At 72.0% G+C, this 41,807-nt stretch carries 38 protein-coding genes, 1 tRNA gene and 2 pseudogenes (1 of these 41 running past the window's edge); 23 read left to right on the top strand and 18 right to left on the bottom strand.

The features are described from left to right. Positions 1–203: 203 nt before the first annotated feature. Positions 204–992: a ferritin-like domain-containing protein gene (locus AB0937_RS28560; protein WP_366715470.1), complete on the bottom strand. Its 789-nt coding sequence runs from the start codon at positions 990–992 to the stop codon at positions 204–206. A gap of 278 nt (positions 993–1,270) precedes the next feature. After that, on the bottom strand, positions 1,271–2,326 hold the full coding sequence (locus AB0937_RS28555; protein WP_363120351.1) for an LLM class F420-dependent oxidoreductase: 1,056 nt from the start codon (positions 2,324–2,326) through the stop codon (positions 1,271–1,273). Positions 2,327–2,537: 211 nt separating this feature from the next. Here AB0937_RS28555 and AB0937_RS28550 point away from each other — a divergent pair. The 3 genes and pseudogenes from AB0937_RS28550 to AB0937_RS28540 all read left to right on the top strand — a co-directional run. Beyond that, a pseudogene (locus AB0937_RS28550) lies at positions 2,538–3,638 on the top strand (pectate lyase); the annotation flags it as partial. A gap of 174 nt (positions 3,639–3,812) precedes the next feature. Beyond that, positions 3,813–4,799, top strand: a complete 987-nt coding sequence (locus tag AB0937_RS28545) for an aldo/keto reductase (protein WP_366715468.1) — start codon at positions 3,813–3,815, stop codon at positions 4,797–4,799. Then, positions 4,796–7,291 (top strand): helix-hairpin-helix domain-containing protein, encoded by a 2,496-nt coding sequence (locus AB0937_RS28540; protein ID WP_366715466.1) that lies wholly within the window; start codon positions 4,796–4,798, stop codon positions 7,289–7,291. The genes AB0937_RS28545 and AB0937_RS28540 overlap by 4 nt, the downstream gene beginning before the upstream one ends. A 63-nt stretch (positions 7,292–7,354) precedes the next feature. Here the strand turns inward: AB0937_RS28540 and AB0937_RS28535 are convergent, their stop codons facing one another. Beyond that, a complete protein-coding gene (locus tag AB0937_RS28535) occupies positions 7,355–8,080 on the bottom strand; it encodes a hypothetical protein (RefSeq protein ID WP_366715464.1) in 726 nt (241 codons plus the stop codon). Positions 8,081–8,127: 47 nt separating this feature from the next. On the opposite strand from AB0937_RS28535, the gene AB0937_RS28530 reads away from it, so the two are divergent. Beyond that, on the top strand, positions 8,128–8,316 hold the full coding sequence (locus AB0937_RS28530) for a DUF5703 family protein (protein WP_030244084.1): 189 nt from the start codon (positions 8,128–8,130) through the stop codon (positions 8,314–8,316). A 79-nt stretch (positions 8,317–8,395) separates the two neighbouring features. Here AB0937_RS28530 and AB0937_RS28525 read toward each other — a convergent pair whose 3' ends face one another. From AB0937_RS28525 to AB0937_RS28515, 3 genes are all read right to left on the bottom strand, one after another. Next, on the bottom strand, positions 8,396–9,277 hold the full coding sequence (locus tag AB0937_RS28525) for a chaplin (protein WP_366715462.1): 882 nt from the start codon (positions 9,275–9,277) through the stop codon (positions 8,396–8,398). Positions 9,278–9,408: 131 nt separating this feature from the next. Further along, a complete protein-coding gene (chpH, locus tag AB0937_RS28520; RefSeq protein ID WP_366715460.1) occupies positions 9,409–9,642 on the bottom strand; it encodes a chaplin ChpH in 234 nt (77 codons plus the stop codon). A 149-nt stretch (positions 9,643–9,791) separates the two neighbouring features. Then, entirely contained in the window at positions 9,792–11,117 is a 1,326-nt protein-coding gene (locus AB0937_RS28515; protein WP_366715458.1) for a M20/M25/M40 family metallo-hydrolase, read from the bottom strand. 195 nt (positions 11,118–11,312) lie between these two features. Here AB0937_RS28515 and AB0937_RS28510 point away from each other — a divergent pair. Together AB0937_RS28510 and AB0937_RS28505 are read left to right on the top strand one after the other, a co-directional pair. Next, a tRNA-Leu gene (locus tag AB0937_RS28510) sits at positions 11,313–11,397 on the top strand. Between the two features lie 63 nt (positions 11,398–11,460). Then, positions 11,461–11,835, top strand: coding sequence for a YchJ family metal-binding protein (locus AB0937_RS28505; RefSeq protein WP_366715456.1), 375 nt, complete (start codon positions 11,461–11,463; stop codon positions 11,833–11,835). A 50-nt stretch (positions 11,836–11,885) separates the two neighbouring features. Here AB0937_RS28505 and AB0937_RS28500 read toward each other — a convergent pair whose 3' ends face one another. Next, positions 11,886–12,587 (bottom strand): FadR/GntR family transcriptional regulator, encoded by a 702-nt coding sequence (locus tag AB0937_RS28500; protein WP_366715454.1) that lies wholly within the window; start codon positions 12,585–12,587, stop codon positions 11,886–11,888. A 138-nt stretch (positions 12,588–12,725) separates the two neighbouring features. On the opposite strand from AB0937_RS28500, the gene AB0937_RS28495 reads away from it, so the two are divergent. Genes AB0937_RS28495 through AB0937_RS28480 form a run of 4 tightly spaced genes read left to right on the top strand, consistent with a single transcriptional unit; the run spans position 12,726 to position 16,520 of the window. Continuing rightward, complete coding sequence (locus AB0937_RS28495) at positions 12,726–13,244, top strand: gluconokinase (RefSeq protein WP_366715452.1); 519 nt, start codon at positions 12,726–12,728, stop codon at positions 13,242–13,244. Between the two features lie 52 nt (positions 13,245–13,296). Beyond that, entirely contained in the window at positions 13,297–14,694 is a 1,398-nt protein-coding gene (locus tag AB0937_RS28490; protein ID WP_366715450.1) for a gluconate:H+ symporter, read from the top strand. Positions 14,695–14,704: 10 nt separating this feature from the next. Further along, a complete protein-coding gene (locus tag AB0937_RS28485) occupies positions 14,705–15,469 on the top strand; it encodes an SDR family oxidoreductase (RefSeq protein ID WP_366715448.1) in 765 nt (254 codons plus the stop codon). Between the two features lie 19 nt (positions 15,470–15,488). Beyond that, complete coding sequence (locus tag AB0937_RS28480) at positions 15,489–16,520, top strand: L-idonate 5-dehydrogenase (protein ID WP_366715446.1); 1,032 nt, start codon at positions 15,489–15,491, stop codon at positions 16,518–16,520. Between the two features lie 147 nt (positions 16,521–16,667). Here AB0937_RS28480 and AB0937_RS28475 read toward each other — a convergent pair whose 3' ends face one another. The 4 genes from AB0937_RS28475 to AB0937_RS28460 all read right to left on the bottom strand — a co-directional run bounded on the left by AB0937_RS28475 (position 16,668) and on the right by AB0937_RS28460 (position 20,632). Further along, positions 16,668–17,291: a cytochrome b/b6 domain-containing protein gene (locus AB0937_RS28475; protein WP_366715444.1), complete on the bottom strand. Its 624-nt coding sequence runs from the start codon at positions 17,289–17,291 to the stop codon at positions 16,668–16,670. After that, positions 17,275–18,000 (bottom strand): molybdopterin-dependent oxidoreductase, encoded by a 726-nt coding sequence (locus AB0937_RS28470; RefSeq protein ID WP_366715481.1) that lies wholly within the window; start codon positions 17,998–18,000, stop codon positions 17,275–17,277. The genes AB0937_RS28475 and AB0937_RS28470 overlap by 17 nt, the downstream gene beginning before the upstream one ends. A 111-nt stretch (positions 18,001–18,111) precedes the next feature. Continuing rightward, positions 18,112–19,647, bottom strand: a complete 1,536-nt coding sequence (locus AB0937_RS28465) for an APC family permease (protein ID WP_366715442.1) — start codon at positions 19,645–19,647, stop codon at positions 18,112–18,114. 34 nt (positions 19,648–19,681) lie between these two features. Then, positions 19,682–20,632 carry a hypothetical protein gene (locus AB0937_RS28460; RefSeq protein ID WP_366715440.1) on the bottom strand — a complete coding sequence of 317 codons (951 nt, stop codon included), beginning with the start codon at positions 20,630–20,632 and terminating at the stop codon, positions 19,682–19,684. 364 nt (positions 20,633–20,996) lie between these two features. On the opposite strand from AB0937_RS28460, the gene AB0937_RS28455 reads away from it, so the two are divergent. From AB0937_RS28455 to AB0937_RS28440, 4 genes are read left to right on the top strand one after another with little or no spacing between them, the layout of a single operon-like run. Next, the gene (locus tag AB0937_RS28455) at positions 20,997–21,902 is read left to right on the top strand and encodes a DMT family transporter (protein WP_366715438.1); all 906 of its coding nucleotides are present in this window, start codon (positions 20,997–20,999) and stop codon (positions 21,900–21,902) included. 45 nt (positions 21,903–21,947) lie between these two features. Then, entirely contained in the window at positions 21,948–22,490 is a 543-nt protein-coding gene (locus tag AB0937_RS28450) for an NUDIX domain-containing protein (RefSeq protein WP_366715436.1), read from the top strand. Between the two features lie 10 nt (positions 22,491–22,500). Beyond that, positions 22,501–22,893, top strand: a complete 393-nt coding sequence (locus tag AB0937_RS28445) for a DUF202 domain-containing protein (protein ID WP_234847675.1) — start codon at positions 22,501–22,503, stop codon at positions 22,891–22,893. Further along, complete coding sequence (locus AB0937_RS28440; protein WP_366715434.1) at positions 22,890–23,225, top strand: DUF202 domain-containing protein; 336 nt, start codon at positions 22,890–22,892, stop codon at positions 23,223–23,225. The genes AB0937_RS28445 and AB0937_RS28440 overlap by 4 nt, the downstream gene beginning before the upstream one ends. A 31-nt stretch (positions 23,226–23,256) precedes the next feature. Here AB0937_RS28440 and AB0937_RS28435 read toward each other — a convergent pair whose 3' ends face one another. Continuing rightward, complete coding sequence (locus tag AB0937_RS28435) at positions 23,257–23,733, bottom strand: hypothetical protein (protein ID WP_366715432.1); 477 nt, start codon at positions 23,731–23,733, stop codon at positions 23,257–23,259. A 56-nt stretch (positions 23,734–23,789) separates the two neighbouring features. Beyond that, complete coding sequence (locus AB0937_RS28430) at positions 23,790–24,743, bottom strand: NADP-dependent oxidoreductase (RefSeq protein WP_366715430.1); 954 nt, start codon at positions 24,741–24,743, stop codon at positions 23,790–23,792. A gap of 199 nt (positions 24,744–24,942) precedes the next feature. Between AB0937_RS28430 and AB0937_RS28425 the strand changes: the two genes are divergently transcribed. The 5 genes from AB0937_RS28425 (at position 24,943) to AB0937_RS28405 (ending at position 30,583) form a co-directional block, all read left to right on the top strand. Continuing rightward, complete coding sequence (locus AB0937_RS28425; protein WP_366715428.1) at positions 24,943–25,977, top strand: phosphotransferase family protein; 1,035 nt, start codon at positions 24,943–24,945, stop codon at positions 25,975–25,977. A 5-nt stretch (positions 25,978–25,982) separates the two neighbouring features. Further along, a complete protein-coding gene (locus tag AB0937_RS28420) occupies positions 25,983–27,197 on the top strand; it encodes an acyl-CoA dehydrogenase family protein (protein WP_366715426.1) in 1,215 nt (404 codons plus the stop codon). 294 nt (positions 27,198–27,491) lie between these two features. Next, on the top strand, positions 27,492–29,108 hold the full coding sequence (locus tag AB0937_RS28415) for a PP2C family protein-serine/threonine phosphatase (RefSeq protein ID WP_366715424.1): 1,617 nt from the start codon (positions 27,492–27,494) through the stop codon (positions 29,106–29,108). After that, a complete protein-coding gene (locus AB0937_RS28410; protein WP_366715422.1) occupies positions 29,105–30,211 on the top strand; it encodes a cobalamin-dependent protein in 1,107 nt (368 codons plus the stop codon). The genes AB0937_RS28415 and AB0937_RS28410 overlap by 4 nt, the downstream gene beginning before the upstream one ends. A gap of 21 nt (positions 30,212–30,232) precedes the next feature. Continuing rightward, the gene (locus AB0937_RS28405) at positions 30,233–30,583 is read left to right on the top strand and encodes an STAS domain-containing protein (RefSeq protein ID WP_366715420.1); all 351 of its coding nucleotides are present in this window, start codon (positions 30,233–30,235) and stop codon (positions 30,581–30,583) included. A gap of 18 nt (positions 30,584–30,601) precedes the next feature. Here AB0937_RS28405 and AB0937_RS28400 read toward each other — a convergent pair whose 3' ends face one another. From AB0937_RS28400 to AB0937_RS28390, 3 genes are read right to left on the bottom strand one after another with little or no spacing between them, the layout of a single operon-like run. After that, on the bottom strand, positions 30,602–31,195 hold the full coding sequence (locus tag AB0937_RS28400; RefSeq protein ID WP_366715418.1) for a TetR/AcrR family transcriptional regulator: 594 nt from the start codon (positions 31,193–31,195) through the stop codon (positions 30,602–30,604). A 28-nt stretch (positions 31,196–31,223) separates the two neighbouring features. Beyond that, positions 31,224–32,888, bottom strand: a complete 1,665-nt coding sequence (locus AB0937_RS28395) for an AMP-binding protein (protein ID WP_366715416.1) — start codon at positions 32,886–32,888, stop codon at positions 31,224–31,226. Next, the gene (locus AB0937_RS28390) at positions 32,885–33,658 is read right to left on the bottom strand and encodes an SDR family oxidoreductase (RefSeq protein ID WP_366715414.1); all 774 of its coding nucleotides are present in this window, start codon (positions 33,656–33,658) and stop codon (positions 32,885–32,887) included. The genes AB0937_RS28395 and AB0937_RS28390 overlap by 4 nt, the downstream gene beginning before the upstream one ends. A gap of 149 nt (positions 33,659–33,807) precedes the next feature. On the opposite strand from AB0937_RS28390, the gene AB0937_RS28385 reads away from it, so the two are divergent. Then, the gene (locus AB0937_RS28385; RefSeq protein WP_366715412.1) at positions 33,808–35,043 is read left to right on the top strand and encodes a DUF1343 domain-containing protein; all 1,236 of its coding nucleotides are present in this window, start codon (positions 33,808–33,810) and stop codon (positions 35,041–35,043) included. 140 nt (positions 35,044–35,183) lie between these two features. Next, a pseudogene (locus tag AB0937_RS28380) lies at positions 35,184–36,496 on the top strand (serine-threonine protein kinase). Positions 36,497–36,515: 19 nt separating this feature from the next. Here the strand turns inward: AB0937_RS28380 and AB0937_RS28375 are convergent. Then, a complete protein-coding gene (locus AB0937_RS28375; RefSeq protein ID WP_366715410.1) occupies positions 36,516–39,314 on the bottom strand; it encodes a penicillin acylase family protein in 2,799 nt (932 codons plus the stop codon). Positions 39,315–39,577: 263 nt separating this feature from the next. Between AB0937_RS28375 and AB0937_RS28370 the strand changes: the two genes are divergently transcribed. After that, positions 39,578–40,180, top strand: a complete 603-nt coding sequence (locus AB0937_RS28370; RefSeq protein ID WP_366715408.1) for a hypothetical protein — start codon at positions 39,578–39,580, stop codon at positions 40,178–40,180. Between the two features lie 75 nt (positions 40,181–40,255). After that, complete coding sequence (locus AB0937_RS28365; RefSeq protein WP_366715480.1) at positions 40,256–40,972, top strand: 3-keto-5-aminohexanoate cleavage protein; 717 nt, start codon at positions 40,256–40,258, stop codon at positions 40,970–40,972. 396 nt (positions 40,973–41,368) lie between these two features. Here the strand turns inward: AB0937_RS28365 and soxR are convergent, their stop codons facing one another. Continuing rightward, on the bottom strand, positions 41,369–41,807 hold the 3' portion of the coding sequence (gene soxR / locus AB0937_RS28360) for a redox-sensitive transcriptional activator SoxR (protein WP_366715406.1). The gene runs 35 nt beyond the window's last position; only the last 439 of its 474 coding nucleotides appear in the window; its start codon lies beyond the right edge, outside the window — the gene reads right to left on this strand; the stop codon is at positions 41,369–41,371.

Genomic DNA, 41,807 nt, shown 5'->3' with positions numbered 1-41,807 from the left:
GAGCGAGTAACTCCCACTCCTGGTCCGTGAGTTCATGACGGCGTACCACGCCACCATGATCCACCATCTAGCGATCTTTGAAGACGGACCCTAGTGCCGCGGCAGGCAGCGTTTGGTCGCGACGGGGCGAACGTCGCCTGCCGCGGCACCAGGTCGTGTCCGCCGCAGGCGGGACTTTGCGGACACGACCTGGGCGGGCCGGTTCAGGCGAACTCGGGTTCCGGGGTCGCGGGGCCGCCGAGGGCGTTGCGGCGCTCGGGCGGCGTCAGCGACACCATCCGGCGCCATCCGCCCATGCGTTCGTAGGCGTACATCGCGTGGATGCCCGCCGCGAGCACGGCCGACTTGGCCCTGGACCAGCCGAGGATGCGGCCCATGTGCGCCATCACGGCGAGACTGACGTCCCGGTAGATCCGGATCTCGGCGAGCGCGCACGCGCGCAGGGTGCGCTGGATGGCCCGGCCGTGGCCCGCGTAGGCGAAGCGCAGCAGCTCCTCGTGGCAGTAGGCGAGGTGGTTGTCCTCGTCGTTGGAGATCTGCTTGACCGCGCGGCCGACGTCGGGGTGGTCGGCGAAGTGCTTGCGGAGCAGGTCCATCTGCTCCGAGGCGCGCTGCTCGGTGACCCGGCTGTGCGAGAGGTAGGTGACGATGTCCTGGACCGTGAGCCGCTCGTCGCGCCTCAGCTGCTCGTGCGCGAGGCCGATGCCGTTCTTCTCCAGGAGCATGGTGTAGTCGGTCTCGGGCGGGACCGGCACGGGGTCGAGGCCGCGCTTCTTCATGAGGGCGCTGAAGATCCGGCCGTGCTTGTCCTCGTCGGCGCCGTGCCGGCTGATCTTGGGGGCGAGTTCTCGCTCGGCCTCGGGCACGAGGGCGGCGATCCGGGCGTTCTCCCAGCCGCCCTGGGACTCACCGCTCGCGGCGATGGAGCAGAACAGGGCGAAGGACTCGTCGTTGTCGAGGATCTCCTGGAACAGACTCTTGGCCGAAAGCATCGTGGGCACCTCTCCCGCGCGCGTGGGCGTACTGCGACATTCCGCAGGTTTCCGCGAAGAACGAGTCAAGTGCGGGGTGGGGGGCGCTGCAACAGGTGTGAGGGACAACTCCGCCGAATGGAGGATGCGGGGGCCGCGGGGCCCCGGTCGGCAAAGAGGCCGCTGTGCCGTAACCGAGGGCGGCCCCGGCGCGTTGTTCCGCGTGACGGCCGTGGCGGGGAAGACCCCCGAGCCCCCACCACGGCCGCGGAACTTGGGACGCGCGACCGTCGAAGCCGTCAGGCGAGCCCGGCGCGCTCCAGGGCCTCCGTGCCGGCCCTGAGGGAGGCGAGCCGCTCGTCGAGCGTGAAGCCCGCCGGTGCGAGCGAGAGGGTGGTGACCCCGGCCGCGGCGTAGGCCTTCATCCGGTCCGCGATCCGGTCGACGGAACCGAGCAGTGTCGTCTTGTCGATCAGGTCGTGCGGTACGGCGGCCGCGGCGCCCTGCTTGTCGCCGGAGAGGTACTTGCTCTGGATCTCGGCGGCTTCCCGCTCGTAGCCCATGCGCTGGGCGAGCTGGTTGTAGAAGTTCTGCTTGGGGCTGCCCATGCCGCCGACGTACAGCGCGGTGTAGGGGCGGAAGGTGTCGGCGAGCGCGGCCACGTCCTTGTCGTCGCCGACGGCGAGCGGCAGGGTCGGGCAGACGTCGAACCCGTCGAGGGTCTTGCCGGCCTTCTCGCGCCCGGCGCGCAGGTGCGTGATCGTGGTGTCCTCCAGGTGCTCGGCGGAGGGGAAGATCAGCAGGGCGCCGTCGGCGATCTCGCCGGTCTGCTCGAGGTTCTTCGGGCCGATCGCGGCGATGTACAGCGGGATGTGCTCGCGCTGCGGGTGCACGGTGAGCTTGATGGGCTTGCCGGGACCGCCGGGCAGGGGCAGGGTCCAGTGCTGTCCCTCGTAGGACAGGCGCTCGCGGGTCATGGCCTTGCGGACGATCTCGACGTACTCACGGGTGCGGGCGAGCGGCTTGTCGAACTTGACGCCGTACCAGCCCTCGGAGACCTGCGGGCCGGAGACACCGAGGCCGAGGCGGAATCGGCCGCCGGAGAGGGAGTCGAGGGTGGCGGCGGTCATGGCCGTCATCGCGGGCTGGCGGGCCGGGATCTGGAAGATGGCCGAGCCGACGTCGATGCGCTCGGTCTGGGCGGCTACCCAGCTCAGCACGGTGGCGGCGTCGGAGCCGTAGGCCTCGGCGGCCCAGCAGACGGCGTAGCCGAGCCGGTCGGCCTCCTGAGCGACGGCCAGGTTGTCCGCGTCCATTCCCGCACCCCAGTAGCCGAGGTTGATACCGAGCTGCATGCCACATCCCCTTACTGATCAGTAACGTGCCTGTGCGGGCACCCTAGCGCGCGGGCCGGGGGCAGGTACACGGCCACCGCCGACGCATTGTCTACGTGGATGAACAGAAATCATGGTCGCGACCATTGACGCGTCCACGGCACGTTCTTACCTTTCGGCATGGAAAGCGCTTTCCAGCACCCACCTTCCGAAGACGGACGGAGAGGCAAGGATGAAGCGAGCACTCCCCCTGGGGCTCCGCGCGGCGTCGGCCGCAGCGATCCTCGCGGCAGCGCTGGGCACACTCGGCACGGCGCCCGAGGCCGCGGCGGCGGCCGGCACTGCAACCGGTTACGCGGCCCAGAACGGCGGGACGACCGGCGGCGCAGGAGGCGCGACGGTCCGGGCGACGACGGGAACGGCGATCCACCGGGCGCTGTGCGGCCGGGCGAGCGCGAGCACCCCGATCACCATCGAGGTCACCGGGACCATCAACCACGCCAACACCAAGAAGGTGTCGGGTGGCAGCTGCGACACCGCGGACGGCGTGATCGAGCTGAAGAAGGTCAGCAACGTGACGATCGTCGGGGTCGGCGGCGGCGCCCTCTTCGATCAACTGGGCATCCACATCCGCGAATCGAAGAACATCGTCGTCCAGAACGTGACCGTGCGGAACGTCAAGAAGTCGGGTTCCCCCACGTCCAACGGCGGGGACGCCATCGGCATCGAGCGCGACGTCCGCAACGTCTGGATCGACCACACGACCCTGGAGGCGTCGGGCGGCGAGCCGGAGGGCTACGACGGGCTGTTCGACCTCAAGGACAACACCCAGTACGTGACGCTGTCCTACAGCGTGCTGCGCAACTCCGGCCGGGGCGGCCTGGTCGGGAACAGCGAGAGCGACCGGTCGAACGGCTACATCACGTACCACCACAACCGGTACGAGAACATCGACTCCCGCGCCCCGCTGCTGCGCGGCGGCATCGCTCACCTCTACAACAACCACTACGCGCGCCTCAACGAGTCCGGCATCAACTCCCGGGCCGGCGCCCGCGCCAAGGTGGACAACAACTACTTCGAGGACTCCAAGGACGTCCTCGGGACCTTCTACACCGACGAGGCCGGGTACTGGCAGGTCGGGGGCAACATCTTCGACAACGTGACCTGGTCCGCCCCCGGCGGTGAGAACCATCCGGCCGGCCCGGACCCGAAGTCGAACACCACGGTCGCCATCCCCTACTCCTACGCCCTCGACGCGGCGGGGTGCGTACCGGCCGTGGTGAGCCGGACGGCGGGCGCGAACAAGGGGTTGCTGGTGTCGGACGGGAGGTGCTGACCGAGGACGGCGGCGGGCGGCCGGTGCCGGAAGGGGGGGTGCCGGAAACGGGGAGGTGACCGCCGAGGACGGAGGCGGGCGGCCGGTGCTCGGCAATCGGCCGGCCGCCTCCGGAAATCCGTCGTCCGCGGCCACTCACACGGCAGGTTCTGGCCAGTAATCTCGGCGTTCATGGAGCAGAGGCATCTCGGCCGCACCGGCCTTCGTGTGTCCCGCATCGGACTCGGCACCCTGACCTGGGGGCGGGACACCGACGAGCACGACGCCGCGGACCTCATGAAGACGTTCTGGGAAGCGGGCGGGACCCTCGTCGACACCGCGGACGTGTACGGGGACGGGGAGGCCGAGTACCTGCTCGGCAGGCTCATGGAAGGGCTGGTGCCCCGCCGGGACCTGGTCGTCTCGACCAAGGCCGGCAGCGTGCCGGACCCCGACCGCCGCTTCGACGGCTCCCGCGGCCATCTGCTCGCCGCGCTGGACGCCTCGCTCTCCCGGCTCGGCACGGACTACGTCGACCTGTGGCACGTACACGCCTTCGACCCACAGACCCCTCTGGAGGAGACCCTCCAGGCGCTCGACCTGGCGGTCTCCAGTGGGCGTGCGCGCTATGCGGCCGTCTCCAACTTCTGCGGCTGGCAGCTGGCCAAGGCCGCGACCTGGCAGCTGGCGGCCCCGGGCATCCGGACCCGGCTGGCCGGGACGCAGCTGGAGTACTCCCTGCTCCAGCGCGGTGTGGAGCGGGAGGTGCTGCCGGCCGCCATGGACCTGGGGATAGGACTGCTGCCCTCCTCGCCGCTCGGGCGCGGAGTGCTGACGGGCAAGTACCGGGGCGACTCGATGCCACCGGATTCACGCGGTGCCTCCGAGCACCTCGCGCCCTTCGTCGCGCCGTACCTCGACGACACGGCGAGCCGCATCGTGGACGCCGTGGCCACCGCGGCCGACGGGCTTGCGGTGACGCCGCTCCAGGTGGCCCTGGCGTGGGTGCGCGACCGGCCCGGCGTCACCGCCCCGATCGTCGGCGCGCGCAACGCGCAGCAGCTCACGGCGGCATTGTCAGTGGAGACCCTTAGTCTTCCTGACGAGATCTGCCGGGCGCTCGACGATGTGTCGGCGCCCGTGCACCGCTATCCCGATCACGACTGGAGCACGCTGTGAGCACGGAGCCCGAGACCACGGAGGACACCGAGCCGGGGACGCCGGGCGCCGAAACCGCACACGCCGCACAGGCCGACAGGACCGGTAGCCCCGACGAGCCCGGTCCCGAGCAGACGCCCGGCACCGGGGGCGGTGACGCGGAGGCCGGGCAGATGGCCGGGGCGGAGAGCGGCGACGCGGAGGCCGGAGGTCCAGCCGCAGCGCAGCGCAGTGACCAGGGCGCCGGGCAGGTTTCCCCAGCGGAGAGCGGTGACCCGGACGCCGGGCGGACCGCCGGGGCGGAGAGCAGTGACGCAGGCGACGGCGACGGTGACGGTGACGGTGACGCCGGGCGGACCGCCGGGGCGCAGAACAGTGACGCAGGTGACGCTGACGCCGGGCAGATTTCCGAAGCGGAGGCCGAGCTTCGGGCCCAGCAGGCCGAGCGGGAGCGCATCGAGCAGCGCAAGGCCGGGCGGAAGGGCCCGATCCGCAGCGGCACCAAGCTGAGCGGCAAGGCCGCCGATCTGCTCGCGGCCGTACGGGCCGTCGAGAGCGGCGAGAAGCCGGAGGCCACGGTGTTCGAGGAGCCCCGGCCCGCCCCCCGCCGCTCCGCCCCCGAGCCGGAGCCGCGGACGCAGCCGGTGACACCGGAGCCGGTCGTCGCGCAGACTGCTCCCGCACCCCAGGCGGTGCAGGCCGTCCGGCAGGTGCTCGGCGAGGGCGGAGCCCCGGAGGTGCTCGCGCCCCAGGTCGCCGCGGCCCTGGGCGAGGGCGCGGACGCACAGCTGCGCGCCGACCCCTGGCAGTTGCTGCGGATCCCCGGCGTGCGCCCCGAGCAGGCCGACGGTTTCGCACGGGCGCTCCTCGGCGCCGAGTGCGGCCCGGACGACGAGCGGCGCGGCCGGGCCGTCACCGGCTGGCTCCTGGAGCAGGCGGCGCTGGCCGGGCACACCGCCCTGGAGATGCCGGCGCTCCTCACGGCCCTGGCACAGCGCGGCGTGCCGGAGCCCGAAGGTGCCGTGCAGGGCGCGATCGCGGAGGGCGAGGCCCTGGTCTTCCAGGACGCCTTGGAGGAGGCCGGTGCTCCGGCCCGGACGGACGAAGAGGGCGAGCAGGACGACGAGGAGCGTCCGGTCCGCGTCCTCGTCGGGCTGGAGCGGTACGCGCTGGCGGAGGAGAGCCTGGCCGACGGCCTGGCCCGGCTGGTCAACTCGACGCCCAAGCAGGACGGTTCGGCAGCGGACTGGGAACGGGCCGCCGCGGCGGCCCGGGGCTCCACGGCGGAGCTGATCCGTGCGGCGGCCGGTCAGGGCCTGGTGCTGCACACCGGCGGGGAGGCGTCCCTGGCCGAGCCCGCGGCGCTGCTGGACGCCGCGCGTTCGCTCGGGCTGCGGGCCTGGGCTGCCACGCACGGCCCGCTCGGCCGTACCCGTTTCGCGGCCCTGCTGCGACGGACCGGCGGGCCGGCGGACGGGGCAGACGCCTCCCGGCAGCCCGGCACGCCCGCCGGGGACGCACCGGACCGCCCCGGGACGGCCGACGGTCCGGGCACCGGCCTCCCCGTCGCCACCGTCTCCGGGCTGCTCGCCGGCCGCGAAGGTCCCGGCCGGGACGCGGACGGCGCCCTCGATCTCGACCTGCTCGTCGTGCTCGACGCGCCCCAGCTGGACGTCGAGACGGCGGCTCTGCTGACCGAGTCGATGCCGGACGGGGCCCGCCTGGTCCTGTCGGGCGATCCGGCGGTGTTGTGGTCGGTGGGGCCGGGCCGGGTGTTCGCGGATCTGCTCGCGGCGCGGATCTGCCCCCAGGTGGCCTCACGGCGGCCGGATCCCGGGCCGCTGGGCGAGCTGGTCTCCGGTGTCGGCGTCGGCGAGCTGAACCAGGTCGAGGCCCCCGGCAAGGAGATCGTGATCGTGCCGGTGCGGGACGCGGGCGAGGCCGTGCACCGGACGGTGCAGCTCGTCGTGGACTCCGTGCCGCGGGCGATCGGTGTGCCGGCCGCACAGACGCAGGTGATCACCCCCGGGCACGGCGGGGCCGTGGGGACGCGGGTGCTGAACGCCGCGCTGAAGGAGCGACTCAATCCGGGCCCGGGCCGCTTCGGCGGCTTCGACCCCGGTGACCGGATCGTCTACTCCCCCGTTCCGGGCCGTGCCCTGCCGGGCCATGTGGTGACCGCGGACGCCGAGGGACTGCACCTGTCGTGCGAGGGCGAGACCTTCGTCGTCCCGAAGGAGCGCGTGGAGCAGTCGGTACGGCACGGGTGGGCGCTGACCGCGCACCAGGCCGTGGGGAGCCGGTGGCCCGCGGTGGTCGTGGTACTGCCCGGCGACGCGGCGCAGGCACTCAGCCGGCCCTGGGTGTACACGGCGTTCGGGCGGGCCGACCGGCATCTGTCGGTGGTGCACGGGGTGGAACAGGCGCTGCCCCGTGCCGTGGCCGAGGTTCCGGCGAAGCCGCGCACGACCCGGCTTCCGGTGCTGCTCGCGCCTCAGATCAGCGGCACGTGACGGGGGTGGGGGTCAGGAGCCGTCGCTCCTGACCCCCACCCCTGTGATCGCCGGCGTGTGCGCTCAGCGGCGGTCCGCGTCCAGCGGCTCCAGGTCCTCGTCTTCGTCCAGGTCGCCGACGGCATCGTCCTCGAAACCGTCGCCGTCCTCGCCGTCTTCGTCGTCCTCGTCATCGTCGACGTCGTCGATCTCGTCGTCGAAGACGGCGCTGACGTCGAAACGGCAGACCACCTGCTGCGGATCGACCTGCTCGAACGGCTCCTCCAGCCACTCACCGGGCTCGGCCGGTTCGTCCGCCGCCGTCACCCAGAGCGTGGAGTCGCCCTCCTCCAGCCCGAACTCCTTGTGCCGGGAGGCGATCTCGTCGGGCTCGAACTCCCCGAAGAGCAGCCCGAGCGCCCCGTGCACCGTCCCGGAGGCCGGAGTGCCGTCGTCACCCTCCGCGGCCTCGATCCGCTGCGCCTGGGCGAGCAGGCGCTGCGGTTCGGCGACCGCGTAGTCGCGGCGGATCAGGACGCTCAGCGCGTTCGGTTCCTCTGGTCCGGTGTACGGGGGCAGCGCGTCCTCGGCGCCGGGGATCTCGAAGGGTGTGACCTCGTCATAGCGGTCGTAGAGCAGTTCGTCGTACACCTCTGCGGCCGCGGCCAGCTGGTTGAACGCCTCGTAGACGGCCGGGTCGTCCTCCCCCGACCTGCGTTCGACAGCGGCCAGGTGGCGGTCGAGCGCGGTCTTCACCGCCTCGGCGGCGGCGCGTACCTCGGCAGCGGTGGGCTGCGCAGCATCAGACATAGTGCAGACGCTATCCGTACCGGGGCCCAGCCCGCACAATAGATGCGATGCCGGAATACGAATTTGTCGACGTGTACGTGCCGCGCGGGGTCTCCCGCAAGGAAACGGCACGTCTGCTGACGGACCACGCGGAGTACGGACACTGGGAGTTGTACCGTCTGAGCCTGCTGCGTGACGGCAGCCGCAGGGTGCGGTTGCGCCGACGGATCATCCGCCAGGTGCGGGCCACGTGGTGAGCGAAGACGGAGCACGGGAAGAAGACACATGACGGAGCGGGCCCCGCGTCGGCGGGGCCCGCTCCGTTGTGCGGGGGGGTCAGGCCGAGGCGCGTGCCTTGCGGTAGAGGACCGCGCCCGCGAGCAGCGCGCCGGCGCCGGCCGGGAGGACCAGGCCGAGCGGCAGGTCGCTGCCGGTGCTGGCGAGCTGGGCATCGCCGTCGGGCTGGGTGACCAGCCGGCCGCCCGGCTTGTTGCCGTGCGAGGAGCCGCCGGGGGACTCGCCGCCGGTGCCGGGCGGGGTGTCCGGGGTGCCGGGGTGTCCGGGCTCACCGGGGTTTCCGGGGTGACCCGGCGTCCCGGGGCCCGGGTTGCCGGGGTTCCCCGGGTTGCCGGGTTCACCCGGGTTGCCGGGGTTCCCCGGGTTGCCGGGTTCACCCGGGTTGCCGGGGTTCCCCGGGTTACCGGGGTTGCCGGAGCCGCCGGGCTCGCCCGGGGTTTCGTGGCCGCCACCGGGCGGGGTGCCGTGGTGGGCACCGCCGTTGGAGCAGTCGTTGCCCGTGCTGGGGTTGGCGACGCCGATGACGTCGACGCTGTTGCCGCAGACGTTCACCGGTACGTGGACCGGCGCCTGGACGTGGTTGCCCGAGCCGGCTCCGGGCGAGTCGGTGGCGTGCCCGCCCGCGTGGGTACCGCCGTGACCGCCCTGGTCGCCGTACCCCCCCGAAGACGGTCCACCGCCCTTGGCGGCGCAGGAATTGCCCACCGACGGGTTGAGCACACCGACGACGTTGACGGTGTTCCCGCACACGTTGACCGGCGCGTACACCGGCGCCTGCACGGAGTTTCCGGACAGCACGCCGGGCGAGCCCGACGCCGCGCCCTGGGCGCCCGAGTCGGCGTGGGCGGAGCCGCCCGCCGCGGCGATCACGCCGGTCGCGGCCGCCACGGTCATCAGACCCTTGCGGGTGACCTGTCGCATTTACTGAATACCTGCCTTCGACCCTGTCTCGAATTCTTCTTGAATTCCCCGAAAGAAGCGTTCGGTCCCGGAGTGCTTGGCACGCTCTCCGGGACCGATGGCTTTGGACTCCCCTCACCGAGGGGAAAGCATCACTTGTTGATGCAGGTGTTGCCGAAGGCGGGGTTCAGCAGCCCGATCACCGAGACCGTGTTGCCGCAGACGTTCACCGGGGCGTGAACGGGCGCCTGGACAACGTTGCCCGACAGGACGCCCGGGGAGTGCACGGCGGCACCCTGAGCACCCGAGTCGGCGACGGCCAGGCCCGCACCCGCGAGAACCAGTCCACCGGTGGCGGCAGCAGCAGCGACGACCTTCTTGATCATTAATCCTCCTAGTTAGCAAAGCGACCCATCTTGCGATCGCATTACCTGTAACGAGGAGGGAGTAATGAGGCTACGAGCTTATCGGCGCATTCACTCTTCCCAGTCGATCCCGCACGCGCGACCGAATACCACGGTTCCCCGGCGCCCGTTCAGGACAAGTCGATGAAACGGTCGAGCACCCGCACACCGAACCGCAGGCCCTCCACCGGCACCCGCTCGTCCACGCCGTGGAACATGCCGGCGAAGTCCAGCTCCGGCGGCAGCTTCAGCGGCACGAAGCCGAAGCCGCGGATGCCCAGGTCGTCGAACGACTTGGCGTCCGTCCCGCCGGAGAGCATGTAGGGGATCGCCTTGGCGGTCGGGTCCTCCGCCAGCAGCGCGGACTGCATCGCCCCCACCAGCGCACCGTCGAAGGTGGTCTCCACGGCCTTGTCGGCGTGGACGTCCTCGCGCCGCACGTTCGGGCCGAGGATCCGGTCGAGGTCGGCGAGGAACTCCTCCTCGTGGCCGGGCAGGAACCGTCCGTCGACGTGGGCGGTCGCCTCGCCCGGGATGACGTTGACCTTGTAACCGGCGCCGAGCTGCGTCGGGTTGGCCGTGTTGCTCAGGGTCGCGCCGATGAGCTTGGCGATGCCGCCCAGCTTCGCGAGGGTCGACTCCATGTCCTCCGCGTCGAGTTCGGTGCCGAGCGCGTCACCGAGTTCGTCGAGGAAGGCGCGGGTGGTCTTGGTGACCCGCACCGGGAACTTGTGCCGCCCCAGCCGCGCCACGGCCTCCGACAGCTCGGTGATCGCGTTGTCCCGGTGGATCATCGATCCGTGCCCGGCCGTGCCGGCCACGGTGAGCTTCATCCAGTGCATGCCCTTCTCGGCCGTCTGGATCAGATAGAGCCGCCGCTGCTCGCTGACGGTGAACGAGAACCCGCCCACCTCACTGATCGCCTCGGTGACGCCCTCGAACAGCTCGGGGTGCTTGCGCACGAGGTGCTTGGCCCCGTAGGTGCCGCCCGCCTCCTCGTCGGCGAGGAAGGCGAGGACGATGTCCCGCGGGGGCTTGCGCCCGCTGCGCAGCCGGTCGCGGACCACCGCGAGGGTCATCGCGTCCATGTCCTTCATGTCGACGGCCCCGCGGCCCCATACGCACCCGTCGGCGACCTCACCGGAGAAGGGGTGGTGGGTCCAGTCGTCGGCGTTGGCCGGGACGACGTCGGTGTGGCCGTGGATGAGGAGCGCGGGCCGGGAGGGGTCCTCGCCCTCGATCCGGGCCACCGTGGAGGCGCGGCCCGGGTGGGACTCGAAGATCTGCGGTTCGAGCCCGACCTCGGCGAGCTTCTCTGCGACGTATTCGGCCGCCTTCCGCTCGCCGGGACCCGAGTGGTCGCCGTAGTTGCTGGTGTCGATCTGGATCAGCTCGCGGCAGAGGTCCACGACCTCGTCCTCGCCGGTGACGCTCCTGGCCGTGTCCGTCTCGCTCACGTGCTTCCTCCCGGTGTCACTGCTGGTGGGTCCCCCTCATCCTCTCTCTCCCCGGTCCGCGCCCCAAGAGCGCTACAGGCCCGTCACACGCCGTTCACGCCCTGCCGGGGTGCGGACGGGGGTGATCGGCCACCCCGGAAAGCCTGGTAATGTTTACGTCGTCGCCGCGGGGATAACCCACGCGACAGACACCTTGTCCGGGTGGCGGAATGGCAGACGCGCTAGCTTGAGGTGCTAGTGCCCTTTATCGGGCGTGGGGGTTCAAGTCCCCCCTCGGACACATGAAACTGAGGGCCGTGACCGCGAGGTCACGGCCCTCGGGCGTTTCCGCGGAGAGGTGACCATGACCAGGCGTTCCTGCCCGTGCGGGCTCCCCGAGGCGTACGAGGCGTGCTGCGGGCGCTTCCACTCCGGGGCGGCCGCCGCTCCGACCGCCGAGGCGTTGATGCGGTCGCGCTACTGCGCCTTCGTGCGGGGGGACGTGGCGTACCTGCTGCGAACTTGGCATCCGCGGACGCGGCCCGGGACGCTGGAGCCGGACCCGGGCATGCGGTGGACCGGACTGGCGATCCTGGGCGCGAGCGGCGGCTCGGCCTTCCACACCAGCGGGACGGTGGAGTTCCGGGCGTCGTACCGGGGCGGGTCCCTGCACGAGCGGAGCCGGTTCGAGCGGGTCGACGGGGCCTGGGTGTACGTCGACGGGGAGTTCCCGGCGTAACGGGGAGCAGCAACAGCGGGACGACGCGAAGTGCCGGCCCCCGGCCGGGGCTACGGCGCCAGGATGTCGAGTTCCTGGAGGGCGCCGACCGTGATCTCGCGGGTCAGTTCCTCCGCCCGGGCGGCGTCGCCCGCGCGGACCGCCTCGGCGACCTGGACGTGCAGGGTGACGGCGGCCGGGTCGGGGTCCTCGAACATCACGTCGTGCTGGGTGCGGCCGGTCAGGACCTCCGCGACGACGTCGCCGAGGCGGGCGAACATCTCGTTGCCGGAAGCCTCCAGGATGACGCGGTGGAAGGCGACGTCGTGCAGGAGGTAGCCCTCCAGCTTGTGGCCGCGTGAGTGGGCGACCATGCCGAGGGCGCATTCGGTGAGCTCGGCGCACTGCTCGGCCGTGGCGTGCCGGGCGGCGAGGCCGGCCGCGACGGGTTCGACGGCCGAGCGCAGCACCGTGAGGGACCGCAGCTGCCGGGGCCGGTCCGCGCCGGCCAGGCGCCAGCGGATGACCTGCGGGTCGTAGACGTTCCACTCGGACCTCGGGCGGACCGTCACGCCGACGCGGCGGCGGGACTCGACCAGGTACATGGATTCCAGGACGCGGACCGCCTCGCGCATCACGGAGCGCGACACGTCGAAACGCTGGGCGAGCTCGTCGGTGCGCAGGACACTGCCCGGCGGGTACTCACCCGCCGTGATCTCGGGGCCCAGGGTGTCCAGTACATGGCCGTGCAGCCCCCGGCCCGGTGTGCTCATGCACTCAGCGTACGGGGTAGATCACGGAGACAAAAAGTCAGACTTATTCATGACGGGCTCTTGAATTAGTCGTACCTAATGGGTTTCAGTTGCGTCGACATCACGTGTCGACCTCGGACAGCAGACAGTGAGGCAGCGATGAACACCCCCCACGTCGTCGTGGTCATGGGCGTAGCGGGCACCGGCAAGACCACCATCGGTCCCCTGCTCGCAGCCCGGATCGGCGTCCCGTACGCCGAGGGCGACGACTTCCACCCGCAGGCCAACATCGCCAAGATGTCGGCCGGTACCCCGCTCACCGACGAGGACCGCCAGCCGTGGCTGGACGCCATCGGCGCGTGGGCGCACGGCCGGGCGGGGCTCGGCGGGGTGGTCAGCTGCTCGGCGCTGAAGCGGTCGTACCGCGACCGGCTGCGGGCCGCCGCACCCGGCGTGGTCTTCGTGCACCTCGCCGGTGACCGCGCGCTGATCGAGGACCGGATGTCGCACCGGCAGGGGCACTTCATGCCCACGGCGCTGCTCGACTCCCAGTTCGCCACGCTCCAGCCCCTGGAGGCGGACGAGGCGGGCGTCGAGGTGAATGTCTCGGGCAGTCCGGAGGAGATCACCCGGCGGGCGGCGCTCGCCCTGGAGGACCTCCCCGAACCCGTGCAGTAGCCCCAGCCGGCCGTCTCCCTCCCCCTACTCCCCAACGCAAGGGAACCCACCCGTGACCAGACTCAGCGTCGAGATGCTGGCAGCGGACGCACCCGAGCCGATCACCTCGGCCGGCCACGCTCAGCTGGGCATCGCCGTCCTGGCGGGCATCGCCGTCATCGTCCTGCTCATCACCAGGTTCAAGCTGCACGCGTTCCTGTCCCTGACCATCGGGTCACTGGTGCTCGGCGCGATCGCCGGGGCACCGCTGGACAAGGTGCTCACGAGCTTCAGCGCCGGCCTCGGCACCACCGTCGCCGGGGTCGGGGTGCTGATCGCCCTCGGGGCGATCCTGGGCAAGATGCTCGCCGACTCCGGGGGCGCCGACCAGATCGTCGACACCATCCTGGAGAAGGCCGGCGGGCGGTCGATGCCGTGGGCGATGGTGCTGATCGCCTCCGTGATCGGACTGCCGCTGTTCTTCGAGGTCGGCATCGTGCTGCTGATCCCCGTCGTGCTGATGGTCGCCAAGCGCGGCAACTACTCGCTGATGCGCATCGGCATCCCGGCGCTCGCGGGCCTGTCCGTGATGCACGGCCTGGTGCCGCCGCACCCCGGCCCGCTGGTCGCGATCGACGCCGTCGGGGCCGACCTCGGCGTGACGCTGGCGCTCGGCGTCCTCGTCGCCATACCCACCGTGATCATCGCCGGCCCGCTGTTCTCGAAGTACGCCGCCCGCTGGGTCGACGTGCCCGCCCCCGAGAAGATGATCCCGCAGCGCCCGTCCGAGGAGCTCGACAGGCGTCCCGGCTTCGGCGCCACGCTCTTCACCGTGCTGCTGCCGGTGATCCTCATGCTGGCCAAGGCGCTGGTCGACATCGTCGTGGACGACCCGGAGAACCCGGTGCAGCGCGTCTTCGACGTGATCGGCGCGCCCATGATCGCCCTGCTCGCCTCGGTGCTGCTCGGCATCTTCACGCTGCTGCGGCCCGCCGGGTTCGCCAAGGAGCGGATCTCACCGCTCGTGGAGAAGAGCCTCATGCCGATCGCGGGCATCCTGCTGATCGTCGGCGCGGGCGGCGGCTTCAAGCAGACGCTGATCGACACCGGCGTGGGCCAGATGGTCCTGGACATCTCCAAGGACTGGGCCGTTCCCGCCCTGCTGCTGGCCTGGCTGATCGCGGTGGTGATCCGCCTGGCGACGGGTTCGGCGACGGTGGCCACGGTCTCGGCGGCCGGTCTGGTCGCCCCGCTCGCGGCCGACATGTCGACCACGCACGCCGCCCTGCTCGTCCTCGCCATCGGCGCCGGCTCGCTCTTCTTCAGCCATGTCAACGACGCCGGGTTCTGGATGGTGAAGGAGTACTTCGGGCTGAGTGTCGGCCAGAACATCAAGACCTGGTCCGTCATGGAGACGATCATCTCGGTGGTCGCCGGCGGCCTGGTCCTGCTGTTGTCACTCGTGATCTAGGAGTACGGCGATGACGGCTCACCCCCTCTTCGACATCGGCGGCCGTACCGCCCTGGTGACCGGCTCCAGCCGGGGCATCGGACTCGCCCTGGCGCGCGGTCTCGCGGAGGCCGGCTGCACGGTCGTGCTGAACGGGCGAGACGAGGACCGGCTCGCCGAGGCCGCCGCCACGCTGCCCGGCGACCGGGTGCGCACGGCCGCGTTCGACGTGACCGACGGACCGTCGGTGGCCTCGAGGGTCGCCGAGGTCGAGGAGCGGGTGGGCCCGCTCGACATCCTGGTCAACAACGCGGGCATGCAACTGCGCGCCCCGCTGCTGGAGTTCACCGACTCCGACTGGCACCGGATCCTGGACACCAACCTGACCAGTGCCTTCCTGGTCGGCCGGGAGGCGGCGCGCCGGATGACGGAACGCGGCCACGGGAAGATCATCAACATCTGCTCGCTGCAGAGCGAGGTGGCACGGCCCGGAATCGCGCCGTACGCGGCCGCCAAGGGCGCGCTGAAGATGCTCACCAAGGGCATGTGCGCGGACTGGGGACCGTACGGGGTGCAGGTCAACGGGCTGGGGCCGGGCTACATCGAGACCGAGCTGACCCGGCCGCTGGTCGAGGACGAGGAGTTCAGCGCCTGGGTGCGTCGGCGCACCCCGGCCGGGCGCTGGGGGCGCACGCAGGACCTGGTGGGCGGAGTGCTGTTCCTCGCCTCCCCCGCGGCGGACTTCGTCAACGGGCAGGTGCTGTATGTCGACGGCGGTATGACGAGCGTGCTGTGACCTGCCGGGAGGTGGCGTGATGCGGGGTTGTGTGATCCACGGTCGGCGCGAACTGCGGGTGGCGGAGCTGCCGGTGCCGCGACCCGGGCCGGGGCAGGCGCTGGTCGCCGTGCGGTACGGCGGGGTGTGCGGGTCCGATCTGCACTACTGGCGGCACGGCGGGGTCGGTGACTTCCGCCTGCGGGAGCCGATGGTGCTCGGGCACGAGGTCGTGGGGACGGTGGTGGAGTACGGCACCGGTGCCGCGGGGCCGGCTCCGGGCAGCGCGGTCGCCGTGCATCCGGCAACTCCGTGCGGGGTGTGTGCGGAGTGCGCGGCCGGGATGCGCAACGTCTGCCGCGACACCCGGTATCTCGGGAGCGCGGCGCGGTTTCCGCATGTGCAGGGGGGTTTCGCGGAGCAGGTGGTCGTGCCCGCCGGGCAGCTGCGGGCGCTGCCCGCCGGACTGGAGCTGCGGCGTGCGGCCCTGGCCGAACCCTTGGCGGTCGCCCTGCACGCCGTGCGGCGGGCCGGGGGGATCGCGGGGCGGCATGTGCTGGTGACGGGCGCCGGGCCGATCGGGTGCCTGGTGGTCGCGGCGGCGAAGGCGGCCGGGGCCGCGCACGTGACGGTGTCGGATCTGCTGCCCGAGGCGTTGGAGTACGGGCGGATCGCCGGGGCGGGGACGATCGTACGGGCCGATGATGCCGATGACCGTGGCTGGCCGGACGAGGTCGACGTGGCCGTCGAGGCGTCCGGGGTGGCCGCGGGGCTCGACACGTGTCTGCGGCGGGTGCGGCGGGGCGGGACCGTCGTGCAGCTGGGGATGTTGCCGGCGGGGCACAGTCCGTTCGCCGGGAATCTGGTGGTGAGCCGGGAGATCGAGCTGCGGGGGGCGTTCCGCTTCGACGGGGAGTTCGACGAGGCGTTGGTTTTGCTGGGTACGGAGGCGGCGTTCGACGGGCTGATCAGTGCGGTGGTTCCCGTGGGGGAGGCCGAGTCGGCGTTCGCGCTGGCCGCTGATCGGAGTCGGTCCTGCAAGGTGCTGTTGGATTTCGCGGCTTCGTCGTAGGGGTGTGCGTCGTCGGGCGGGTGCGGGTGCGCTGTGGTTGTTCGCGCAGTTCCCCGCGCCCCAGGGGTGAGGAACTGCGGGCGCCTTGCGAAGTGCGGGAGCATCGTGGCTGATCGCGCAGTTCCCCGCGCCCCTGAGGGGGGAGCACTAAGGGCGCCATAGGGGGTGCTCTCGCTCCGCCCAGTCTCTGGGCACCTTGCCTGTGCGCATGCCCCGTCTGGATTCCGGGTCCGCCAGGGCCATGCCGATGTGGCCGGCCAGGACGATGCCGATGGTGAGGGCCAGCCAGTCGTGGACGAAGGTCGCGCTGGTGCGCCAGAGCAGGGGGGTGAGGTGGGTGAACCACATCATCAGGCCCGTGGCGAGCATGACCAGCGTGGCGCCGGCGATCCAGGCGGCGTAGAGCTTCTGCCCGGCGTTGAACTTGGCCGCGGGGCGGGACGCGGGGCGTTTGTCGCGGTGCAGGGCGGCGCGCAGCCAGGTGCGGTCGTGCGGGCCGAAACGGTTGAGGCGGCCGAGGTCGGCGCGGAACGCCCGGGAGGCGAGGCCGGCCAGGACGGGGACGGGCAGGGCGAGACCCGACCACTGGTGCACGGTGACGAGCAGGTCGCGGCGTCCGACGAGTTCGGCGAGCTGGGGGACGTAGAGGCAGGCGGCCGTGGCGACGCAGACGCCCATCAGCGCGGCCGTGGTGCGGTGGATCCAGCGCTGTGCGGTGCTGAAGCGCCGGACCTCCGCCGTGGCCGGGGGCGTGTCAGCTCGTAGGGTCATCGTCCCGTCCGTTCGAGCGGCCCACCCAGGCGTCGACGTCGTAGCCGCGCTCCTCCCAGTAGCCCGGCCGGACCTCGTCGGTGACGGTGATGCCGGAGAGCCACTTGGCGGACTTGTAGAAGTACATGGGGGCCACGTAGAGGCGGACCGGGCCGCCGTGGGAGTGTCCGAGGTCCTTGTCCTGCATGCGCAGGGCGACCAGGACGTCCGCGCGGCGGGCCTGGTCGAGGGTGAGGCTCTCGGTGTACGTGCCGTCGAAGCAGGTGAAGCGGACGGCCTTGGCCGTGGGGCGTACCCGGGCGGTGTCCAGGAGCCGGGAGAGCCGTACGCCCTCGAAGGGGGTGTCGGGGACGCGCCAGCCCGTGACGCACTGGACGTCGCGGACCATGCGGGTCTGGGGCAGGGCCTTGAGGTCGTCGAGGGTGTAGGTCGCGGGGCGCTCGACCAGGCCGTCCACGGTGAGGCGGTAGCTGCCGGCGTTCTTGCGCGGGACGGACGAGGCGACCGAGTAGTAGCGGAAGCCGCCGCCGTTGGGGAGCAGGCCGGTCAGGCCGGTGGGGTCCTTGTCGGCCGCGCCGCCGAGGAAGCGCTCCAGGCCGCGTTGCAGCGGGGGCGCGGCGACCACGCCCGCGGCACCCAGGGCGAGGGTGCCGAGGAAGACGCGGCGGCCGATCGGGGTGCCCCGCTCTTCGGGGTGCTCGTCGTTCACACCCGGGTGTACGTCCTCGTTCACGTATTCATTCGAACACCCGCGGCCCCGGCAGGACAGGGACCGCGGGTGCTCGTCAGATTTCCGTAACCACTTCTTGCGCCGAGCGGGTCAGACTGAGGCGGCCTTGTCCAGCTGGAACGCCTCGTTGCCGAGGCCGATCCGGGCGTGCTTCTCGGGGGCGCGGGTGCGCAGCACCAGGCCGAGGACCACGCCGGCGAGCGCTGCCAGGCCGATGATGCCGGGCAGTACCCAGCTGAGCGAGGAGTCGGGACCGGCGCCGACCAGCACCTCGAAGTCCTTCACCGTGTATCCGGCGATCACCAGCAGGGCGCTGCCCGCCAGTGCGGAGGTGACCAGCCGCCAGGCCTGGGCACCGGCGGCGCCGCGGCGGACGAAGAAGACGACGACCGACAGGGACGCCGCCGCCATCAGCACGATCACGCCGAGGGCGCCGACGTTGCCGAACCAGGTGAACAGCTGCAGCACGGGTGCGGTGGGGTCGCCGGCCGGCTTGTCGTCGACGACCGCGAAGGCGGCCACGACCAGCACCGCCACGACGGTCTGGAGCAGCGAGCCGGTGCCCGGCGCGCCGCTGCTGCCGCTGGTGCGGCCGAAGGCGGCGGGCAGCAGGCCCTCGCGGCCCATGGCGAAGGCGTAGCGGGCGACGACGTTGTGGAAGCTGAGCAGCGCGGCGAACATGCCGGTGACGAACAGGACGTGCAGCACGTCCGTGAAGGTGCCGCCGAGGCGGGAGTCGGTGAGGAAGAACAGCAGTCCCGCGCTCTGCTTCCGGGCCGTGCCGACGATGGCGCCGGGGCCGGTGGCAACGGTGAGGGCCCAGCTGCTCAGCGCGAAGAAGACGGCGACGCCGCCGACGGCGAGGAACATCACGCGCGGCACCAGGACGTGCGGGCGGCTGGTCTCCTCCGCGTAGACCGGGGCCTGCTCGAAGCCGAGGAACGCGGCGATGCAGAAGCACAGCGCGGTGCCGACACCGGCGCCGCTCAGGGTGTCGGGATTGAAGGCGTGCAGCGACAGGCCCTCCTTGCCGGGGTCGGCCAGGGCCGCGACGTCGAAGATCACCACCAGGAGCACCTCGATGACGAGCAGCACGCCGAGGACGCGGGCGTTGACGTCGATCTTGAGCCAGCCCAGCAGTCCGACGGCGAGCGCGGCCACGAGTGCCGGTATCCACCAGGTGATCTGCACGTCGGCGTAGGTGGCGAGGAGCCCGGAGACCTCGAAGCCGAAGATGCCGTAGATGCCGACCTGGAGCGCGTTGTAGGCGACGAGAGCCACCAGGGCGGCACCCGCACCCGCGGTGGCGCCCAGGCCGCGGGATATGTACGCGTAGAAGGCGCCCGCGTTGTGGACGTGGCGGCTCATCTCGGCGTATCCGACGCTGAAGAGGATCAGGACGACGCCGAGGAGGACGAAGAGCAGCGGCTGGCCGACGATGCCCATCACCGCGAATGTGGTGGGCATGACACCCGCGACGACCATGAGCGGAGCGGTCGCCGCGAGGACGGAGAGGAGCAGGCCGCCCGTGCCGAGCCGGTCGGCCCGCAGGGCACGCTCCTGCCCCTTGAACGTACTGATGCCGCCGGGGGCGGACGGGCTCGTTCTCGAACTGTCGGTGGTCATCGGGGGAGCGTCCTCACTTCTCGGGTCGGGGGTGTCAGGCCGTGCCGAGCGCGGCGGCGCGGGCGGCGGCGAAGGCGGTGTGCGGATCGCGGTCCGGGTACGACCAGGGAGCCGGTGTGGCATACCGGCCGATCCGGTTGAAGAGGGCGGCGGCCTCGGCTCCCCGCCCCTCGCAGAACTTGGCGTGGGCGAGGAAGTTCAGGTCGACCAGCCGCCGCGGGTGCCCCTCCAGCTCCCACTCCAGCCACCAGTCGAAGGCGGCCTTCATGACCTGCCGTGCCCGGCGGCCCGCCCAGTGGCCCGAGGCGGCGGGGTCGGCCGGTTCGTGGCCGGCGGCGGCCAGCACGCGGTAGCGCTCGGCGTGCGCGATCACCGGCAGGATCGCGAGCGGCGAGTCGGCGGGTGCCTGTTCGGCGGCCCAGTTGGCGAAGTCGTAGACCTCGTGCAGCGGGTCGGGGCCGGCCTCGGCGCGGCGGCCGGCGAGCCGGGCGACCATCAGATGGTGGGCGTGGTGGTGGTCGGCGTACCGGCCGCGGACCGCCTCGAAGCTGCGAACGGCGTCCTGGTCGCTGCCGAGCGCGCACTCCAGCATGAGCAGGCCCAGCCAGGGGGTGGGGTCGGCGGGGGCCCGGTCCGCGGCGGTCCGGCACGCCTCCCGGGCGCGGTCGGGCTTGGCCTTGCCGTGCAGGGCGCGCCTGACCTGGGCGAGCGCGAGCAGGACGGAGGCGTCGGCGGACTCGGGTTCGGCGAGCAGCCACTCCCGGGCCCACGCGGCGCAGTAGGACTCCCCGGCGAGGACGCTGACGCGGTGGCCGCGCCGGTCCCAGTCGTCCCCGGTGTGCACCAGCAGGGAACGGGCGTTCTGCCAGCGGCCCTGTGCCAGTGCGGCACGCGCGGTCATGAGGTCCGCGTCGTCGAGGGCCTCGTCGAAGGCCTGGGCCGCGCGTCTGCGGCCACGGCCGAGGGGAGGCGGGGGTGGGGGCACCGCGGGACTTCCTCACGCGCTCTTCTGGTGTTTCGGCTCACGGCGGCAGAAGGAGCGCGTATGTGCGCATCGCCATGAACTGATCACGCACAGCAAACCCCCAGCCAACGGTTGCCGTCAAGGCCCGCCAGGGCGTTACACGCGTCAACTGCCGGTATTTGTGAGGGATTTGTGATTCACGAGACCCATGAGGCCAGCGTGACCGGCATCCGTTTTTTCCGTTACGTCCAATGTGACGTACGTCATAGCGCGGGTCGGTACCGCCCCCGACGATGGCATGACGTACGGGCGCGCCGGGCGGAGCCGGCCGGTACAGTCGGCCCCTACGCAACCGTGACCCGACCTGACGATCGAGGTACACCGCGTGTCGGTTCTTGTTCTGGCGCTCGCCCTGGGTGCCGCCTGCTGTCTCGGCTTCGGCTTCGTCCTGCAGCAGAACGCGGCCCAGCGGGCCCCGCTGAGCGACTTCCTCTCCTTCCGCCTGCTGATCGACCTCGTGAAGGTGCCCCGCTGGCTCGGCGGCATCGCACTGATGGCGGTCGGCATGGGGCTGGGCGCCGCCGCGCTGGGACAGGGCGAGCTGTCCCTGGTGGAACCGCTGCTGGCGACGAACCTGCTGTTCGCGCTCGCGCTCTCCCGCAGGCAGAGCCGGCAGCCGCTGGGCCGTCAGGGCTGGTCCGGCCTCGTGCTGCTGGCCGGCGGAGTGACCGCGTTCATCGTGGCGGGCCGGCCGGAGGGCGGCGCCGCGACGGCCGATCCGGTGCGCCAGTGGGTGATCATCGGGGTCATGATCGGCCTCGCCCTGCTGCTCACGACCCGCGGCAAGCGGTCCCGGCTGAGCTCCGGTCCGGTGCTGCTGGCCCTGGCCGCCGGGCTGCTGTACGGCGTGCAGGACGCGCTGACCCGGGTCAGCGGGCAGAAGGTCTCCGACGGCGGCTTCGCCGAGCTGCTCACCGGCTGGGAGCCGTACGCGGTGCTCGCGCTGGGCGTCACGGGGCTGGTCCTCGTGCAGAGCGCGTTCGAGACCGCGTCCCTGCGCAAGTCGCTGCCCGCCCTGACCGCGGCGCAGCCGCTCGCCGGGATCGTCTGCGGCGTCGGGTTCCTGGGCGACCGGCTGCGCACCGACGCGGTGGCCCTGAGCTGGGAGGCCGGTGGCCTGCTGGCCGTGGTCGCCGGGATCGTGCTGCTCGGTATGCATCCGGCGATGCCGCACGGAGCCTCCGAGCACGCCCGGGTGGCCGCCCCGGCGGTGAGCCCGGCCTCGTCCTGAGGGGCCCCGCCCCGCGGTGCTCCCGTGCCCTGCTTGGATGAGGACATGAGCGCTGCTGAGGAGATCCTCGACGTCGTCGACGAGCACGACCGGGTCGTCGGGCAGGCCCCGCGCGGCGAGGTCTACGCCCGGGGCCTGCGCCACCGCTGCGTGTTCATCCAGGCCCGGGACGCCGAGGGCCGGATCTTCGTGCACCGGCGTACCGCGACCAAGCTGGTCTTCCCTTCCCTCCACGACATGTTCGTCGGCGGGGTCGTCGGCGCGGGCGAGTCCTACGACGAGGCGGCCCTGCGCGAGGCCGAGGAGGAGCTGGGCGTGACCGGTCTGCCCCGGCCGCGCCACCTCTTCACGTTCCTCTACGACGACGGCTCCGGCCGGACCTGGTGGTCGGCGGTCTACGAGGTGCGCTGCGAGCTCCCGGTGCGGCCCCAGGCCGAGGAGGTGGCCTGGCACGGCTTCCTGACCGACGCCGAGGTCGAGCGGCGCCTGGGCGACTGGGAGTGGGTGCCGGACGGGCTGGCCGCGTACGAGCGGCTCAAGGCGTTCCGGACGGCGGCCGGAACCGGGCGGGGCGGGGCTCCCGGGTAGGGTCGCGCACGTGATCGAGTTCGTACGGAACGTCCGGTTGTGGTTCGCGCCCGCGGAGATCCGGGAGGACGGCGAGACGCCCGACTACCGGTTCTCGCTGGCGAACGAACGCACCTTCCTCGCCTGGGTGCGCACCGCGCTCGCACTGATCGGCGGCGGTTTCGCCGTGGACCAGTTCCTGCCGGACCTGCGCTGGGCCTGGCGGGCCGGGCTGGCGCTCGCGCTGCTGGCCGCGGGCGTGCTGTGCTCCCTGCGGGCGGTCAACCACTGGGTGCGCTGCGAGCGGGCCATGCGCCGGGGTGAGGACCTGCCGGTGTCCCGGTTCCCGGCGCTGCTGAGCCTCGTCGTCGCGGTCGTGGCCGTCGCCATGGTCGTGGTGGTGCTCGTGGGGTGGGAGGGGTGAGCACGCCCGTCGCCGGGCGGCGGGACCCCGACCGGGATCCCGGGCTGCAGCCCGAGCGGACCCGGCTCGCGTGGCGGCGTACGACGCTGTCGGGCACCGTCGTCGCGGTGCTGGCGGTCAAGGCGGCCCTGCACGGCGGGACCTCCGCGGCCGGGGTCGTCGCCTGTGCCGTGTGCTGTGTGCTCTGGCTGGGCTTCCTGAGCGTGGCCCATCGGCGCGTCCGCGCTCTCGCGACCGCCGCGAGCCCCGCGGCGTTCGCGCCCCGGCACGCGGCAGCCGCGGTGCTGTGCACGGTGGCGATGGCACTGTGCGGAGCCGCCCTCGTGCTCTGACCTCCGTCCGGCACACCGTCCCGCCCGGACGTCAGTCCCACGCGTTGAAGAGCACTCCGCCCAGTGTGGTGATGCCGTGGAGGCGTACCAGGCGCCATTCGTCCTGGGTCAGGACCGAGGTGTCGACCTCGGACAGCGGCAGGGTGAGCCGCACGCGATCGAGCACGGTGAGACCCAGGTCGGTGAAGGTCCGGGCCCACGGTGGCGGTGCGAGGAACTCGTCGGTGTACCAGTCCCGGCGTTCTCGGGCGAAGGCGGTCCAGGGGTGGTGCGCGTGACAGAGGACGACGCGCTCACCGGCGCCCTCGACGACCGTCGCGATGTGGAACGAACGGGGGTGTTCCTGTGCTTCCATCCCGCCCACTCGGCCCCGGGCCGCCCGGGCGGCCGCGTACAGCGCTGTCCGGAACGCCCGCGTGCCGGTTTCCGGCAGCGGTCCGTCCTTCGGCCGGAAGAAGCCCGTGGCACCTCTCGGCAGGGTGAACACTGCGTTCTTCTCCACGGCCACGGGCCCATTCTGCCCGGGAGCTGCCCGGCCGAAGTCCCGGGTGCGCCGGGGGGACCCTAGGCCGGTGCCTCGCCCTCGCTCGCCCAGTCCACCGTCACGACGATCTTGCCGCGGGTGCGGCCCTCCTGGTTCAGCCGGTACGCGTCGGCCGCACGCTCCAGGGGAAACGTCTCGTCGACGTGCACGCTGATCACGCCCTGCTCCGCCAGGTCGGACAGGCGCTGGAGGTCCTGGGCGTCGGGGCGGACGAAGTAGTAGCGGCCGCCGTAGGTCACGACGTCGTTGTCGGCGATCGAGGCCAGGCGGCCCTCGGGCGCCAGCAGGTTCGCCGACACCTTCAGAGCGTCGCCGCCGACAGTGTCGAACACCGCGTCCACGCCCTCCGGGGCCAGTCCCCGCACCCGCTCGCCCAGGCCCTCGCCGTACACCACGGGCTCCCCGCCCAGGCCCCTCACGAAGTCGTGGTTGGACTCGCTCGCCGTACCGATCACCCGGGCGCCGAGGTGGACGCCGAGCTGGACGGCGATCGAGCCGACGCCGCCGGCCGCGGCATGCACCAGCACGGTCTCGCCCCGCTTCACCTGCAGCACCTTGGCCAGCACCTGGTAGGCGGTGAGCCCGGTGAGCGGCAGCCCGGCCGCCTCCTCGAAGGAAAGGTTGCGCGGCTTGCGCGCGAGCGCGCGCACGGGTGCGGCCACGTACTCGGCGAAGGTGCCGCGGGAGAGGAAGTCCTCGCGCACGTAGCCGATGACCTCGTCGCCGACGCCGAACTCCGAGACGGCCACGCCCGGCCGCACGACGACGCCCGAGAGGTCCCAGCCGGGCACCACAGGGAAGACGGGGGCGAGAATCCCGTCGAGGTATCCCTCGCGGGCCTTCCAGTCGACGGGGTTCACGGCCGCCGCCCGGACCTTGACCAGCACCGCGTCCGGACCGACCTTCGGATCGCGGACCTCGCCGAACGCCAGTACCTCGGGACCGCCGTACCGTGAGTAGCTGATGGCCTTCATGGGTCCGACCTTCCGGGGTCGCCGCACGACACGCAAGCCGGATGACCTGAACGAACCGGCCGGGACCTCCCCGGGCTCCTCGCGCGAGGAGGGGTCGGCCTATCGTGGCTCCGATCACGTTTCGGTCCCGCTCTGGACGACATACCGACCGGTCGGCATCATAAGTCGGGAACTGTTCACCTGCCCGTAGGAGCCACGCATGAGCCCCGACCATCCGCCCGGACTCGATCTCGAACGGTTGCGCGACCTGCTCGAGCGCGAGAGGCCCGGTCTGGTGAACGGCCCGCTGTCCGGCCGGCTGATCGAGGGCGGACGGTCGAACCTCACCTACGCGCTCTCCGACGGCACCTCCCGGTGGGTCGTGCGCCGTCCCCCGCTCGGCCACGTCCTGGCCACCGCGCATGACATGAAGCGCGAGCACCGGGTGATCAGCGCGCTGCACCCGACCGCCGTACCGGTTCCGCAGCCGGTACTGCTGTGGGAGGACGAGGAGGTGCTCGGAGCGCCCTTCTACGTCATGGAGTTCGTCGACGGCACGCCCTACCGCACCGCCGACCAGCTCGCCCCGATCGGCGCGGAGCGGACCCGGGGCGCGGTGCTGAACCTCGTCGACACGCTGGTGGAACTGCACGCGGTCGATCCGGGCGAGGTGGGCCTGGCGGACTTCGGCCGGCCCGAGGGCTTCCTGGACCGGCAGCTGCGGCGCTGGGGCAAGCAGCTGGACGCCTCCCGCAACCGGGACCTGGACGGCATCGACGAGCTGCACTCCGCCCTCGGGCGCGAGCTGCCCCACTCCCCCGCGCCGGCCGTCGTGCACGGCGACTACCGGCTCGACAACGTCCTCATCGGCGAGGACGACCGCATCAAGGCGATCCTCGACTGGGAGATGTCGACGCTGGGCGACCCGCTCACCGACCTCGGCCTGCTGGTGATGTACAGCATGCCGCTCGGCATGCCCGACTCCCCCGTCTCCACGACCGCCGAAGCGCCCGGGCATCCGGCGCCGTCGGAACTCATCGAGCGGTACGCCGCGCGCTCGGGGCGCGACGTCTCCGCGGTCGCCTGGTACACGGCGTTCGCCTGGTTCAAGCTCGCGGTGATCCTCGAGGGCATCCACTACCGCTACACCCTGGGCCAAACGGTCGGGCGCGGCTTCGACCGCATCGGCGACCTCGTCCCCGTCTTCGTCCGGCACGGACTGACCACGCTCCACGAAGGCCTCCAGGAGGGCTGATCCACATGGACTTCGCTTTCGACGCGCGTACCGAAGAGCTGCGCGCCAAGCTCCTCGCCTTCATGGACGAGTACGTCTACCCGGCCGAGGCCGTCGCGCACGAGCAGCGGGAGCGGCTCGACTCGCCGTGGGAGACGGTGCCCGTGGTCGAGGAGCTGAAGGCCGAGGCCCGCAGGCAGGGCCTGTGGAACCTCTTCCTGCCGGACTCCGAGTACGGGGCCGGACTCACCAACCTCCAGTACGCGCCGCTCGCCGAGATCATGGGCCGCTCCCCGCAGCTGGCGCCGACGGTGACGAACTGCGCGGCGCCCGACACGGGGAACATGGAGGTGCTCACCCAGTTCGGCGACGAACAGCAGCGCAAGCAGTGGCTGGAGCCCCTGCTGGCCGGCGAGATCCGCTCGGCGTTCGCGATGACCGAGCCGGACGTGGCCTCCTCCGACGCCACCAACATCACCACACACATCGAGCGGGACGGCGACGAGTACGTCATCACCGGGCGCAAGTGGTACATCTCCGGGGCGATGCACCCCGACTGCAAGATCTTCATCGTGATGGGCAAGACCGACCCGGACGGGGACGACATCCGCCGCCAGCAGTCGATGGTGCTGGTGCCGCGCGGCACCCCGGGCGTCACGATCAAGCGGGCCATGCAGGTCTTCGGGTACGAGGACCACTACCACGGCGGCCACGCCGAGGTGATCTTCGACCACGCGCGCGTGCCGGTGTCGAACCTGGTCGGCGAGGAGGGCGGCGGCTTCGCCATCGCGCAGGCGCGGCTGGGCCCCGGGCGCATCCACCACTGCATGCGGCTGATCGGCATGGCCGAGCGGGCGATCGAGCTGATGTGCCGGCGGGCCGTGTCCCGGACCGCGTTCGGCAAGGCGCTGGCGCAGCAGGGCGTGGTCCACAACTGGATCGCGGACGCCCGGGTGACAGTGGAGCAGTTGCGGCTGCTGGTGCTGAAGACCGCGTGGCTGATGGACACGGTGGGCAATCGCGGTGCGCACACCGAGATCCAGTCGATCAAGATCGCCACGCCCCGGGCGGTGGTGGACATCCTCGACCGGGCGATCCAGTTGCACGGTGCCGGCGGGGTGAGCCAGGACCTCCCGCTGGCGGAGCTGTACGCGGGGGCGCGGACGCTGATGATCGCGGACGGGCCGGACGAGGTGCACCAGCGGTCGCTGGCGCGGCGGGAACTGAAGCGGTACCTGTGACCCGGCGCGGGCGGCGGGGGTGCGCACTTCCGCCGCTCCGCTCCCTCCGGCAGCCGGCAGCGGGGAGAGGCCGCCCCGGTTGTGTACGAGGTGTGAAACATCGCACGGTCTCATGACAGGCCGCCGGGGTAGGAAGGCCGTTTCGGGTGGTTTTCCGCCCCGGACTCTCCCCTCGTCTCATCCCGGGGGACTCCGGTGGTTGCACCACACACCCGGACTGCGGGACTGTGCACCGAGACAGTCCACGTTCGTCTTCGCAGAGTGAGGTGTGGGTCACGCGTAGGGGCCCCGTACATGACTTCTTCCCCGGCCAGGACCCGCACCGGTGCGCTGAGCACGGCGAGCGTCGCCGCCGCCCCCTGCCCGGTGGTGGTCCTGGACGCGGACGGCCACGTCGCGGAACTCAACGACGCGGCCCGCACGCTGCTGCCCGCCGCCCGTGCCGGGCGGCCCCTGTCCTCCCCCACCTGGCTCGCCACCGCCGACGGCACCCGGCCGGAGCCCGTCGGCGGGGAGGTGGGCGAGCGGTGGTTCTCGGCGCATCCGTCCCCCCTGGTGGGCGGCCGGACGGTGTGGTGGCTGATGGAGGAGACCGCCTACCGCTCGGCGGTCGGTGAGCTGGAGGCCGAGCGCGGCCGCACCCGCTTCCTCACCGACGCCTCCAGCGCGCTGCTGGCCTCGCTGAACCTGGAGCGGTCCATGGAGGTGACGGCGCGCCTCGCCACCGAGCACCTGGCCGACGCCGCGCTGGTCATCGCGCCCACCGCCGCCAGGACACTGCCGATGGTCGCCTGTGACCACCGGGGCGAGCTCACCCGCAGCACCGTGACCGAGGCACCGGACACCGTGCCGGGCCTCGCCGAGGCGCTGCGGGGCTTCCCGCCGGTGCCCTCGCGGTGGATAGACCCGGCGACGGCCCCGGACTGGCTGATCCCGCCGGGGTTCGGCGAGGTCGGCTCCCTGGTGATCACACCGCTCCCGGGCCTCGGCGTACCGGCCGGGGCCCTGGTCCTGCTGCGCCGGGCGCAGCAGGACGCGTTCACCGAGGCGGAGGAGTCGCTGGCCGGGTTGTTCGCCGCCCGGGCCGGCGCGGCGATGTCGGCCGCCCGCCTCTACGCGGAACAGAACTCGATCTCCGACACCCTCATGCGGGAACTCCTGCCGCCCACCCTGCGGCAGGTGGAGGGCGTGGAGTTCGCGGGCGGCTACCGGGCCAGCAAGGACACCGAACGCATCGGCGGCGACTTCTACGACGTCCACCCGCCCACCGAGGACTCCCCCGAGACCCTCGTGGTGCTGGGCGACGTGGCCGGCAAGGGGCTGGAAGCGGCGGTGCTCACCGGCAAGATCCGCAACGCGCTGCACGCGCTGCTGCCCATGGCCGACGACCACGCCCGGATGCTGCGTCTGGTGAACAACGCCATGCGGACCAGCCACCACACCCGGTTCGCCACCCTCGTGATGGCGTCGGTCCGCCGGGAGGAGCGCGAGGTCGTGCTGCGGCTCACGTCGGCCGGGCATCCCGCGCCGCTGATCATCCGGCGGGACGGCACCGTGGAGGAGGCCGACACGCGCGGCACACTCATCGGCGTCCTGCCGGCCGTCACCTCCCGCACGGCGCGGGTCAGCCTCGCTCCGGGGGAGACCTGCCTGCTGTACACCGACGGCGTCACCGAGGCCCGGGGCGGCCCGCTGGGCGACACCATGTTCGGCGACCGGCGCCTCAGGCGCGCCGCGGCCGAGTGCGCCGGCATGCCGGCGGAGGCGGTCGTGGAACGCGTGCAGATGGTCACCTCGCAGTGGATCGGCGACGGACGCCACGACGACATCGCGGTCCTGGCCATCACCGCACCCCGCGGTGCCCACCTCAGTGCGGTGGACGGCGCGACCCGGGGCAGGTACACCGCATGACCGGGCACCTCACCGAACGCACTGACAGACCGGGCCGCCACGACGTGGGCGGCCGCCTCCCCGCACCGCACGGCGACGACCGGGCGGCTCCCTGGGCGGACACGCTGTGGGCCGCCGTCCGGGCGGCGGACGAGTACGCGGCCGTCGACGTCGTCACCGACGCCCTGGCCGCGGGACTGGATCCCGAGTCGGTCCTGCTGGACGTGATCGGCGCGGTCCAGCGCAGGGTCGGCACCGAGTGGGCAGCCAACCGCATGAGCGTGGCCGACGAGCACGCCGCCACCGCCATCAACGACCGTGTCATCGCCGTCCTGCCGGCCCGGCGCCCGGAGGGCATCCGGGGCCGGATCACGGTCGCCTGCGTGGACCAGGAGTGGCACGCCCTGCCCGCGCGCCTGGTGTCCGAGACGCTGCGGCTGCGCGGCTGGCAGGTGGACTACCTCGGGGCGCAGGTCCCCACCGCCCACCTGATCAGCCACATCCACCGCACCGGGCCGGACGCGGTGTGCCTGTCGAGCTCGCTGCCCACCAGGCTGCCTCTCGCGCACAGCGCCATCACCGCCATCCAGGCCGCCGGCACCCCGGTCATGGCCGGTGGCCCCGCCTTCGGTGCCGACGGCCGCTACGCCCGGCTGCTGGGCGCCGACGCGTGGGCGCCCGACGCGCGCGCGGCCGCCGAGCGGCTCGCGGCCGGTCCCTTGCGCCGGCCGACGTCCGCCCACCAGGCGACCGACGACCTGCCGCACCTGCGCGACCAGGAGTACACGCTGGTCGCGAAGTCCTCGACCCGTCTGGTGCGCGACACGTTCCGGTCGCTGGAGCAGCGCTTCCCCGCGATGCGGGACTACGACGACGAGCAGCGTGAGCGGACCGCCGAGGACATCGCCCACATCGTCACCTTCCTGACGGCCGCCCTGTACGTGGATGCCGACGAGGTCTTCGGCGACTTCCTCGTCTGGACCGCCGAGGTGCTCACCGCCCGCGGCGTCCCGGCGCGCTCGCTGCTGCCGTGCCTGGACCTGCTGCAGGAGCAGTTGCACGACTTCCCCCGCGCCTGCCGGCTCCTCGACGCCGGGCGCACCGCGCTCACCCCCCGCCCCTGACCCCGACGTGCTGGACGAACCGTGACCCTCTCCATCGGCTCCGGCCCGCACACCGTGCGGCTGGCTCTCACCGGCGATCTGGACTACGACACCTGCGCGGAACTGCTCCAGCGGGTGCGGGCGGCTCTGGAGGGTCGCGAGGACGTCGACGAACTGCGCCTGGACTGCGGGCGGCTGGAGCTGGTCGACTCCATGGGGCTGTCGACCCTGCTGCAGATCCACCGCTCCGCCTGCCGGGACGGCATCGCCTTCCACCTGGACGACGTCGGCCCGGCGCTGCGGCGCCTCATGGAACTCACCGGCACCTACGAGTATCTGACGACGCCCCAGCAGTCCGAGCCGCCCGCCGAGAGCCGCCACGGCCGCAGCTGAGCCGAGGCGGTAGGGCTGCTACGGGCGCAGGGCGCGCAGCAGCAGGTCGGCCAGGTGGTCGGCGACCTGCTGGGGGGTGAGGGGACCGTCGGGGCGGTACCACGTCGACAGGTGGTGGACCGAGCCGAAGTGGTAGTCGACCACCAGGTCCGCCGGGGTCGCCCTGGAGAAGACGCCGGACTCCTGGCCCTCCTCGACGAGTGCGCGGAAGCGCTCGTGGTAGCGGCGCCGCTCGGAGCGGACCTGCTTGTTCTTCTCGGGGCTGAGGTGGTGCATGGAGCGCCAGAAGATCATCGCGTCGTCGAGGTTGTCGATGGTCGTCACCACGACGTCCGCGGCGGCGGCCCGCAGTCGCTTCTCGACCGGCTCGTCGGCGCCGGCCACGGCGTCCAGCCGCTCCTGCTGGATGCGCAGCACGCGCGCGTACACCTCGTGCAGCAGGTCGTCCTTGGAACCGAAGTAGTGGTACAGCGCACCCTTGGTGACGCCGGCCGCCTCGACGATCTCCTGCACCGAGGTGCGGTCGTAGCCCTGCTCGGCGAAGAGCCGGGTGGCGGCGGCCAGGAGCCGCTGAGGCACGGGCGTGCCGTCCGAGTCCGTGGTCCTGGGCACTGCCGCCACCTGCCTTTCCGTTCTGCTGTCAGTTGCCTTGCGTTCGGGAACGCAGTTCCCGCCGGAGGATCTTCCCACTGGCCGTCTTCGGCAGGTCCGGCAGGATCTCCACCTGACGCGGATATTTGTAGGCGGCCAGTCTCTCCTTGCAGTAGGCGGCGAGCGCATCCGGGTCCGTGTCGGCGTCCGGGCGCAGGCTGATGTACGCCTTGACGGTCTCCCCGCGGTAGCCGTCGGGCACGCCGACCACGGCGGCCTCGCGCACCGCGGGGTGCGTGTAGAGGACGTCCTCGACCTCACGCGGCCACACCTTGAAGCCGGACGCGTTGATCATGTCCTTCTTGCGGTCGACGACGTACAGCCAGCCCTGCTCGTCCATGAAGCCGATGTCGCCGGTGTGCAGTTCGCCGCCGGGGAAGGTCTCGGCGGTGGCGTCGGGGCGGCGCCAGTAGCCGGGCACGACCTGCGGGCCGCTGACGACGATCTCGCCCTGCTCGCCGAAGGGCACCTCCTGGCCGGTGTCGTCGACGATCCGGACGACCGTGTCGGGACCGGGCAGCCCCACGGCGAGGGTCCCGGACACCGGATCGACCGGCGCCTCCAGCCCGGGCGGCACGGAGGCGCAGGGCGCGGTGCACTCGGTCAGCCCGTAGCCGTTGCGGATGTACGGGCCGAAGCCCGCCCGGAACTTCTCCACGAGCGCCGGGGGCAGCGGGGCGCCGCCGGAGGAGATCACCCGGAAGGAGGAGAAGTGGTCCCGGGTGACGGCGGGGTGCGCGGCCAGGGCCATGAAGGCCGTTGACGGGCCGACGGTGTAGTGCGGCCGGTGCTCGGCGAAGGCATCGAGCACCGCACCGGCCTCGAAGCGGTAGGCCAGCACGAGCGTGCCCCCGCTGTTCAGGCAGGCGCCGAACTGGCAGACCATGCCGGTGATGTGGAACAGCGGCGCCAGGGCGAAGTAGACGGGCCGCTCGGGCAGGCCCAGGCCGGTGCGCTGCCGCTCGGAGTTGTACATGATGTTGCGGTGCGTGTTGGTGGCGCCCTTGGGTGTGCCGCTGGTGCCCGAGGTGTAGCTGATCAGCGCGATGTCGCCCGGGTCGGGGTCCCGGTCCTGCGGCGCCTTGTGCCCGGCCCGCGCCACGGTCACCAGGTCGTCGGCGTCCGGGGGCTGCGGCAGCCGTTCGAAGGTCAGCACGCGCGCGTCGCCGCGGCTCTGGAAGTCCAGCTCGCACCCGGTGAGCACGATCCGCACGGGCGAGTCGGCGGCCGTCTCGCGCAGATAGGACTCCCAGGCCCGGTCCGAGCAGATCAGCGCGGCGACCTCGCCGTCCTTCAGGACGTGCGCCACCTCGCCCGACTTGTACATCGGGTTGACGGGCACGACGACCGCACCCGCCTTCCACGCGCCCAGCAGGGCGAGCACGAAGTGCGGGGAGTTCTGCAGCAGCACCGCGACCCGGTCGCCGCGCCGGAGACCGCGCTCCGCGAGGTGCCCGGCGACGGAGTCGCTGAGCTCGTCGGCCTCGCGGTAGGTCAGGCGGCCGTCGAAGTAGGCCAGGAAGTCACTCCCGGGCGACTCGGCCACCGCCCGGCGCAGGGCGTGCACGAGGGAGTCCGGAGGGCTGATCGCGCCCTTCTGGGCGTCGCTGAGCAGGGCGGTCCAGGGCTTGTCGGCGTAACGGGACGCGGTCACCGGGCGGCCTCCCACTGCTGCTGGATGCGGTTCATGCCGGACAGCCACCGGTCGGGGTCGCCGGCCCGGGCCTCATGGTAGGCGGCGACCTCGGGGTGCGGCAGGATCAGGAACCTGTCCTCCTCGACGCCCTTGAGCAGGGCGTCCGCGACGGCCGCCGGCTCGATCGCGGTCGGCTGGAGCACCAGGTCGCCGGCGCTGCCGGTCGCGGCCAGCATGTCGGTGCGCACGCCCTGCGGGCAGATGGCGTGGACCTTCACCCCCCGGTGCCGGTACGTCAGCGACAGCCACTCGGCGAAGGCGAGCGCGCCGTGCTTGGTGACGGCGTAGGGCGCCGCCCCGATCATGGTGAGCAGACCGGCGGCGGACACGGTGGACACGAACCGGCCGTTCCCGCGCTCCAGCCAGGCGGGGAGCAGTTCCTGCGCGGCCCGCACATGAGCCATGACGTTCACGTCCCAGGAGAGGGCCCACACCTTCTCGTCCAGCGGCTGCCCGGGATCGATGCCGTCGGCGGCGACACCGGCGTTGGCGCAGTACACGTCGACGGTCCCGCCGAGCGCGTCCCGGGCGTCCGTGACGATCACCGAGGCGTCACCGGCCACGGCGATGCCGCCGATCTCGTCCGCGACGCCCTTGGCCCGCTCCGCGTCCAGGTCGTTGACCACGACCCGGGCGCCTTCCGCGGCGAATCGCCGGGCGAGCGCGGCCCCGATCCCACCTCCGGCCCCCGTGACAACGACTCCGGCCCCTTGAAAGGCTCCCACCATCGGTCTCCTTAGACGCGGCTCAGCAATGGCGCCAGACTAACCGGTCGGTATGTTTCAAGGAAGGGGCAACCGCAACAGGCCTTAGGGGCGCGGGGAACCGCGGGATCAGCCACAGCGAAGCGGCACACAACGGATCACGGAGGCCATCCATGCGCCCTTCCAGACGAGCCGTCATCACCACCGCCACGGCGGCAGCCATATCGGCTGCGTCCACCGCGTCGGCCGCCCAGAGCCGCAGGCGACTGCGCACCGGCTTCGAACGCCTCGCCCAGGACGGTTACTCGCTGCTCGACGGCCAGAGGACCGGCATCGTCACCAACCCCACCGGCATCACCCGCGACGCACGCCACATCGTCGACGTCATGCACGCCGACGCCCGCGTCCGTCTCACCGCCGTCTTCGGCCCCGAGCACGGCTTCCGCGGCACCGCCCAGGCCGGCGGCTCCGAGGGCCGCTACGACGACCCGGCGACCGGCCTGCCCGTCTACGACACCTACCTCAAGAGCGGCCGGCCGCTCGCGGACGTCTTCACCGCGTCCGGCGTCGACACGGTCGTCTTCGACATCCAGGACGTCGGCGCCCGCTTCTACACGTACATCTGGACGCTCTACGACTGCATGGAGGCCGCCGCGCTCGCCGGCAAGCGGTTCGTGGTCCTGGACCGGCCGAACCCGGTGACCGGCCGCGCGGCCCTCGGCCCCGTCCTGCACAAGGAGTTCGCCACGTTCGTCGGACGGCAGCCGATCTCCCAGGCCCACGGGATGACCGTCGCGGAGCTGGCGCGGCTGTTCAACGAGGAGTTCCTGACCGAGCCCGTGCCGCTCGAGACCATGACGATGTCGGGCTGGAGGCGCTCGGAGTTCTACGACGCCTCCGGGCTGCCCTGGGTGCCGCCCAGCCCGAACATGCCGACGCCCGAGACGGCCCTGGTGTACTCGGGAACGTGCCTGTTCGAGGGCACGAACCTGTCGGAGGGGCGCGGCACGACCCGGCCGTTCGAGCTGCTGGGCGCCGAGGGCGTCGACCGGCGCTGGGCGGCCGCGGCGAACGAACTCGCCCTGCCCGGGGTGCGGTTCAGGGAGGCGTACTTCGCACCGACCTTCTCGAAGTTCCAGGGGAAGACGATCGGCGGTGTGCAGCTCCACGTGCAGGACCGGGCCGCGTTCGACCCCGTCCGCACGGGGATCGCCCTGCTCGTCACCGCGAAGCGGGTCTGGAGCGGTTTCGCCTGGCGCCCGGACAACTGGATCGACAAGCTCACCGGCTCCACGCGCGTGCGCACGATGATCGACGCGGGCGCGGACACCGACGAGGTCGTGGCCGGCTGGCAGGAGGATCTGTCGGGCTTCCGCAGCATGCGCCGGAAACACCTCCTCTACGGCTGAGGTCTCCGCCGCGTACCGCTGAGGTCTCCGCCACGCGTCCCACCGCTGAGGCCGATGCGCCGTGACGTATGGCCAAGCTCTCCCGTTGGCAGGACGATGCGCCCACATCGTGGCGTCACCCGGGGGCTAGGGGGCCTGTCATGGCGGATCCGGCGATGAGTGTGACTCCCTACTGGGAGTTGGTCTTCGACGCGGACGGGGACCCGGACGGCCGTCGCCGCGACCGGCTCCTCGCCGGGGTGACCGAGCGGGGCGTGCGCGATCTGATCGTCTTCGCGCACGGCTGGAACAGCGACCGCTCCGGGGCGACCCGCCTCTACGACCGCTTCTTCGCGCCCGTCCCGCGACTGGCCCCTGCGGCCCGGGTCGGGTACGCCGGCGTGCTGTGGCCGGCGATGCGGTTCTCCGACGAGCCGATCCCGGACTTCCCGCGGGCAGGGCGGCCGATCCACCGAGGCGCCCGGTGCTGGACAAGGACACCCGGCACGCGCTGCTGGAGACGTTCCCGGGCCGGGCGATCCTGGTGGAGCAGATCGCCCGGCTGCTGGAGCAGCAGCCGCCCGAGGAGGCCGAGCTGGAGGAGTTCGGGCGGCTGGTGCGAACGCTGGTGGAGGTGGTGGCGCCCGGCCCGCAGGCGCTGTTCGCTGCGGACACGGTGGCGGAGGGCGTACCGCAGAACGAGCCGGAGATGTTCGCCGGACCGTCGGCGGCGGCCTGCGAGGAGTTCGCGCGGGCGCTGGCGGAGTGCGAGGCGTCCGGGGCACAGGGGTTCAGGATCCCCAACCCCTGGGACGGAGCACACGAGTTGCTGCGGCAGGCGACGTACTACGCGATGAAGCGGCGCGCGGGGACCGTGGGCGAGCGGGGGCTCGGCCGGGTCGTCGGGCAGCTCGCGAAGGCGGCCCCGGGTGTACGGGTGCACCTGGTCGGGCACAGCTTCGGCGCGCGGCTGGTGTCGTTCGCGCTGCGGGGCCTTCCCGAGGGCGTGCGCACGGTGAAGTCGGTGACGCTGCTCCAAGGGGCGTTCTCGCACTACGCGTTCGCGGCCCGGCTGCCGCACGACGCCCGGGCCGGTGGGGTGCTCCAGGGGCAGCAGAACCGCGTCGACGGCCCCCTGGTGTGCTGCCACTCCCGGCACGACACGGCCCTGGGCACCATGTACCCGCTGGCGTCGCGGATGGCGGGTGACAGCCGGTCGGCCGCCGAGGGGGCCGTCGGGCGGGCGCTGGGCGTCAAGTGGGGCGCGATGGGCCTCGCCGGGGTGCAGGCTGTGCCGGGCACGCGCGTGTACACCCTCGCCGAGGCCCTGGCGGCGGGACTGCCCGCCTCGGGGTGCGTGAACGTCGACGCTGCGGCCGTGGTCAGACGCGGCGGGCCGCCGGCCGGCGCGCACAGCGACATCCTGCACGAGGAGCTGGTCCGGCTGGTGCTGGCGGCGGGCCGCGTTCGCTGACCCGCCGCCGGGCGGTGCGTCACCGGTGTGAGGTGAACTCCACGACCTGCTGGTAGGTCGGCCGGTTCTGCCAGCTGATCTTGCCGTGCTTGATGCCGCCGAGGGTGCGGTGGTTGATCGAGTCGGCGCACCACTGGTCGCCCGCCGCGCACACGTCGTCGCCGGGGTAGACCTGGGCCGCGGTCCTGCCGGCGGCCTGTTTCAAGGTGCTGACGAGGATGTCCCGGCAGGCGGCGAGGCTGCCGCCGCCGCAGTACGTCCGGGCGAGCGGCCCCTTCACCTGTTCACCGAGCACCGCACGGACGTCCTTGTCGACATAGCTCCACCAGCCGTACTGGAAGGAGCTTCCCGCGTGCGAGCCGGTCGGGCCGTGGGCGGCCGACGGGGACTCGTCGACGGGGAGGTTGGTGGTGAAGGCCGTGTACAGCTCGCTGCCGAGGCCCGGTTCGAACTCGGCCTCGACCAGCAGCGGCCACCAGGCGTCCAGGATCCGGATCGCGTCGGCGTCCGCGTACTTCTTGGAGCCGGCCGTGGTCTCCGTGCGCTTGCCGCCCACTGCGAGCCAGGCCTGGAGTCTGCTCACGGCGGCCGATGCGGCCGGGTCGGTGACGGGCGAGCCGGTGACGACCCTGAGCAGCCTGGGCAGGACGTCCTCGGCCCGCAGATCGGCCAGCCCCGCGTCCGCCATGGCCTTCACCAGGGAGGCCCGGGTCACCCCGCCCTGCTGGACCAGCTTCTTCACACGGTCCTCGAGGAAGTTGCCGCGGTGCACGGACCCGTTGCCCCAGGGCGCGGTCGTGTAGTCCCTGGCCTGTTTGTTGTTCCAGGAGACGTAGTAGTCCTGGTCGGTGGAGCGGGGGTGGGCCGACGGCGGGGTGTAGTCGGCCGTGTTGGTCCTCGGGTCCCAGCCGCGCCACTCGTACGCCGGCCGTGCCCACGCCGGGAACTCGGCGTCGACGCCGTTCGCGCGCACCGGGTTGTCGCCGCTGTTGTAGTACGCGGTGTGCTCGGAGTCGGCGTAGAACCAGTTGAAGGTGTAGTTGATGTGCTGCACGGCCTTCTGGAAGGAGTCCGGGCCCTTGACGTGGTCCGGGTCGTTCAGCATCTGGAAGCCGATGATGGAGTCGGCCTCGTGCAGGAAGGACGAGCGCAGGGTGGTGTAGGCGACCTTCTTGCCGCCGACCGTCGCGCGGTACTCGACGGGGCCGTACTTCGTGCGCCAGACGCGCATGGTGTACGAACCGGCCGCGGTGCCGTCGGCGGTGGTGGGCTTCCAGGCGTTCTTCTGCTCGATCTTCTGCATCGGCGTGCAGGTGCCGCGGTACAGGTAGTGGTGGTCGTCCTGGCACAGCTCGACGGCGTAGGAGTCGATGATGTCCTGACCCGAGGTCGTGGCGCTCCACGCGTAGTCCTGTCCGCGGCCGAGCTCGACGTACATGCTCAGGCCGGCGAAGGAGGCGCCGCGGGCGCTGATGCCCGGGCCCTGGATCTCCTGGAGCAGGAGCAGCTGGGGGGCGAAGTAGCCGGTCTGCGGGCCGAACACGGCGACGGGGTGCCCGCTCGCGGTGTGTTTGCCGCTGACGACGAGGGCGTTGGACATGCCGCGCCTCGCCGACGACGTGGCGGTCTTCGCCGCCGCGCCCGAGACGCCGGTCGCACCGGCCGTCGTGGCGCTGCCGGTGCGGTCGTACACGAGCGGCTCCGGCTCCACCGAGCCCGCGTCGGGCAGTGCGGTGCCCTGCGGGTCGGCGGGCTTGGTCCCGTACGGGAAGCTGCCGTCGTGCTGGGTGAGGACGGCCTCCGGGTCGTTGCGCATCCGGAAGGATTCCCAGACCTCGGTGCCCTCGGTGACGCCGTACTTCTCCTGGGCGGCCAGGAGCGAGAGGGCGTTGTTGACCTCGCCGCCTCCGCCCGAGCCGAACAGGGCGCCGATGACGGAGGCCAGAGCGACCAGGTCGGTGATCTTGAAGTGCTCGATGGTCCCGGCGTTGGTGACTGAGTCCTTGTGCCCGGTGAGTACGTACTCACCGGGGAAGTAGCGCCCGCTGTCGGAGGCGTCGATGTAGGAGTTGATGCCGTCGAGGTAGGCCTTGACGTCGGCGAGTGCCTGCTGTCCGCGCTCGCCGTTGGTGGCGACGGCGTTGTCGATCTGCGCCTGCAGATCGGCCTCGGTGTAGGGGGCGTGCCGCCAGAACTGCTGCTCGAGGCCCTGGTTGGAGGGCGCACCGCCCGCGAAGGAGGTCAGCTGACCGCGCCCGACGTGCCGGAAGACGTCCATCAGCCACAGCCGGTCCTGGGCTGCCGCGTATCCGGCGCCGAACTCCGTGCCGTATCTGGTGGTGCCGGTGATGTGCGGCACGCCGGTCTTCTTGTCCCGGACGATCGTCACGTCACTGCGTCCGGCCGGTTCGAGGCTGGAGGCGACCTGGTCGGCGGGAAATCCGAAGGAGGCGTCGTTGAAGAAGGTGTTGATCTTGTCATTGGTGAGGCCGGGATGACCCTTGGCCAGGTTGGTGTAGGGCCCGAGCTGGTCCTCGGCGTGCTCGGGCTGGGTGCCGAAGGCCTGGTTGAGGAGGATCTGGGCGAGGGTGGCGTTGCCGTTCTGACCGGGCGGGAGGATGTCCGAACACTGGTTGCCGCAGTGGTCGTTCGCCACGGCGGTGGCCTGCGTGGTCGCTGTTTCCGCGGCGGCAGCCGGGGCAAGCGGCGACAAGAGACCTGCGATCAGGGCGCATACCGATGCCGTTGTCAGGAACCCGGGGATTCCGCTGGGAGTTCTCATTCTGTCGAGAACGGTGCGTGGGGCACGCCGTGGCATGGGGGCTCCTCCCGACGGGGGTGGGCGGGATGTTACCGCCGGTATCCCCCGGCTTGAAGATGAACAAGCGTCACTTCTTGAAGTCGGCACAACAGACACAGGGACCACGGCAGTCGACACGCGAGTCCCTTCGGGCCGCTTATGGAGGCCATTTGAAATCGGATGGAGCCGATTCGCTTGTCGATACGTCTATTCGGCGACGTCCGTACGACGACGCCGAAGTGACCGGATTACAGGTGCAGGTGTGACGGAGGTGCAGGACGATGGCGGGTTTCCGGAGTCTGGCGAGACAGGTCCGCGATCCGCGGTGCGACTTGGCCTTGCGGCGTTATTCGCTGCGCAAGTGCCTTGAGAGGTTCGCGCCTTACGGACACAGGGCGACCTGGGACCATCTGTGTTCCCGGGCGGGGTTCGGTCCCGAGGACCGCTCCCCCGATCCGGTGCGGCTCGTGGCCGCACTGGACGAACTGGAGGAGGCGCGGGCGGTCTGGCTGGCCTACGAGGTCGAGTTCGCCGAGCGCCGCAAGAAGGAGAAGCACGACGGGCTGCGCAGGCCGGGCAGTGTGGACGACTGGCACCGGCTGACCTGGGGCGGCTTCGGCGTGGCGTGGTGCGACGATCCGGCGGTCCATCCCCGTGAACCGCTGGCCGAGGTGCTGCGCCGGCTGATAGCCGCGCTGGAGCGCGAGCCGGGCTCGGAATGCCCGGTGTGCGACGGGCAGCGGCTCATGTGGAGGTACGACCTGGACCACGAACCCTCGTCCGGTCCGGTCTGCACGGACTGCGGAATCCTGGTGCCGCGCCCCGTGCTCACGCCCGAGTCCCTGGCCTACGCCAGGCGGGCGAGGTTGTTGGTGTCGGCTTGACGGATGCGGGTGCGCGGGGGGTGCGCCGGGGATGCCGCACCCCCACTGTCGGTGGTGACTGGCACCATCGACACCATGATGCAGGTGTGCCTGAACGGTTCACGGACGGCCGCTGACGGCGTGGCCGTGCCGATGACGCCGGAGGCGATGGCCGACTCCGCCGCCGGGGCGGTGGCCGCCGGGGCTACGGACATCCACGTCCACCCCAAGACGCCTTGCGGGCGGGACACGTTGTCGCCGAGGGTGCTCGCACAGACGCTGACGGCGGTCCGGGAGCGGGTTGCGGTTCCGGTCGGTGTGACCACGGGCGCGTGGGCGGAGCCCGACCCCGCGGCCCGGCTGGAGCGGATCCGCGGCTGGACCGTGCTGCCCGACCACGCCTCGGTCAACTGGCACGAGCCGGGGGCGGAGGAGACGGCCGCGCTGCTCATGGAGCTCGGGGTGGGCGTGGAGGCCGGCATCTGGTCGGGCACGGACGGGGCTGAGCGGTTCGCGGCCTCGCCGCTCGGGCCGAAGGTGCTGAGGGTCCTGGCGGAGGTGACGGACACGGAGCCGCCGGACGCGGTCGCTTCCGCACATGAGCTGCTGTCCGACGTGGGGTCCGCGCACGGCCGCCCCGTGCTGCTGCACGGGGAGGACGGGAGCGCGTGGCCGGTGCTGCGGCTCGCAGGGCGGCTGGGGTTGGCGACCCGGGTCGGCCTGGAGGACGTACTGGTACGGCCCGACGGGGCGCCGGCGGGGTCCAACGCGGAGTTGGTGGCCGCGGGACTGGTGGAGTACGGCCGGATGTAAGGCGGTCGGCGCCGCTAGGCCCTAAACGGAAAGGTGACTGCGGGGATTGGTGAAGTACGGCCGGGCGTAGGGCGGTCGGCGCCGCTAGACCCTACGCGGAGGGCGGCTGCGGGCCGGTGAGACAGGGCCGAGCGTAAGGCGGTCCGCGCTGCGACACCCTACGTGGAAAAGTGGCTGCGGGGATTGATGGACACGGCCGGGCGCAAGACGGTCGGCGCCGCTAGGCCCTACGCGGAGAGGCGGCTGCGGGGATGGGCGGAACACGGCCAGGCGTAAGACGGTCGGCGCCGCGAGGCCCTACGCGGAAAGGTGGCTGCGGGCCGGTGAGATGAGGCGGGGTGTAAAGCGGTCGGCGCCGCCGAGGCGCGCATGCACCGCGGCCGGGCGCGGCCCCGCTCAGCCCTGACTCTGCCGGTCCCGTTCCACCATCAGGCGGGAGCCCGCGCGCCGTTCGCCGAACGCGTCGTCCGGGTTGGACAGGACGCAGGTGTCCAGGGAGAGGCAGCCGCAGCCGATGCAGTCGGTCAGATGGTCCCGGAGGCGGTTGAGCTGCCTGATGCGTTCTTCCAGTTCGGTGCGCCACGTCTCCGAGAGGTGCGCCCAGTCCTCCCTGGTCGGCGTCCGCTCCTCCGGAAGCTGCGTCAGCGCCTCGCGGATCGTCGCCAGCGGGATACCGACCCGCTGCGCGGCCCTGATGAACGCGACCCGGCGGAGCGTGTCGCGGGCGTAGCGGCGCTGGTTGCCCGGGGTCCGGCGACTGTTGATCAAACCCTTGGACTCGTAGAAGTGCAGGGCGGAGACGGCGGCGCCGCTGCGCGCAGCGAGCTGGCCGACC

The sequence above is a fragment of the Streptomyces sp. NPDC047880 genome, assembly GCF_040706515.1.
Lineage (GTDB): Bacteria > Actinomycetota > Actinomycetes > Streptomycetales > Streptomycetaceae > Streptomyces.
The sequence above is the reverse complement of the archived record's forward strand: the minus strand, read 5'-3'. Positions and strand labels throughout refer to the sequence as shown.

Excerpts from the sequence above, each read along its gene's own strand:
- AB0937_RS28465 (WP_366715442.1), bottom strand. The coding sequence starts at position 19,647 with ATGACCACCGACAGTTCGAGAACGAGCCCGTCCGCCCCCGGCGGCATC.
- AB0937_RS28370 (WP_366715408.1), top strand. The coding sequence starts at position 39,578 with ATGGCGGGTTTCCGGAGTCTGGCGAGACAGGTCCGCGATCCGCGGTGC.
- AB0937_RS28375 (WP_366715410.1), bottom strand. The coding sequence starts at position 39,314 with ATGCCACGGCGTGCCCCACGCACCGTTCTCGACAGAATGAGAACTCCC.
- AB0937_RS28530 (WP_030244084.1), top strand. The coding sequence starts at position 8,128 with ATGCCGGAATACGAATTTGTCGACGTGTACGTGCCGCGCGGGGTCTCC.
- AB0937_RS28410 (WP_366715422.1), top strand. The coding sequence starts at position 29,105 with ATGACCGGGCACCTCACCGAACGCACTGACAGACCGGGCCGCCACGAC.
- AB0937_RS28420 (WP_366715426.1), top strand. The coding sequence starts at position 25,983 with ATGGACTTCGCTTTCGACGCGCGTACCGAAGAGCTGCGCGCCAAGCTC.
- AB0937_RS28555 (WP_363120351.1), bottom strand. The coding sequence starts at position 2,326 with ATGCAGCTCGGTATCAACCTCGGCTACTGGGGTGCGGGAATGGACGCG.
- AB0937_RS28525 (WP_366715462.1), bottom strand. The coding sequence starts at position 9,277 with ATGCGACAGGTCACCCGCAAGGGTCTGATGACCGTGGCGGCCGCGACC.
- AB0937_RS28505 (WP_366715456.1), top strand. The coding sequence starts at position 11,461 with ATGACCAGGCGTTCCTGCCCGTGCGGGCTCCCCGAGGCGTACGAGGCG.
- chpH (WP_366715460.1), bottom strand. The coding sequence starts at position 9,642 with ATGATCAAGAAGGTCGTCGCTGCTGCTGCCGCCACCGGTGGACTGGTT.
- AB0937_RS28415 (WP_366715424.1), top strand. The coding sequence starts at position 27,492 with ATGACTTCTTCCCCGGCCAGGACCCGCACCGGTGCGCTGAGCACGGCG.
- AB0937_RS28425 (WP_366715428.1), top strand. The coding sequence starts at position 24,943 with ATGAGCCCCGACCATCCGCCCGGACTCGATCTCGAACGGTTGCGCGAC.
- AB0937_RS28385 (WP_366715412.1), top strand. The coding sequence starts at position 33,808 with ATGCGCCCTTCCAGACGAGCCGTCATCACCACCGCCACGGCGGCAGCC.
- AB0937_RS28450 (WP_366715436.1), top strand. The coding sequence starts at position 21,948 with ATGAGCGCTGCTGAGGAGATCCTCGACGTCGTCGACGAGCACGACCGG.
- AB0937_RS28560 (WP_366715470.1), bottom strand. The coding sequence starts at position 992 with ATGCTTTCGGCCAAGAGTCTGTTCCAGGAGATCCTCGACAACGACGAG.
- AB0937_RS28430 (WP_366715430.1), bottom strand. The coding sequence starts at position 24,743 with ATGAAGGCCATCAGCTACTCACGGTACGGCGGTCCCGAGGTACTGGCG.
- AB0937_RS28390 (WP_366715414.1), bottom strand. The coding sequence starts at position 33,658 with ATGGTGGGAGCCTTTCAAGGGGCCGGAGTCGTTGTCACGGGGGCCGGA.
- AB0937_RS28500 (WP_366715454.1), bottom strand. The coding sequence starts at position 12,587 with ATGAGCACACCGGGCCGGGGGCTGCACGGCCATGTACTGGACACCCTG.
- AB0937_RS28475 (WP_366715444.1), bottom strand. The coding sequence starts at position 17,291 with ATGACCCTACGAGCTGACACGCCCCCGGCCACGGCGGAGGTCCGGCGC.
- AB0937_RS28480 (WP_366715446.1), top strand. The coding sequence starts at position 15,489 with ATGCGGGGTTGTGTGATCCACGGTCGGCGCGAACTGCGGGTGGCGGAG.
- AB0937_RS28535 (WP_366715464.1), bottom strand. The coding sequence starts at position 8,080 with ATGTCTGATGCTGCGCAGCCCACCGCTGCCGAGGTACGCGCCGCCGCC.
- AB0937_RS28365 (WP_366715480.1), top strand. The coding sequence starts at position 40,256 with ATGATGCAGGTGTGCCTGAACGGTTCACGGACGGCCGCTGACGGCGTG.
- AB0937_RS28545 (WP_366715468.1), top strand. The coding sequence starts at position 3,813 with ATGGAGCAGAGGCATCTCGGCCGCACCGGCCTTCGTGTGTCCCGCATC.
- AB0937_RS28485 (WP_366715448.1), top strand. The coding sequence starts at position 14,705 with ATGACGGCTCACCCCCTCTTCGACATCGGCGGCCGTACCGCCCTGGTG.
- AB0937_RS28495 (WP_366715452.1), top strand. The coding sequence starts at position 12,726 with ATGAACACCCCCCACGTCGTCGTGGTCATGGGCGTAGCGGGCACCGGC.